Annotated in this window: 52 protein-coding genes, 4 tRNA genes and 2 pseudogenes (2 of these 58 running past the window's edge); 37 read left to right on the top strand and 21 right to left on the bottom strand. The window is 54.9% G+C overall.

All coding sequences use genetic code 11. From position 1 onward, the window contains the following. From bamB to AC3CHX_RS07265, 9 genes are all read left to right on the top strand, one after another. Nucleotides 1-1023, top strand: partial view of an outer membrane protein assembly factor BamB gene (bamB, locus tag AC3CHX_RS07225; RefSeq protein WP_488643381.1) — the 3' portion only. The gene continues 132 nt to the left of window position 1, outside the view; the window shows 1023 of its 1155 coding nt (coding positions 133-1155); its start codon lies off the left edge, out of view; it ends in the stop codon at nucleotides 1021-1023. A gap of 7 nt (nucleotides 1024-1030) precedes the next feature. Then, entirely contained in the window at nucleotides 1031-2374 is a 1344-nt protein-coding gene (gene der, locus AC3CHX_RS07230) for a ribosome biogenesis GTPase Der (protein ID WP_488643382.1), read from the top strand. Between the two features lie 127 nt (nucleotides 2375-2501). Then, a complete protein-coding gene (gene hfq / locus AC3CHX_RS07235) occupies nucleotides 2502-2738 on the top strand; it encodes an RNA chaperone Hfq (protein WP_447124199.1) in 237 nt (78 codons plus the stop codon). A 39-nt stretch (nucleotides 2739-2777) separates the two neighbouring features. After that, the gene (gene hflX, locus AC3CHX_RS07240; RefSeq protein ID WP_488643383.1) at nucleotides 2778-3905 is read left to right on the top strand and encodes a GTPase HflX; all 1128 of its coding nucleotides are present in this window, start codon (nucleotides 2778-2780) and stop codon (nucleotides 3903-3905) included. Nucleotides 3906-3945: 40 nt separating this feature from the next. Next, nucleotides 3946-5235, top strand: a complete 1290-nt coding sequence (hflK, locus tag AC3CHX_RS07245; RefSeq protein WP_488644756.1) for an FtsH protease activity modulator HflK — start codon at nucleotides 3946-3948, stop codon at nucleotides 5233-5235. Further along, nucleotides 5235-6116: a protease modulator HflC gene (gene hflC, locus AC3CHX_RS07250; RefSeq protein WP_488643384.1), complete on the top strand. Its 882-nt coding sequence runs from the start codon at nucleotides 5235-5237 to the stop codon at nucleotides 6114-6116. The genes hflK and hflC overlap by 1 nt, the downstream gene beginning before the upstream one ends. 229 nt (nucleotides 6117-6345) lie before the next feature. Continuing rightward, the gene (locus AC3CHX_RS07255) at nucleotides 6346-7497 is read left to right on the top strand and encodes an ATP phosphoribosyltransferase regulatory subunit (protein ID WP_488643385.1); all 1152 of its coding nucleotides are present in this window, start codon (nucleotides 6346-6348) and stop codon (nucleotides 7495-7497) included. A gap of 3 nt (nucleotides 7498-7500) precedes the next feature. Continuing rightward, nucleotides 7501-8814 carry an adenylosuccinate synthase gene (locus AC3CHX_RS07260; protein WP_488643386.1) on the top strand — a complete coding sequence of 438 codons (1314 nt, stop codon included), beginning with the start codon at nucleotides 7501-7503 and terminating at the stop codon, nucleotides 8812-8814. A gap of 20 nt (nucleotides 8815-8834) precedes the next feature. Then, a complete protein-coding gene (locus AC3CHX_RS07265) occupies nucleotides 8835-9371 on the top strand; it encodes a phosphoribosyltransferase (RefSeq protein WP_488643387.1) in 537 nt (178 codons plus the stop codon). Between the two features lie 218 nt (nucleotides 9372-9589). Here AC3CHX_RS07265 and AC3CHX_RS07270 read toward each other — a convergent pair whose 3' ends face one another. The 4 genes from AC3CHX_RS07270 to AC3CHX_RS07285 all read right to left on the bottom strand — a co-directional run bounded on the left by AC3CHX_RS07270 (nucleotide 9590) and on the right by AC3CHX_RS07285 (nucleotide 12148). Next, nucleotides 9590-9913, bottom strand: a complete 324-nt coding sequence (locus tag AC3CHX_RS07270; RefSeq protein WP_488643388.1) for an AzlD domain-containing protein — start codon at nucleotides 9911-9913, stop codon at nucleotides 9590-9592. After that, the gene (locus AC3CHX_RS07275) at nucleotides 9910-10635 is read right to left on the bottom strand and encodes an AzlC family ABC transporter permease (RefSeq protein WP_488643389.1); all 726 of its coding nucleotides are present in this window, start codon (nucleotides 10633-10635) and stop codon (nucleotides 9910-9912) included. The genes AC3CHX_RS07270 and AC3CHX_RS07275 overlap by 4 nt, the downstream gene beginning before the upstream one ends. Nucleotides 10636-10703: 68 nt before the next feature. Then, complete coding sequence (locus AC3CHX_RS07280) at nucleotides 10704-11522, bottom strand: AraC family transcriptional regulator (protein WP_488643390.1); 819 nt, start codon at nucleotides 11520-11522, stop codon at nucleotides 10704-10706. A gap of 224 nt (nucleotides 11523-11746) precedes the next feature. Beyond that, nucleotides 11747-12148 carry a hypothetical protein gene (locus AC3CHX_RS07285; protein WP_488643391.1) on the bottom strand — a complete coding sequence of 134 codons (402 nt, stop codon included), beginning with the start codon at nucleotides 12146-12148 and terminating at the stop codon, nucleotides 11747-11749. 318 nt (nucleotides 12149-12466) lie between these two features. Here AC3CHX_RS07285 and iolG point away from each other — a divergent pair, with 318 nt between their 5' ends. Both iolG and AC3CHX_RS07295 read left to right on the top strand, forming a co-directional pair. After that, a complete protein-coding gene (iolG, locus tag AC3CHX_RS07290; RefSeq protein ID WP_488643392.1) occupies nucleotides 12467-13459 on the top strand; it encodes an inositol 2-dehydrogenase in 993 nt (330 codons plus the stop codon). Continuing rightward, nucleotides 13456-14481 (top strand): Gfo/Idh/MocA family oxidoreductase, encoded by a 1026-nt coding sequence (locus AC3CHX_RS07295; protein WP_488643393.1) that lies wholly within the window; start codon nucleotides 13456-13458, stop codon nucleotides 14479-14481. Before iolG ends, AC3CHX_RS07295 begins: the two co-directional genes overlap by 4 nt. A gap of 85 nt (nucleotides 14482-14566) precedes the next feature. Here the strand turns inward: AC3CHX_RS07295 and AC3CHX_RS07300 are convergent, their stop codons facing one another. After that, nucleotides 14567-15433, bottom strand: coding sequence for a MurR/RpiR family transcriptional regulator (locus AC3CHX_RS07300; protein WP_488643394.1), 867 nt, complete (start codon nucleotides 15431-15433; stop codon nucleotides 14567-14569). 249 nt (nucleotides 15434-15682) lie between these two features. Between AC3CHX_RS07300 and AC3CHX_RS07305 the strand changes: the two genes are divergently transcribed. The 5 genes and pseudogenes from AC3CHX_RS07305 to AC3CHX_RS07325 all read left to right on the top strand — a co-directional run bounded on the left by AC3CHX_RS07305 (nucleotide 15683) and on the right by AC3CHX_RS07325 (nucleotide 19345). Beyond that, nucleotides 15683-16687, top strand: coding sequence for a sugar ABC transporter substrate-binding protein (locus tag AC3CHX_RS07305; protein ID WP_488644757.1), 1005 nt, complete (start codon nucleotides 15683-15685; stop codon nucleotides 16685-16687). 143 nt (nucleotides 16688-16830) lie between these two features. After that, nucleotides 16831-17991 carry an ABC transporter permease gene (locus AC3CHX_RS07310; RefSeq protein ID WP_488643395.1) on the top strand — a complete coding sequence of 387 codons (1161 nt, stop codon included), beginning with the start codon at nucleotides 16831-16833 and terminating at the stop codon, nucleotides 17989-17991. A gap of 2 nt (nucleotides 17992-17993) precedes the next feature. Further along, a complete protein-coding gene (locus tag AC3CHX_RS07315) occupies nucleotides 17994-18776 on the top strand; it encodes an ATP-binding cassette domain-containing protein (protein ID WP_488643396.1) in 783 nt (260 codons plus the stop codon). Nucleotides 18777-18788: 12 nt separating this feature from the next. After that, nucleotides 18789-19079, top strand: a pseudogene (locus tag AC3CHX_RS07320) (PfkB family carbohydrate kinase); the annotation flags it as partial. Nucleotides 19080-19123: 44 nt separating this feature from the next. After that, entirely contained in the window at nucleotides 19124-19345 is a 222-nt protein-coding gene (locus tag AC3CHX_RS07325) for a 2-deoxy-5-keto-D-gluconate 6-phosphate aldolase domain-containing protein (protein ID WP_488643397.1), read from the top strand. 37 nt (nucleotides 19346-19382) lie between these two features. On the opposite strand, the gene AC3CHX_RS07330 is transcribed toward AC3CHX_RS07325, so the two are convergent. Both AC3CHX_RS07330 and AC3CHX_RS07335 read right to left on the bottom strand, forming a co-directional pair. Continuing rightward, nucleotides 19383-19467: transfer RNA gene (locus AC3CHX_RS07330), tRNA-Leu, on the bottom strand. Nucleotides 19468-19752: 285 nt separating this feature from the next. After that, a tRNA-Leu gene (locus AC3CHX_RS07335) sits at nucleotides 19753-19837 on the bottom strand. A 192-nt stretch (nucleotides 19838-20029) separates the two neighbouring features. Between AC3CHX_RS07335 and rnr the strand changes: the two genes are divergently transcribed. The 4 genes from rnr to AC3CHX_RS07355 all read left to right on the top strand — a co-directional run bounded on the left by rnr (nucleotide 20030) and on the right by AC3CHX_RS07355 (nucleotide 24967). Further along, a complete protein-coding gene (gene rnr / locus AC3CHX_RS07340) occupies nucleotides 20030-22510 on the top strand; it encodes a ribonuclease R (RefSeq protein ID WP_488643398.1) in 2481 nt (826 codons plus the stop codon). Between the two features lie 3 nt (nucleotides 22511-22513). Next, nucleotides 22514-23257, top strand: coding sequence for a 23S rRNA (guanosine(2251)-2'-O)-methyltransferase RlmB (gene rlmB / locus AC3CHX_RS07345; RefSeq protein WP_488643399.1), 744 nt, complete (start codon nucleotides 22514-22516; stop codon nucleotides 23255-23257). Nucleotides 23258-23491: 234 nt separating this feature from the next. Beyond that, on the top strand, nucleotides 23492-24241 hold the full coding sequence (cysE, locus tag AC3CHX_RS07350) for a serine O-acetyltransferase (protein ID WP_488643400.1): 750 nt from the start codon (nucleotides 23492-23494) through the stop codon (nucleotides 24239-24241). 27 nt (nucleotides 24242-24268) lie between these two features. Further along, complete coding sequence (locus AC3CHX_RS07355; RefSeq protein ID WP_488643401.1) at nucleotides 24269-24967, top strand: YceH family protein; 699 nt, start codon at nucleotides 24269-24271, stop codon at nucleotides 24965-24967. A 23-nt stretch (nucleotides 24968-24990) separates the two neighbouring features. Here AC3CHX_RS07355 and AC3CHX_RS07360 read toward each other — a convergent pair whose 3' ends face one another. The 3 genes from AC3CHX_RS07360 to AC3CHX_RS07370 form a co-directional block, all read right to left on the bottom strand. Further along, the gene (locus AC3CHX_RS07360; RefSeq protein ID WP_488643402.1) at nucleotides 24991-25785 is read right to left on the bottom strand and encodes a UDP-2,3-diacylglucosamine diphosphatase; all 795 of its coding nucleotides are present in this window, start codon (nucleotides 25783-25785) and stop codon (nucleotides 24991-24993) included. Between the two features lie 36 nt (nucleotides 25786-25821). Then, nucleotides 25822-26310 (bottom strand): peptidylprolyl isomerase, encoded by a 489-nt coding sequence (locus tag AC3CHX_RS07365; RefSeq protein WP_488643403.1) that lies wholly within the window; start codon nucleotides 26308-26310, stop codon nucleotides 25822-25824. A gap of 85 nt (nucleotides 26311-26395) precedes the next feature. Beyond that, nucleotides 26396-26998, bottom strand: a complete 603-nt coding sequence (locus AC3CHX_RS07370; RefSeq protein WP_488643404.1) for a peptidylprolyl isomerase — start codon at nucleotides 26996-26998, stop codon at nucleotides 26396-26398. A gap of 221 nt (nucleotides 26999-27219) precedes the next feature. Between AC3CHX_RS07370 and cysS the strand changes: the two genes are divergently transcribed. The 7 genes from cysS to AC3CHX_RS07405 all read left to right on the top strand — a co-directional run bounded on the left by cysS (nucleotide 27220) and on the right by AC3CHX_RS07405 (nucleotide 34599). After that, nucleotides 27220-28629, top strand: a complete 1410-nt coding sequence (gene cysS, locus AC3CHX_RS07375) for a cysteine--tRNA ligase (protein WP_488643405.1) — start codon at nucleotides 27220-27222, stop codon at nucleotides 28627-28629. 5 nt (nucleotides 28630-28634) lie between these two features. Continuing rightward, nucleotides 28635-29285 (top strand): DNA-3-methyladenine glycosylase family protein, encoded by a 651-nt coding sequence (locus AC3CHX_RS07380; protein WP_488643406.1) that lies wholly within the window; start codon nucleotides 28635-28637, stop codon nucleotides 29283-29285. A gap of 101 nt (nucleotides 29286-29386) precedes the next feature. Continuing rightward, nucleotides 29387-30361: an acetyl-CoA carboxylase carboxyltransferase subunit alpha gene (locus AC3CHX_RS07385; RefSeq protein ID WP_488643407.1), complete on the top strand. Its 975-nt coding sequence runs from the start codon at nucleotides 29387-29389 to the stop codon at nucleotides 30359-30361. Continuing rightward, on the top strand, nucleotides 30361-31818 hold the full coding sequence (tilS, locus tag AC3CHX_RS07390; RefSeq protein WP_488643408.1) for a tRNA lysidine(34) synthetase TilS: 1458 nt from the start codon (nucleotides 30361-30363) through the stop codon (nucleotides 31816-31818). Before AC3CHX_RS07385 ends, tilS begins: the two co-directional genes overlap by 1 nt. Nucleotides 31819-32020: 202 nt before the next feature. Continuing rightward, on the top strand, nucleotides 32021-33271 hold the full coding sequence (locus AC3CHX_RS07395; protein WP_488643409.1) for an aspartate kinase: 1251 nt from the start codon (nucleotides 32021-32023) through the stop codon (nucleotides 33269-33271). Nucleotides 33272-33389: 118 nt separating this feature from the next. Further along, nucleotides 33390-33483, top strand: a tRNA-Ser gene (locus tag AC3CHX_RS07400). Nucleotides 33484-34116: 633 nt separating this feature from the next. Beyond that, nucleotides 34117-34599 carry a GNAT family N-acetyltransferase gene (locus AC3CHX_RS07405; RefSeq protein WP_488643410.1) on the top strand — a complete coding sequence of 161 codons (483 nt, stop codon included), beginning with the start codon at nucleotides 34117-34119 and terminating at the stop codon, nucleotides 34597-34599. 661 nt (nucleotides 34600-35260) lie between these two features. Here AC3CHX_RS07405 and AC3CHX_RS07410 read toward each other — a convergent pair. The 3 genes from AC3CHX_RS07410 to AC3CHX_RS07420 all read right to left on the bottom strand — a co-directional run bounded on the left by AC3CHX_RS07410 (nucleotide 35261) and on the right by AC3CHX_RS07420 (nucleotide 37132). Then, a complete protein-coding gene (locus AC3CHX_RS07410; protein WP_488643411.1) occupies nucleotides 35261-35422 on the bottom strand; it encodes a hypothetical protein in 162 nt (53 codons plus the stop codon). 26 nt (nucleotides 35423-35448) lie between these two features. Next, entirely contained in the window at nucleotides 35449-36498 is a 1050-nt protein-coding gene (locus tag AC3CHX_RS07415) for an LLM class flavin-dependent oxidoreductase (RefSeq protein ID WP_488643412.1), read from the bottom strand. 547 nt (nucleotides 36499-37045) lie between these two features. After that, nucleotides 37046-37132 (bottom strand) — tRNA-Leu (locus tag AC3CHX_RS07420). 493 nt (nucleotides 37133-37625) lie between these two features. Between AC3CHX_RS07420 and AC3CHX_RS07425 the strand changes: the two genes are divergently transcribed. From AC3CHX_RS07425 to AC3CHX_RS07445, 5 genes and pseudogenes are all read left to right on the top strand, one after another. Continuing rightward, nucleotides 37626-38876, top strand: coding sequence for an IS256 family transposase (locus tag AC3CHX_RS07425; RefSeq protein ID WP_488629134.1), 1251 nt, complete (start codon nucleotides 37626-37628; stop codon nucleotides 38874-38876). A gap of 216 nt (nucleotides 38877-39092) precedes the next feature. Next, a pseudogene (locus AC3CHX_RS07430) lies at nucleotides 39093-39293 on the top strand (IS110 family transposase); the annotation flags it as partial. 54 nt (nucleotides 39294-39347) lie between these two features. Next, nucleotides 39348-39881, top strand: coding sequence for a hypothetical protein (locus AC3CHX_RS07435; RefSeq protein WP_488643413.1), 534 nt, complete (start codon nucleotides 39348-39350; stop codon nucleotides 39879-39881). 226 nt (nucleotides 39882-40107) lie between these two features. Then, the gene (locus AC3CHX_RS07440) at nucleotides 40108-40350 is read left to right on the top strand and encodes a hypothetical protein (RefSeq protein WP_488643414.1); all 243 of its coding nucleotides are present in this window, start codon (nucleotides 40108-40110) and stop codon (nucleotides 40348-40350) included. A gap of 99 nt (nucleotides 40351-40449) precedes the next feature. Then, entirely contained in the window at nucleotides 40450-40716 is a 267-nt protein-coding gene (locus AC3CHX_RS07445) for a hypothetical protein (RefSeq protein WP_488643415.1), read from the top strand. Nucleotides 40717-41213: 497 nt separating this feature from the next. Here AC3CHX_RS07445 and AC3CHX_RS07450 read toward each other — a convergent pair whose 3' ends face one another. Continuing rightward, entirely contained in the window at nucleotides 41214-41648 is a 435-nt protein-coding gene (locus tag AC3CHX_RS07450) for an Arc family DNA-binding protein (protein ID WP_488643416.1), read from the bottom strand. A 127-nt stretch (nucleotides 41649-41775) separates the two neighbouring features. Here AC3CHX_RS07450 and AC3CHX_RS07455 point away from each other — a divergent pair, with 127 nt between their 5' ends. Together AC3CHX_RS07455 and AC3CHX_RS07460 are read left to right on the top strand one after the other, a co-directional pair. Beyond that, nucleotides 41776-42471, top strand: a complete 696-nt coding sequence (locus AC3CHX_RS07455; protein WP_488643417.1) for a VIT1/CCC1 transporter family protein — start codon at nucleotides 41776-41778, stop codon at nucleotides 42469-42471. A gap of 77 nt (nucleotides 42472-42548) precedes the next feature. After that, the gene (locus AC3CHX_RS07460) at nucleotides 42549-43091 is read left to right on the top strand and encodes a cytochrome b (RefSeq protein WP_488643418.1); all 543 of its coding nucleotides are present in this window, start codon (nucleotides 42549-42551) and stop codon (nucleotides 43089-43091) included. A 65-nt stretch (nucleotides 43092-43156) separates the two neighbouring features. Here AC3CHX_RS07460 and AC3CHX_RS07465 read toward each other — a convergent pair whose 3' ends face one another. The 7 genes from AC3CHX_RS07465 to AC3CHX_RS07495 form a co-directional block, all read right to left on the bottom strand. After that, nucleotides 43157-43954 carry an alpha/beta fold hydrolase gene (locus AC3CHX_RS07465; protein WP_488643419.1) on the bottom strand — a complete coding sequence of 266 codons (798 nt, stop codon included), beginning with the start codon at nucleotides 43952-43954 and terminating at the stop codon, nucleotides 43157-43159. After that, nucleotides 43951-44976 carry a M14 family zinc carboxypeptidase gene (locus tag AC3CHX_RS07470; protein ID WP_488643420.1) on the bottom strand — a complete coding sequence of 342 codons (1026 nt, stop codon included), beginning with the start codon at nucleotides 44974-44976 and terminating at the stop codon, nucleotides 43951-43953. The genes AC3CHX_RS07465 and AC3CHX_RS07470 overlap by 4 nt, the downstream gene beginning before the upstream one ends. Nucleotides 44977-45074: 98 nt before the next feature. Next, nucleotides 45075-46235, bottom strand: a complete 1161-nt coding sequence (locus tag AC3CHX_RS07475; protein WP_488643421.1) for an NRAMP family divalent metal transporter — start codon at nucleotides 46233-46235, stop codon at nucleotides 45075-45077. 420 nt (nucleotides 46236-46655) lie between these two features. Further along, complete coding sequence (gene secB / locus AC3CHX_RS07480) at nucleotides 46656-47123, bottom strand: protein-export chaperone SecB (RefSeq protein ID WP_488643422.1); 468 nt, start codon at nucleotides 47121-47123, stop codon at nucleotides 46656-46658. Nucleotides 47124-47207: 84 nt separating this feature from the next. After that, entirely contained in the window at nucleotides 47208-47714 is a 507-nt protein-coding gene (locus tag AC3CHX_RS07485) for an acetone carboxylase subunit gamma (RefSeq protein WP_488643423.1), read from the bottom strand. 51 nt (nucleotides 47715-47765) lie between these two features. After that, nucleotides 47766-50090, bottom strand: coding sequence for a hydantoinase B/oxoprolinase family protein (locus tag AC3CHX_RS07490; RefSeq protein WP_488643424.1), 2325 nt, complete (start codon nucleotides 50088-50090; stop codon nucleotides 47766-47768). Nucleotides 50091-50101: 11 nt separating this feature from the next. Further along, the gene (locus AC3CHX_RS07495) at nucleotides 50102-52249 is read right to left on the bottom strand and encodes a hydantoinase/oxoprolinase family protein (protein WP_488643425.1); all 2148 of its coding nucleotides are present in this window, start codon (nucleotides 52247-52249) and stop codon (nucleotides 50102-50104) included. Here AC3CHX_RS07495 and AC3CHX_RS07500 point away from each other — a divergent pair. From AC3CHX_RS07500 to AC3CHX_RS07510, 3 genes are all read left to right on the top strand, one after another. Further along, nucleotides 52248-52493: a hypothetical protein gene (locus tag AC3CHX_RS07500; RefSeq protein WP_488643426.1), complete on the top strand. Its 246-nt coding sequence runs from the start codon at nucleotides 52248-52250 to the stop codon at nucleotides 52491-52493. The two genes, AC3CHX_RS07495 and AC3CHX_RS07500, sit on opposite strands and share 2 nt — an antisense overlap. Before the next feature lie 263 nt (nucleotides 52494-52756). Further along, nucleotides 52757-54721, top strand: coding sequence for a sigma-54-dependent Fis family transcriptional regulator (locus AC3CHX_RS07505; RefSeq protein WP_488643427.1), 1965 nt, complete (start codon nucleotides 52757-52759; stop codon nucleotides 54719-54721). Nucleotides 54722-55005: 284 nt separating this feature from the next. Next, nucleotides 55006-55958, top strand: partial view of a fatty acid desaturase gene (locus AC3CHX_RS07510; protein WP_488643428.1) — the 5' portion only. It continues 133 nt past the right edge of the window; 953 of the gene's 1086 nt are visible here — the first part of the coding sequence; the start codon lies at nucleotides 55006-55008; its stop codon lies off the right edge, out of view.

Genomic DNA, 55958 nt, shown 5'->3' on the forward strand with positions numbered 1-55958 from the left:
CCGGGCGTCACGGTGCGTACTGCCTGGACTGCCTCGGTTGGCAGCGCTGAAACGTATGCGTTTGCCCCCGCAGTGTCTGGTACGAGTGTGTATGCGGCTTCGGCGGACGGTACGGTAAATCGGATTGATGCCTCAACAGGCGCATCGGTTTGGCGTATCAACGCTGGCATGAAGTTGACGGCTGGCGTTGGCACCGATGGTTTGGTCGTCGCCGTGGCTGGCGAAAAGGGCGCTGTGCTGGCCTATGATGCAGAAGGTAAATTGCGCTGGAAGGCACAGGCGTCAAGTGAAGTGCTGTCGTCCCCGGCGGTCGGCCAAGGTCTGGTGATAGTACGCAGTCTGGACAATCGGATCACGGCTTTCGACGCGGAGTCGGGCGAGCGGCGCTGGACTGCGCAACGTAGCGTTCCATCGCTTACTTTGCGCTCGGCCCCAGGAATACTGATTGTGCCGCAAGCAGCTTTTGTAGCGTTGCCAGGTGGCCGCTTATCGGCATTGAACCTGGCCAACGGCGGCCCTTGGTGGGAAATGGCGATCGGCGATCCACGCGGGACCACCGAGCTGGAGCGCGTGGCGGATGCTTCCGGTATGCCGCTATTGATTGGGCGTGACGTCTGCGCGGTGGCTTATCAGGGCCGTGTCGGCTGTTTCGATGCCGGTACCGGTACTGCGCATTGGGTCAAGGACTTCTCCAGCGATGTCGGCGTTGGCGCCGATGACCGCAACCTGTATGCGGCTGATGAGCACGGAGGCGTCAGTGCGTTTACGCGTGATAACGGTGCGGTCGTATGGCGTAATACGCAACTGGCCAATCGTGGCCTGTCGAGCCCGGTAGCATTAGGTTCGGCGATAGTGGTCGGTGATTTCGAGGGGTATATTCATTTCCTGTCACGTGAAGACGGGGCACTGATCGGCCGTGTTCGTGCCGATAAAAGCGCGGTTCTACCCAATTCTGTTGTGGTGGGCCCGAATGTGATTTTTCAAACCAAATCAGGGACATTGATCGCATTTGCGACAGAGTAACAACTTAATGAAGCCAGTAATTGCACTTGTAGGACGTCCGAATGTCGGTAAATCGACGTTATTTAATCGCCTGACGCGCTCACGCGACGCGTTGGTTGCCGATCTACCAGGTCTGACGCGCGACCGCCACTATGGTGAGGGTCGCATGGGTGAGCGACCGTTTTTGGTTATCGATACCGGCGGTTTTGAGCCGGTCGCCAAAGACGGCATCATGCATGAAATGGCCAAGCAGACCAAACAAGCGGTGGCTGAGGCCGATGTCGTGATTTTTATCGTTGATGGTCGTCAGGGATTGACGCCGCACGATAAAACCATCACCGATTTTTTGCGCAAGTCCGGCCGTTCAGTGATGCTGGTGGTGAATAAATCCGAGGGAATGAAATACACCTCGGTAACCGCGGAGTTTTACGAGCTGGGGCTGGGCGACCCGTATGTCATTTCTGCAGCGCATGGCGATGGTGTGGCTGATTTGGTCGAAGAGTCGCTGGATTTAGCCTTTGCCCAGCGCCCTCCGGAGGTCGAAGAGCCTGTCAGCAACGAAAGAAGCATCAAAATTGCGATCGTCGGCCGTCCGAACGTCGGTAAATCGACACTGGTGAATACCTTGTTGGGTGAAGAACGCGTGATTGCGTTTGACATGCCGGGAACCACCCGCGATTCAATCGAAATTCCGTTTGAGCGCGACGGCACTCAGTACACCTTGATCGATACAGCCGGGATTCGCCGGCGCGGTAAGGTTTTTGAGGCGATCGAGAAATTCTCGGTGGTGAAAACCCTGCAGTCGATTTCCGAAGCCAATGTGGTGCTGTTGCTGCTTGACGCGCAGCAGGACATCTCGGAGCAGGATGCCCATATCGCCGGCTTTATTCTGGAAAGCGGCCGTGCGCTGGTGGTCGGCGTCAACAAGTGGGATGGTTTGACCAGTGAGCGCCGCGATGAAATCAAGATCGATCTTGATCGCAAGCTCAGTTTTCTTTCGTTTGCCAAGTTTCACTACGTTTCCGCATTGAAGTCGACCGGTATTGTTCCTTTGATGAAGTCGGTTGATGCTGCGTATGCTGCGGCCATGTCGAACCTGACAACCCCGAAGCTGACGCGGGCTTTGATGGAGGCGGTTGAACATCAGCAGCCACGCCGCAAGGGTTCGATTCGTCCGAAGCTGCGTTACGCTCACCAGGGTGGCATGAATCCGCCTATCGTCGTGATTCATGGTAATTCGCTGGAGGCGATCGACGCCAATTACAGGCGTTATCTCGAAAAGTACTTCCGTGAAACTTTTTCACTGATTGGGACTCCATTACGTATCGAGTTCAAGTCAGGGAAGAACCCGTTCGCACGTCCGGTAAAATAGATTTCCATTGGCGGTAATGCAGGAAATCGTTTACATTCGTTATACGCCACCGAGTCATCCATAGAAGCTCCGCCAGATATGGCGGGGCCTGTTTGACTTCTAATCACAACAACATAGTGGAGTAGCCATGAGTAATAAAGGGCAATTGTTACAAGACCCGTTCCTGAACGCCTTACGTAAAGAACACGTTCCAGTATCGATTTATCTGGTAAACGGCATTAAGCTTCAAGGCCATATTGAATCTTTCGATCAATACGTCGTTCTGCTGCGCAATACCGTGACTCAAATGGTATACAAGCACGCCATCTCAACCGTCGTTCCCGCACGCGCTGTTAATCTGAACCTTGAAGCAGACGCAGAGTAAACAATCGCTGTCCATTCGGGCAGCCTTACGACTCCTCCCATGCGCGCCGCATTAGTCGGTGTCGACTTCGGCAAAGGTGACTTTGCCGCGAGTCTGGATGAACTGTCCTTGCTGGCCAAGTCGGCAGGGGCCGTGCCTATTGTCACCATCACAGGCAAGCGTGGAGCCCCGGATGCGGCGTTGTTTGTCGGTTCCGGCAAGGCGCAGGAAGTGGCGGATGCGGTGCTGGATGAACAGCTCGAGATTGTCATTTTCAACCATGCCTTGTCACCGGCACAGCAGCGCAATCTCGAGCGCGCGCTGAAGGTGCGCGTGCTTGATCGCACCAGCCTGATTCTGGATATCTTTGCGCAACGTGCCAAGAGCCACGAAGGTAAAGTCCAGGTCGAGTTGGCGCAACTGCAGCATCTGGCAACCCGCCTGATTCGGGGCTGGACCCATCTGGAACGTCAGAAGGGCGGTATCGGTCTGCGCGGTCCCGGGGAAACACAGCTGGAAACCGATCGCCGCTTGCTCGGAGACCGTGTCAAGGCTTTGCGTGCCAGACTGGAAAAGTTGCATCGCCAACATGCTACGCAAAGGCGCGCGCGCGGGCGCAATAACATGCCGTCGATTTCGCTGGTGGGGTATACCAATGCTGGAAAATCGACTTTGTTCAATGCGTTGTCCAAAGCTGGCGTGTATGCGGCGGATCAATTGTTTGCGACGCTGGATACCACGTCCCGAAAAATTTATCTGGGGGAAGTCGGCAATGTGGTGATTTCCGATACCGTTGGTTTCATTCGTGAATTGCCGCATCAATTGGTGGCGGCATTCCGGGCGACGCTGGAAGAAACGATACATGCTGATTTGCTACTACATGTCGTGGATGCTGCCAGTCCCGCCAGAATGGAGCAAATTGAACAAGTCAATTTGGTGTTGAAAGAGATCGGTGCCGACCACATTCCGCAGATTTTAGTGTGGAACAAGATTGACGTCGCTGAGCTGGCGCCGGGTATAGAGCGCAATGAGTATGATAAAATCCAGCGTGTTTTTATTAGCGCTCAAAGTGGCGCTGGTCTTGATTTAATGCGTCAGGCTATTGCAGAATTTGTGACGGACAGTAACGCGGCGAGGGTCGATCAAATACAAGTTAATACCCAGGATGCGCATATTAAACGCCTCTAACGAGCATTCCAACCTATTTTCTATACCGGATCACGATCGAATGCTTGGTTCTATACTAAAAAAAATTGGTGTCAAATTATCGTTGAATGACCCGCAATGGGGTCGCAATTCGCAAAATGACAACCAGCAAAACAACGACGGCAAAAAGCCGAACAACGGTCCACCCGATCTCGATCAATTGTGGCGTGATTTCAACCAGCGCCTGAATCGCTTTCTTGGTAACAAGAGCAGCGGCGGTAGCGGTGGCGACTCCAATGGCGGTGGTAATGGTTTTCCTACAGGAAAAAATGCCGGCATGGGTGCTGGCGTAATTGCCGTTGTCGTAGTTTTCCTCTGGTTGGCCAGCGGCTTCTTCACTGTACAGGAAGGTCAAACGGGGGTCGTAATGACTTTCGGCAAGTATAGTCATTCCACCATGGCCGGCTTTAACTGGCGTTGGCCGTATCCGATCCAGAGTCATGAAATTGTCAACGTCTCCGGCGTTCGCACAATTGAGGTCGGTTATCGTTCGAATGCCAAAAACAAGCAGCCGAAAGAAGCGCTGATGCTGACCGAGGATGAAAACATCATCGATATTCAGTTCGCGGTGCAATACAAACTGAAGAGCGCAGCCGACTGGATTTTCAAGAATCGCGATCAGGAAGAAACAGTGCGCCAAGTCGCGGAAACTTCCATCCGTGAAATTGTCGGTAAGAGCCAAATGGATTTCGTGCTGTACGAAGGGCGTGAAAAAGTCGCTCTCGACGTGGGGCAATTAATGCAGAAGATTCTGGATCACTATCAAACTGGTGTGCAGATCACCAATGTGACCATGCAGGGCGTACAGCCGCCGGAGCAGGTTCAGGCAGCGTTCGACGATGCAGTAAAAGCGGGGCAGGATCGCGAACGTCAAAAGAACGAGGGCCAGGCTTACGCTAACGATGTGATTCCTAAAGCGCGTGGTGCCGCTTCTCGTTTGCTGCAGGAAGCCGAGGCGTACAGCGCCCGCGTTACTGCGAATGCGGAAGGTGATGCGTCACGTTTCAAGCAAGTGCTGACTGAATATCAGAAAGCGCCAGCGGTAACTCGCGACCGAATGTATTTGGATACCATGCAACAGATTTTTGCGAATACGACCAAAGTGATGGTTGATGCCAAGAACGGGAATAATTTATTGTATTTGCCATTGGACAAGCTGATTGCTCAATCCGCTGCAAGTGGAGCGATTGGCAGTTCCGCGCCAGCTGCAGTCAGCCCTGCCACGGCACCGGTAGCGCCGATGAAAGACAGCGACGCGCAGGCGGTAATGGATTCCCGGGCCCGCGACACTCGTGATCGGGAGGGGCGCTAATGAATCGTCTGATATCCCTAGCAATCGGTGCATTTATCGTTTTGGCGTTGCTGCTTTCGACCATATTTGTGGTTGATCAGCGTCAATACGCCATCTTGTTTGCATTTGGTGAAGTCAAGCAGGTCATTAATGAACCTGGTTTGCATTTCAAATTGCCTCCACCCTTTCAAAACGTTGTGTTTTTGGATAAGCGGATTTTGACTATTGATCCACCGGAGACAGATCGCTTTATCACGGCAGAGAAGAAGAATATTCTGATCGATGCATTCGTCAAATGGCGTATCACCGATCCGAAGCTGTATTTCGTCAGTTTTGGCGTAGATGAGAAGCGCGCTCAAGATCGCATGTCGCAAATCGTCAAGGCAGCGTTGAACGAAGAGATTACCAAGCGTACAGTGCGTGAAGTGATCTCCGGTGAACGCGGCAAAGTGATGGACGCGCTCCGTAAAAAGGTCGAAGAAGAAGCCAAGCAGATCGGTGTCGATATCGTCGACGTGCGCTTGAAGCGTGTTGATTATGTCGATCAGATCAATGCTTCCGTGTATGACCGGATGAAGTCCGAACGTGCCCGTGTTGCCAATGAATTGCGTTCGACGGGTTTTGCCGAGTCGGAAAAAATTCGGGCAGATGCTGACAAGCAACGTACTGTGATTTTGGCTGAAGCCTATCGTGACGCGGAAAATATGCGGGGTGAGGGGGATGCCAAGGCTTCTCAGATCTATGCGCAGGCATTTGGCAAGAATCCGGAGTTTTACAAGTTCTATCGTAGCCTCGAAGCGTATCGCGCCAGCTTTAAGACTCGTAGCGATTTGATGGTGGTTGATCCTAATTCGGAGTTCTTCAAGTACTTCAAGAACCCGGGAGTCGGCTCCGTCAAGTAAAGCTTAAGCTTAAAACTTGGTCAGTTACCAAGGCAGTAATTAAATGGCGTCATCCATCGAGACGCCATTTCTTGTTTTTTTGCAGCAAAGATAATCTCTGATACATTCTGCATAGTCCGTATTCGTGTCATCTGTATTGTTCGTATCTCTTGTCCGTCGCGTTCGATAATGATGTTGTTCCTCGTACCAGTGAATGCTGGTGCGGAAATTTCTTTTGGTTTATTTTTCTATGCCTAATTGGCTTCTTCCCGAAAATATCGCTGATGTCTTGCCGTCCGAGGCGCGCAAGATTGAAGATCTGCGACGTTTGATTCTCGACAATTTCCGCGTCTACGGTTATGAACTTGTCATGCCGCCGATGCTGGAGTACCTCGAGTCGCTGCTGGCAGGTGCAGGACAAGACACCGAGTCGATGACTTTTAAACTAGTCGATCAGCTATCCGGCCGCACGCTTGGCGTCCGGGCCGACATGACGACCCAGGTTGCGCGGATTGATGCACACTTGCTGAATCGCCCGTCACTTACGCGACTTTGTTATGCAGGTAGCGTGCTGCGTACGCGCCCCTCCGGCTTGCATGCGACACGCGAGCCATTCCAGATCGGCGCCGAGATTTACGGACATGCGGGACTCGAAGCAGATGCTGAAATTCAGCATTTGGCGCTCGCCTCTCTGGCGCTGGCCGGAATTACCAAGGTTCGCCTTGATTTGAGCCACGTCGGTATATTACGTGCGATTATTGCCGACGATACTGCCGCGACAAGAGACGAAACTGCATTGGTCAAGTTGCTGGAAGCAAAGGATGTTCCGGACTTGCAGGAAATCAGCGTCGGATACGCAACGGCGACGCGTGCTGCTTTGCTGGCCTTGCCCCATTTGTATGGCGATGTCAGCGTGATTGAGCGCGCTCGTCAGGTATTACCAAAGTTGCCAGAAATCGGTAAGGCACTGGACGAACTGCAGGCGCTGGCACATGCTGCGGGAGAAGATTGTGTGACGGTCGATCTGGCCGATTTACGCGGCTACCATTACGAAAGCGGCGCGATTTTTGGCGCTTATGTTCCCGGCCTGCCGAACGCTCTGGTGCGCGGTGGTCGCTACGATCATGTGGGGGAAACGTTTGGGCGTTCGCGTCCGGCGACAGGTTTCTCCATGGATTTGCGCGAATTGGCGCGTCTGCTGCCTGGCGCTGAGCGCAAGGCAGCAATTCGTGCGCCGTGGAGCACAGAAGCGGGTTTGAAGGAAAAGATCGTTGCGTTGCGCAAGGCAGGGGAAATAGTTATTCAAAGTCTGCCTGGCCACGAAAACGATCAAGACGAGTTCGATTGCGACCGTGTGGTCGTGCTCGAAAATGGCAACTGGACTATCAAAAATTTGGACTAAGTGATGTTACAGAAAAGTACCCAAAAAAACGTCGTCGTTATCGGAACCCAATGGGGGGATGAAGGTAAAGGCAAAATTGTTGACTGGCTAACTGATCACGCACAAGCGGTTGTGCGCTTCCAGGGTGGTCACAATGCCGGCCATACGCTGGTTATCGGCGGTCAAAAAACGGCATTGCAACTGATCCCGTCCGGCATCATGCGGCCGGGCGTCGCATGCTATATCGGTAACGGCGTCGTATTGTCGGTTCCTGATTTGCTGCGTGAAATCGATAAGTTGCAAGCTGCAGGGGTTGAAGTAGCGTCGCGCCTGAGGGTATCAGAAGCTTGCCCTATTATTTTGCCTTACCACACCGCACTCGATGCCGCCCGCGAGGCCGCGCGTGGCGCCGCCAAGATCGGCACTACCGGTAAAGGTATTGGCCCGGCCTACGAAGACAAAGTGGCGCGTCGTGCGATTCGGGTCGCTGACTTGCTGAATGAAACACGGTTTGCCGAAAAGCTCAGAGAAAACCTCGATTATCACAATTTTGTGCTGACGAATTATCTGAAGGCAGACGCTGTCGATTTTCAAAAAACCTATGACGATGCGCTGGCCAACGTGCCGCGTCTGGCGCCCATGGTGGCCGACGTATCGAGCGAGTTGTACGCCGCCTATAACAATGGCGCCAAGCTGCTGTTTGAAGGTGCGCAAGGTAGTTTGCTCGACGTCGATCACGGTACTTATCCGTTCGTCACCTCGAGCAATTGTGTCGCTGGTAATGCCGCGGCCGGTTCCGGTGTTGGCCCTGACATGCTGCATTACATCCTTGGCATCACCAAGGCCTACACAACGCGTGTCGGCTCGGGTCCGTTCCCGTCGGAACTGCCAACCGATCAGGGCGTTGGTCACCATCTGGCGAGTGTTGGCCATGAGTTTGGTACCGTCACCGGCCGTGCCCGTCGTTGCGGCTGGTTTGACGCGGCGTTGTTGAAGCGCTCGGTCCAGATCAATGGTGTTTCAGGTATGTGTTTGACCAAGCTGGACGTACTCGATGGCGTGGAGTCTTTGAAGCTGTGCACCGGCTATACGATTGATGGCAAGGCAGTCGATATCTTCCCGGTTGGCGCCGAAGATGCAGCGCGCTGCGTGCCAGTCTACGAAGAAATGCCAGGCTGGACTGAAACCACGGTCGGCGCGAAATCGATGGATGCTTTGCCAGCGAATGCGCTTGCCTACGTCAAACGGATTGAAGAGTTGGTCGGCGTGCCGATCGACATGGTCTCCACCGGCCCTGATCGTGAAGAAACCATTGTTTTGCGCCATCCATTTAAATAATTGCGAAGAAGATAGGTACGATGAATATCTCAGATGATCAACACCTATGGGTTTCGTGGGATGAGTATCACCGCGCTATCGAAAAACTGGTTCTGAATGTGCATGCGTCAGGCTGGAAATTCGATCAGGTGCTGTGTTTGGCACGCGGTGGCTTGCGCCCGGGGGATGTCTGCTCGCGCATTTTTGATGTGCCGCTGGCAATCCTGTCGACCAGCTCATATCGTGAGTCTGCCGGTACGGTGCAAAGCGAGCTTGATATCGCGAAACACATCACGATGAGTCGTGGTTCGCTGGCCGGCAAAATTTTGCTGGTCGATGATCTGGTTGATTCCGGCGTAACGCTGGGCAAGGTTCAGCGTCATCTGCGGGAAAATTTTGCGCCCGTGACCGAAGTCAAGTCGGCGGTTATCTGGTGGAAGGAATGCTCGACCATCAAGCCGGATTTCTATGTCGATCATTTGCCAACCAATCCGTGGATACACCAGCCGTTCGAAGACTACGATAGCCTGCGTCCACATCAGCTGGAGGCATGGTCAAAGAGGGGCATGGTGCGTTAAATCTGTATAAAGCCATCATGCGAAGTTCAAAAAAGCCCTGGCTGCATAGCTGGGGTTTTTTGCTTTTTTGGCGCGTTCCGAGGACCTGGACTTCCAGCTAGCTTGACTCTTGGCGCGTTCCTGATGGACATGCCTCAATAGCGTTGGGCTGATTCGTTAGGATATGAGCAATGCCGCGCAAATTCTCGCATTCACATAATTGGTAGCCTTACATTGGCTTAAGTCAGCATCCCGAACTGCCAGCCGAAAAACACCGCCAATCCAATGAAAATGGTCAGCAGTTGGTGGCGTGTCGCTGCACAGACTATCACTGCGGCAATAGCCGCAACCAGTTGCGGATTACGCCAGGTCAGCTCGATTCCGTGGCCGTGCGGTGCCAGCACCATGGGAACGATAATCGCCGTCAGAACGGTGACAGGAACGAAGCCAAGGGCTTGTTTTAGCATGTCTGGCAACACGATCCGGTCGCCGAGCACAAAAATAACGGTCTTGATGAAGATGGTGATAACGGCCATGCCAATAATCATCCATGTGTAACTCATACGGCCCCCGGTAATACTCTGCTGCGCGATTGCCGGCGCGTTAGCACCAGCCCCACTGCTATCCCGATCATCACCGCCAGCAGCAGCCCGATTTTGTAAGGGAAATCCTTCAACAGGTAAGCGCATATTCCTGCCGCAATCGCAGCGGCTAAATACGGCAGGCGGGTAAGCTGCGGAACCACAATGGCGATGAAGGTCACCACCATGGCGAAATCCAGGCCTAGCGATTGCAGTTGTGGAAACACGGCGCCGAATAATAGCCCTATGAGCGTCCAGAACTGCCAGTTGCCATACATTGCCACGCCTGACCCCAGGAAGTACCAGTGTCCCAGGCGTGATTGCGGGTGGCAGCAATAGTAACCGTTCACCACGGCAAAGGTTTCGTCGGTCAGCAGAAAACCCAGCAGCCAGCGCCAGCGTGCAGGCAGGTGGGCGATATGCGGCAGCAGCGTCGCGGCGTACAGCATGTGCCGCAGGTTTACCACGAATGTAGCGAACAGGATCACCAGCATCCCGGCATGCGCGGCCACCAGCCCGAGCGCAATGAATTGGCTGGAACCGGCGAACACGCTCAGCGACATCAGCTGCCCCTGCCACGCCTTGAGCAGGTTCGCGGCGACCAGAGAGCCAAAGATGATGCCGAACGGCGCAGCGCCTACCAGCATCGGTATCGTATCGCGGGCACCGGCGCTAAAGCTGGACAACGGTGTTGGATGGGGCATAACAACCTCCTTTTTACAGGATGGTATCGGCATCGTGGGTAGTGTGCTTGTATGTTCTTGCGCTAGCCCTAGGCAACTTGCCAGCGGCCGGGCGCGGCGCCAAAAGCACGTTTGAAATGCCGGGTGAAATGGCTTTGATCGGCAAATCCGGTAGCGGCAGCAACTTCTGTCACCGACATGCCCTGACGTAGCAAGCCCTGTGCGCGACTGAGCCGCAACTGATTGCGCCAGGCATGGGGCGGCATGCCGACACTGCGCGAGAAAAAGCGTGTCACATGGAATGTCGACAAGCCGACCACCGCGGCCAGTTCGGTGAGCGTGATCGGCTCGGCCAACTCTTCAGCCAGTCTTGCCTGCAGCAGGCTCAGTCTTGCCGCATCGGCATGTAAAACTTCGGGTCGGGAGCCGGCGTAGCGTGACAACAGCAGGGAAAAGGCAGTGATCAACGCTGTTTCCGCCACCAAAGGGTCTGCCTTGGCTTCCAGTATGCGGTGCGCTTGCGCCAGTCTTGCGGCGAGCTCTGCATCCCTGATGACGCCGTCGGGGAGCCACGGCACGTCCACCGGTCGACCAACGATGTCACTGGCCAATTGCTGCATCCAGGCGACCGACGGATAGAACGCCCGGTACGCCCAGCCATTCTCGCTGGCGCGTTCACCGGTATGTATTTCGCCAGGGTTGATCGCAGCGATACAGCCGACGCTGGCGAGGCAGCGTTCCCCGCGGTAGTGGTAGCTTTGCGCACCCGCCTGAATCACCGGGATCGAAAAACCTTCATGCCAGTGCGGCGCGAACTCTTGCTCGTAGTATTCGGCGGTGAGCAGCTCGGCTTCCGGCAGCAACGGCGTGCGCCAGTAACGAGCATCATCACGAAACGTTTGCGGCATGGCGTCTTTAAGGAAAGGGGAGGCGAGTCAATTCGGCAACATCGTCTGGCTTGGTGTGGATTACGATTATATGGCACTTTTTGCCTACCCCGTTTGAGAAGCCAGTGTACGCAAAACTGCCCAGTTAATTGCCGCCGTTGTACGGAAAAAGGGGAGATGAGAGGGGCAGCGTCAACCAACACCATGCGATTTTTGAATCGATGACTTGAACGACGGCTATTTTGCTAATCTTCGAAAGTTAAGAAAAGCGCCTGTTTGAGTGGCGTAAATCGACGTTCCGCTGGCAGGTAAAAACCAATCAAATGCTTTCCTGAAGTCACGATATAGAATTCGCGCGGCTCGGTATCGTCGGTCTCAAGAATGCCGCTGTTCGGCTGGTAGACCTCTCCATTCGGCACGCTGCCGACATGCCGCCAACGGCTACCGTCCATGAGCATGATCGAATATCCACTATCGAGGGTGACGGTGACGCGCGTTGCCAGCGTTTTAATCTGAATGTGGTCTGCCGGCGTCAGCGGCGTGATGTTGACTTGCGGCGGGGCAACACGCGCTACCTGCGTTGTGCAACCCGTCAGCGGTGTCAGGATGACGATACTCAGAAAAAATGCTAACGACGGCAATTTCATTTTGTCCTTCTGTTGCTGCTGGTTGTGCTGCCGGCGCTTTGGGTCTAAAGACGCTGCGGCAGCAAACGGCGGCTGCTAAAAGTAGTGCTTAAACCTTTTAAGATGCGTGTCGTAAGTTCGCCCGCCACTGCTTGATTGTAATGGGGGAATGGTTGGACTGTGGCGATCGGATTGCAAATCATGAGATAGCAGTCATGGGATAGCAATTGTGTGCGAAATATAAATTCTATTAAAATAAAAAATAGAAAAACATTTCTATGAGATCGCATTTTTGCTTACAATACCCATCACGATAAAAAAACTCCACGGAGAATCAACATGATAGATGTCGCAGTCTTTGGCGCAGGCCGCATCGGCAAAATCCACGCGGGAAATCTGGTACTGCAACCGGGCGTACGACTCAAATACGTGGGTGATGTGAATGCGCAGGCCGCGCAGGAACTGGCGGCCCGGCATGGCGCGCAAGTGGCCACTATCGCTACGGCACTGGCCGACCCGGGCATAGGCGCCGTGTTAATCGCGTCCAGCACCGATACCCACGCCGACCTGATTTTGCTTGCAGTTGCGGCCGGTAAAGCCATATTTTGCGAGAAGCCGGTCGATCTCACGCTGGCGCGGGCCAAGGCATGCGCGCTGGCGGTAGCAGAGGCTAAAGTGACCTGCATGATCGGCTTTCAGCGGCGTTTTGATCCAACCTTTGAAGCGTTGCAGACACGTCTGGCGGCGGGCGAAATCGGCGATCCGGAGATGCTGGTGGTGACCAGCCGCGATCCCGGCGCGCCACCGGTTTCCTACCTGAAAAATTCAGGCGGCATTTTCAAGGACATGTTGATCCACGACTTCGATATTTTTCGCTGGATACTCGATGACGAAGCCGTCAGCATTTCAGCCACAGGCAGCTGCTTGAGCGACCCGGGGATTGCAGAAGCCGGCGACATCGATTCTGCGGTGGTGACGATCCGTACCCGCCGTGGCCGTTTATGCCAGATCAACACCAGCCGTCGCGCTGCTTATGGTTACGATCAACGCTTTGAAGTGCTGGGTAGCCAAGGGATGTTGCAGGCTGCGAATCACAAGCCGACCGAAGTGGTGTCGTCGACTCGGCACGGCGTCAGCCAGGACAAGCCGGAACATTTCTTCCTGGAACGCTACCGCGCCGCATATGCGCGCGAGATTGCGCATTTTTTTGATGCGCTGGGCAACGGTGTTGCGGTGCGTACAACGATCGATGACGGTGTCAAGGCACTGGAGTTGGCGGAGGCCGCGACCCTGTCATGGCGTGAAAATCGCACCGTAGAGTTATCCAAATGAGCGCCCCGCAAGTACTAAAAGTTGGCATCGTCGGTCTCGGCCGGCTGGGACGGCGGCATGCAGAGAACTTGTTGCGCCATGTTCCCGGCGCAGCGCTGGTCGCGGCGTGCAGTCCGCTTGAAAGCGAGCTGACGTGGGCCAAACAGACGTTGGGCATCAGTCATCTGTATGGCGATTACGAAGCCTTGCTGGCGCACGACGGACTCGATGTGGTGTTTCTGGTGACGCCGACCTCGTTGCATCCGCAACAGATCATCCAGGCGCTCCGGGCCGGCAAACACGTGTTTTGCGAAAAACCGTTATCGCTGGATCTGGAGGACTGTCGCCGCGTGAATGCGGAGGCGGCGCTGCATCCACAGCTGAAAGTCATGATCGGCTTTGTGCGCCGTTTCGATGCCAGCTATCAGGATGCTTACAAAAAAATCCAGTCCGGCAGTATCGGTCAGCCATTCATGGTGTATTCGCAGACTTGCGACCAGTACGATCCGGATGGCTTTTTCGTCAAATTTGCACCCACAAGCGGCGGCATTTTCCTGGACTGCAGCGTGCATGACATCGACCTGGCGCGCTGGCTGCTGGGTAACCCAAAACCGGTGCGGGTCTTTGCCAGCGGCACGATTGCCATCCATCAGGGATTGCAGGCGTGTGGCGATGTCGATAACGGTGTCGCCATCTGTGAGTTTGAGAATGGCCGCATCGCCACCTTTTATGCGTCGCGCACGATGCCGCACGGGCACGAGACCGTGACTGAAATTACCGGTACGGCAGGGCGTTTGACTGTGGGACGGAATCCACGCCGGAACCGGCTCGAAATTGCCGACGCGACAGGAATCCGGAATGAATGTACCCCGAGCTTTTTCGAGCGGTTTGAAGACGCTTTTCTGACCGAGGCGAGTTATTTTGTCGACGCCATACGGGAGCAGCAGCCCTTGAGCGTGACCCTCGACGATGCGACGGAGGCAACCCGAATCGGGATCGCCTTGCGTGAGTCGTTGCTGTCGAAGTTGCCGGTGGCGTTATAACGGCAGCCAACCTGCACGAGCCTGACCCAGGCCAGGCTCGCCGTCCGATGTTGTCCGCCTGATGCCTGCACAAGCAGCGGCATCGTCATTCATCGTAACCGTCAATCACGTTGGTCTCTTCCACGTGCAATTCCAGCCGATACGCCAACGCAATAAATAGTGCCTGGCATAAACACATGGCATTCGTCAGCGAACGGAAAGCGAACGCGCTGCCTTCTTTCACGGTCAGCAACACCGTCGCATGTTTGGCCAGCGGACTGAGTTGACTGTCGGTGATGACCAGTGTCTTCGCCTGACGGTGATGTGCCAGGCGCAGGCAGGCCTGGGTTTCCTTGCCATACGGCGTAAAGCTGATGGCGATCATGACGTCGTTCTTGCCGATGCTGCGGATCTGTTCGCGGAACATGCCGCCCAGCCCGGACAGCAGGTGCACCCGTTTGTTGGTGTGCTGCAGTGCATACACAATGTAAGAGGCGATAGGGAACGAACGGCGCACGCCGATGACGTAAATATTCTCTGCTTTGAGTAAAAGCTTGACCGCTTCTTCAAACCGGATCTCATCCAGGCCGCTCAAGAGTTCGTCCAGGCCGCTGCGGCTGGCGTCTATGAATTCGCGCGCCATCGCGCCACTGGTGAGCGGCGTCGCTTTGGTCTCGATCAGTTTGCGGATGCGTTGCTGATAGTTTTGCGATGGCCCGGTTTGCGCGGTGTAGGCGTCGCGGAACACCGCTTGCATTTCGCTGAAGCCACTGAATCCGAATTGCTTGGCGAAACGTACGATGGCCGATGGCTGGACCTCGCAATGCTCGGCGATGTCGCTGATGCGTTCCAGCATCAGGCTGGTCCGATGTTGTTCGATGTACTTGGCAATGATTTTCAGTTGCTTGGAAAGGGTCGCGTATTTGTCCGCAATTTGTAGCATCAGTTGATCAACTGTAGCGGTTTCCGCCATGGTGTTTCCTCTCTAAGGCTCGTTGGTGCTTGCAACGCAATTATAAAGACATTTTTACAATTGAAAATTAAGTTCTAAATATAAAGTGTATTGAAAAAAGCGTTGCATGGTTGTTTCGCATGTTCTATTGTTTAGTGCCGATAAGTCAAAAGATGGTTTCTGGATAGCGAACTTTACAGTGTGGACAAAATAACAGCGGAGATAAATAACATGCAACGATATAGATGCGCTCGGCTTGTCAAAGCCTTCATGGTAGCAACACTGGCGATGTCAGCGATATCAGTGAATATGGCAGATGCGGCCGGTGAAAAATTCGTCCTCATCAGTCATGCGCCGGATTCCGACTCCTGGTGGAACACTATCAAGAACGCCATCAAGCAGGCCGGTGAAGATTTCAATGTGAGCGTTGACTATCGGAATCCGCCGAATGGCGATCTGGCCGATATGTCGCGTCTGATCGAGCAAGCGGCCGCCCGTCATTATGACGGCGTGATTGTGAGTATTGCCGATTTCAGCGTGTTGAAAAAAGCCATGGAAAATGTGACCGCCAAGAAAATTCCATTGGTCACCATCAATTCCGGTACCCAGAAACAAAGCGAAGAACTAGGCGCGATCATGCACGTCGGCCAGCCGGAATATGCGGCAGGCAAGGGCGCCGGCGAAAAGGCCAAGGCGGCTGGCATCAAGTCGTTCCTGTGTGTCAATCATTACGCTACCAATCCTTCCTCGTTCGAACGTTGCCGTGGTTTTGCCGAGGCGATCGGCGTCGACTATAAAAAATCCACGCTCGATGCAGGTCAGGATCCGACCGGCATAGAGAGCAAGGTCAGCGCCTATTTACGGAATAATCCTGGGACCCAGGCGGTATTGGCGCTCGGCCCGGATTCGGCCTCGCCCAGCCTGCGCGCGTTGCAAAAAATGGGACGCAAAGGCAAGACCTGGTTCGCCACTTTCGATTTGTCCGAGGAGGTTGCCAAGGGCATCCAGGACGGTTCGGTACAATTTGCCATTGACCAGCAACCCTACCTGCAGGGTTACATTCCGGTTGCTGTGCTGGCAATCATGAAGCAATATAAAACCACCGACGTGGCGATCATACAAGCCAAGCTCAAAGCGAATCCAAAGTTTCAGGCGCGTCTCGCCGAGTATGGACTGGCACCGCTTTACGGTCCGCGTCACATCAGTTCGGGCCCTGGTTACATCACTAAAGACAATATTGATAAAGTCTTGAAGTACGCAGGCCAGTATCGTTAATTTTCTCGCCTTTACTTGATCCATTTAATGTTCTGTGGCCGCCCGCAGTTTGCCGGCGGGAGGTCAGTCAACAGGTTGATGCCGTACCGGAACGCTACCAGTCCGGCCGTCGGCCACTGGTCGTTATCAGCAGGAGATATTGCATGAGTTCACACGGCGTTCACGCTGACAAAGTCGCGCCTGCCGGCGATGACTCGGCCCAGCAGGGCATCGTTAAGCAGGATGAACGGGTGCGTTCCGAGGGTGCTTTGAAACGCTTTCTGGGCCTTCCGGAGTTCGCCTCACTGGCGGGCGTTGTTCTGGTTTTTCTTATCTTTGGCTTGACCGCGGGCGATTCCGGCATGTTCAATCTGGATGGCATTGTCAACTGGATGCAGGTCGCTGCGTATCTGGGCGTGATCGCCATCGGCGCCTGCATGTTGATGATCGCAGGCGAGTTCGATTTGTCGATAGGATCGATGATTGGTTTTGCCGGCATGATGGTGGCCATTCCGACTGTCTATTTTCACTGGCCGTTCTGGCTGGCGGTCATTTTTGCCTTCGCCGGATCAATGGCGCTGGGCTGGCTGAATGGCTACCTGGTGATCAAGACCCGCTTGCCGTCCTTCATCGTCACGCTGGCCTTCCTGTTTATCTTGCGCGGGTTGACGCTGGCGCTGTCGATCATGTTCGCGAACCGGACCATCGTCAGCGGGGTCGGCGAGTATGCCGCCCACGACTGGCTGGGCGGGTTGCTGTTCACCGGTACTGTCGGTAACGGCTGGTTCCGCTGGATGGCGGCACGCGGCTGGATTGCGACCAGTGACGCCGGCGTAGCGCTGGTCGCAGGCATTCCAAAGGTGATTATCTGGTGGGCGGCGTTGGCAATTGTTGCCAGCTTCGTGCTGGCCCGGACCCGCTTCGGCAACTGGATTTTCGCGGTTGGCGGCGATGCCAATGCGGCCAAGAATGTCGGCGTGCCGGTCCGGCGCGTAAAAATCACCTTGTTCGTCTTCACCGCATTCTGCGCCTGCCTGTTCGCGGTCCTGCAGGTGGCCGATGTCGGCTCCGCCGCAGCCGATCGTGGCTTGCAAAAAGAATTTGAAGCCATCATCGCTGCCGTCATCGGCGGAGCACTGCTCACCGGCGGTTACGGCTCGGTCATTGGCGCCTGCTTCGGCGCATTGATTTTCGGTGTGGTACAGATTGGCATCTCCTACACCAATCTGAATTCCGACTGGTTCCGGGTGTTTCTGGGCGTGATGCTGCTGGTCGCGGTGCTGTTCAATAATTATGTCCGTCGTCGCGTGACGGAGGCGAGGTAAGCATGAGCGACACTATCCTGGCTTTAGAAAACGTCAGTAAATTTTTTGGTGCCGTGATTGCGTTGCAAGGCGTCACCTTGCGTCTTAAACAAGGTGAAGTGCATTGCTTGCTTGGCGACAACGGTGCGGGCAAGTCGACGTTGATCAAAATACTCGCGGGCGTACATCAGCCGTCCGAAGGGCAGTATCTGGTCGATGGCAAGCCGGTTTCGTTCAGTTCGCCCAAGGAAGCGCTGGATGTCGGTGTGGCGACTGTTTATCAGGACCTGGCATTGGTCCCGCTATTGTCGGTTGCGCGGAATTTTTTCATGGGTCGCGAACCGACCAAAAAAGTGTTTGGCATCACGGTGATGGATATGAAATACGCGGCACGGACGGCCAGCGAGAAGCTCGCCGACATGGGCATCATGGTGCGCGATCCGCACCATCCAATCGGCACCATGTCCGGCGGTGAAAAGCAGTGTCTGGCGATTGCGCGGGCGATTCACTTCGGTGCGCGGGTACTGATACTCGATGAGCCGACGGCGGCGCTCGGTGTCAAGCAATCGTTCAATGTGCTGAAGCTGATTCATAAGGCGCGCGAACGAGGCATTTCAGTGATTTTTATCACGCACAACGTGCACCACGCCTATCCGATCGGGGATTCCTTCACCTTGCTCAATCGCGGCAAATCCATGGGCACTTTTACCAAAGAGAATGTTTCCAAGGATGAGGTGCTGGACATGATGGCGGGCGGTGCCGAGATGCAGACGCTGATGAATCAGCTCGATGGCATCCGGATCTGACAGGGAGCATGCATGACGACACCATCAAATCCATCTGCAGCCAGGTTTGCGCCGGACCGGGAGCGCGACATCATTTGCCTGGGACGTCTGGCAGTCGACTTGTACGCGCAACAAATTGGCGCCCGGCTGGAAGATGTCACCAGCTTCGCCAAATACCTTGGCGGTTCATCCGCGAACATCGCTTTCGGCTGCACCCGGCTAGGCTTGAAGTCAGCAATGCTGGCGCGGGTCGGGAATGAACACAACGGCCGGTTTCTGACCAGGGCGCTCGCCGCAGAAGGCTGCTATGTCAGCCAGATCAAGGAAAGATCGGCGTCCTGATCGACGACCGTTATGGCCAGGACGCGTTGAATGCGGCCAGTGGCCGCGGCGGGTGGATTGGACGAGCAGTTGAATTGCCGCTGTCGAACCCGCTTGAGTTCGACTATGGTCGTTCGATTGGGTCCCATCTGATCAGCTGGCCGCGGGAACAGGTGGCCAAGTGCCTGGTGCAGTTGCATCCGGATTATTCGCCGAATGGAAGTTTTTGCGTTAACCTTGCAGATACAAAAAAACCGCATAAACATTGATGTTTATGCGGTTTCTCTATTTTTTGCACCAATTTCTTGGTGCCCACGGAGGGACTCGAACCCCCACACCCGAAGGCACATGGACCTGAACCATGCGCGTCTACCAATTCCGCCACGTGGGCCTTTGCAGCTAACCCCGAAAGGTTGTCAGCAATTGCGAAGCACGAATAATACGTGCATTTATATGAATTGGTCAACGAGAGTATGACAATTTTGAGGATTAAATACGTTCTTTCCAAAGCGGCGCCGAATGCATGGCTAATTGCTGACTTCTTGAGCCGGCGTTTGCTTGCGATCGGCGGCTGGTTCGCCGTGACTTTTGGAGTTTTGGATTTTTGAACAGGCAATAAAAAAACCGCATAAACATTGATGTTTATGCGGTTTCTCTATTTTCTGCACCAATTGCTTGGTGCCCACGGAGGGACTCGAACCCCCACACCCGAAGGCACATGGACCTGAACCATGCGCGTCTACCAATTCCGCCACGTGGGCCTAGATTAAGCATTGGCCTAAATCTTGCGAAGACCAGCATTATAGATGAAAGCCTAAATAAGTCAACTCGCGGGAGCCGGATATAGTGATTTATCGTGATAAAAAGTTGCTGGCTAGGAGAATAGCCCCATCCTCCGTTACACTAAGCCCTGATTCTGCATCTTTACTAATAACAATTACCCAACACGCCTCTTGAGCCAATATTCCTACACAATTCCCAGCCGGGAGGAAATTCTCGGCCTTCTGCGGACCTCTTCCGAACCGCAAAACGCCGCCGCGCTTGCTGCCTCGCTTGGCGTTAAACCCGACGAAATGGAAGGCTTGACGCGTCGCCTGAATGCCATGGAACGAGACGGGCAAATCAAGCCGGATCGCTCAGGCATCTTTAAGTTAACCAATTCCCCGGATTTTATCGAAGGTCGCGTCAGCAGCCATCGCGACGGTTTTGGCTTTTTGATTCCGGATGACGGCGGCGGCGATGTTTTCCTGCCCGAAAAGGAAATGCAGAAAGTGCTCAATGGCGACCGCGTCCAGGCGCGCATTATCGGCACCGACCGCCGTGGCCGGCCCGAGGGCACGATCGTCGAGGTTGTCAGCCGCGCCAATACGCACGTCATCGGTCGTCTGCTCAATGAAAATGGGGTTTGGGTGATTGCGCCGGAAGACAAGCGGATCAGTCAGGACATCATTCTGACGGGTTCTCCCGGCAAAGCCAAAGCCGGCCAGGTCGTCAGCGTCGAATTGACCGAGCAGCCATCGCGGTTTACGCAGCCAGTCGGCAAGATTTCCGAAATTCTGGGGGATATCGACGATCCCGGCATGGAAATCGAAATTGCCGTACGCAAGTTCGGCGTCCCGCATGAATTCTCCGCTGCGGCACAAAAAGTCGCTTCCAAACTGCCTAGTGTGGTCCGTGATGCGGATCTGGGCGACCGGGTCGATTTGCGTGACGTCCCGTTGGTAACGATAGACGGCGAAGATGCCCGCGATTTCGATGATGCGGTGTATTGCGAGCCGGTCAAGATCGGCCGTGCCAACGGTTACCGTCTGATTGTCGCGATTGCCGATGTCAGTCATTACGTCAAGCCGAACGATGCGCTGGATGTGGATGCGCTGGAGCGTAGTACTTCAGTGTATTTCCCGCGCCGGGTGATTCCGATGCTGCCGGAAAAGCTGTCGAACGGTTTGTGTTCGCTGAATCCGGATGTCGATCGTCTGACACTGGTCTGCGACGCCGTGATTACCGCCAAGGGCGAAATCAAGGCCTATCAGTTTTATCCTGCGGTGATCCATTCCGCGGCCCGCCTGACCTATACCGAAGTCGCGGCGATTCTCGGCAATACCAAAGGCCCGGAAGCAGCCAAGCGTCCTGATCTGGTGCCGCATTTGCTGCATTTGTATGAAGTGTTTCATGCATTGCTGCAGGCGCGTCAGGCGCGCGGTGCGATCGACTTCGAAACCACTGAAACCTACATCGTCTGTAATGCGGCCGGCAAGATTGAAAAAATCCTGCCGCGCACCCGCAATGATGCGCACAGATTGATTGAAGAATGCATGCTGGCCGCCAACGTTTGCGCCGCCGATTTGCTCGAGCGCCACAAGCATCCCGGTCTGTACCGGGTTCACGCCAGCCCGACCAAGGAAAAGCTGGCAATCTTGCGGACCTTCCTGAAGCAGGTCGGTCTGACGCTGGCAGGCGGCGATACGCCATCCGCTTCCGACTACGCGGCACTGATGCCGAAGATCAAGGCGCGGCCTGATGCGCTATTGCTGCAAACCATGCTGCTGCGTTCGATGCAGCAAGCGGTCTACGGCCCGGAAAACATCGGTCATTTTGGCTTGTCATATGAGCATTACGCCCATTTCACCAGCCCGATTCGACGCTATCCGGATTTGCTGACGCATCGCGCCATCAAGGCGATCTTGCTTGGCAAACGCTACGATCCCAAAGGACTCGATACCGGTAGTCTGAACACCATGTTGTCGCCCGCCGGCCGTCGCAAGCAGGCTGAAGACAAAGCCGCCGGCAAAAAGAAAAATGAAGGCAGTCTGGCCATCTGGGAAGCGCTTGGCGTCCATTGTTCGGCGAATGAACGACGCGCCGACGAGGCTTCACGCGATGTCGAAGCCTGGCTCAAGTGCTACTTCATCCGCGACAAGCTCGGCGAAGAGTTCACCGGGACGATTTCCGGTGTTGCCACCTTCGGTATCTTTGTTCAGCTTGATGCGCTGTACATCGAAGGGATGGTCCATGTCACCGAACTTGGTGCCGACTACTTCCAGTATGACGAAGCGCGCCATGAGTTGCGCGGCGAGCGTACCGGGATTCGTTATCAACTGACCGACCGCGTTACGGTACAGGTCAGTCGGGTTGATCTGGATGCCCGCAAGATCGATTTGCGTCTGGTCACCGAACCAGGCATCAAGACAGTATTAAAAAATGAAGCGCGGCGTGCCGATAGCGAGCACGAAAAGTCGCGCAGCAGAACGGCCAAGCCGAAAGTGGATACAACACCCGCGAATCGGCTGCCGCCTGGCAAAGTAAGCAAAACGAGTAAGGTCGGTGCAAGCAGCGCCAAGGTAACCAAGGGAAAAAAAGCCAAAGTCACCATCAGTATGGAAAAAACGCGCGAGCCCAAGACCTTCGCCAAATCAAGCAAGAGAAAAAGATAGAACATGAAAAGTAAAATGATTTTCGGCTTTCACGCCGTCACCGCACGCCTGCGTCACGAAGCATCGTCGGTGGAAGAGATTTATGTCGACGCCAGTCGTGTTGACGGCCGTATGAAAGAGCTGCTGAGTGCAGCCAAAGGAGCGGGCGTGCGAGTGATTCCGGTCGACGACCAGCGCTTGTCGAACATTGTCGGTACGCGCCGGCATCAAGGAGTCGTCGCCAAAGCGGGAGAGTTGTCGCTGGCGCGCAATCTGGATGAATTGCTGGATGCGATCGACGGTCCGCCGTTGTTGCTGATCCTGGACGGGATCACCGATCCGCATAACCTGGGTGCCTGTTTGCGCGTCGCCGATGGCGTTGGCGCACATGCCGTGATCGCACCGAAAGACCGCGCAGTAGGCTTGAATGCTACGGCGGCCAAGGTTGCCAGCGGTGCTGCCGAAACGGTGCCGTACATTACGGTAACCAACCTGGCGCGTACATTGCGTGAGCTCAAAGAGCGCAACATTTTGCTGATAGGCACTACTGAAGACGGCGAAAAGAGTTTGTATGAAGCTGATTTCTCCGGTCCTGCAGCATTGATCATGGGCTCGGAAGGCGAAGGCATGCGCCGTTTGACGCGGGAAACCTGTGACGTGCTGGTCCATGTGCCGATGTTCGGCTCGGTCGAAAGCTTGAACGTCTCGGTTGCGTCCGGCGTCTGTCTGTACGAAGCGCGTCGTCAGCGTATCGCCAAAGGGGGATAGGTGGTGATGGGTTGCCGGGCTGGCCACCCACCGATCGTGACGTTCTAGCCGACCAACGCATTTGCTTATCGCCGTCTGTCGCGTGTGGCTCAGCCAGCGCCGATGGACGGCAATCTACGCAACTCCGTTTCACCACCGACCGCTCAAAAGACGGCCCAGCGGTTTTAGCTTAAGATAACGCCTCGTTATTGCTCCGCAATCCGCAATTTTACTCAGCCCAATCAATCAGCTTCTATGTTCAGCCGCCTTCGTGAAGACATCGCCAACATCATGGCCAGAGATCCCGCCGCCCGCACCGTCTGGGAGGTAGTGTGCTGTTATCCGGGGCTGCATGCGATCGTCATGCATCGCTGGGCCAAGCGTTGCTGGCAGCATGATTTCAAATTGGCGGGGCGCTTCATTTCCCATATTGCACGGATTCTCACCGGCATTGAAATTCATCCCGGCGCGACGATAGGCCGCCGCGTATTCATTGATCATGGCTTTGGCGTGGTCATCGGCGAAACCGCCGAGGTGGGTGATGACTGCACCATCTATCAAGGCGTGACATTGGGTGGCACCTCCCTCGGTAAAGGCGTCAAGCGACATCCAACCCTGGCGCGCGGTGCGATCATCGGTGCCGGCGCGAAGGTGCTGGGAAGTTTTACCGTTGGTGAAGGCGCCAAAGTCGGTTCGAATGCGGTGGTGGTCAAGGAAGTCCCCGCTGGCGCAACGGCGGTCGGCAATCCTGCCCGCATCATCCAGAAGGAAACCCATAGCGCGAAAGAGGAAGCCGCCGCACGCATGTTTGCCGCCTACGGTGTGACACCGAATGGCGACGATCCATTGTCGAAAGCGTTGCACGGTTTGATCGATAATGCGGCAGCACAAGAACATCAGATTGCCCGCATTGTTGCGCTGTTAAAGTCCGCCGGCATCGCTTGCGATAGTTTGCCGGAGTTGGAGAAGTTCGATCCGGATCAGCTCAACAAACTGGTTGAGTAAGGCGCTCAACAATATACAGGAGGTCACATGGCACAGGACATAAGCGCTCCAGCCGATGGCGACGACGCTATCTTGGATTCGTTTGAAATTCGCGTACTCGCAGTACTGGCAGAGAAAGAAGCATTAACGCCGGACAACTATCCGCTGTCATTGAACACCTTGGTCAACGGCTGTAACCAGTTATCCAGCCGCGATCCGGTGATGTCGATTTCCGAATCGACCGTGCTGGATGTATTGCAGCGACTAATGCAGCGCAAGCTGGTGCTCGAGGTCAATCAGGCTGGCGCGCGCGTCGCCAAATACGAGCATCGGATGCGGCTCAAATGGACGCTGGAGCAAGATAAGCTGGCGGTACTGACGACCTTGATGTTGCGTGGTATCCAGACGGCCGGCGAGGTGCGCACGCGCTGCGGTCGCCAGTATGAATTTGCTTCGGTGGCCGAGGTCGAGACTGCACTGCAATTTCTGATTGATAAATATCCGCCGCTGGTAGCGCGCCTGGCCAAAGGGCCGGGTACCAAAGAGTCGCGCTATGCGCAATTGCTGGCGGGTGACGAAGTGCTGGAGCAGCAGGCGGTCGCAGAAGCATTCTCACATAGCGCAACAGTCGACAGAGGTGAGCGCCTGGATCGGGTTGCCGTGCTGGAAGAAGAGGTCGTCGCTCTACGTCAGCAAGTCGAGGAGTTGACTAGCCAGTTTGCAGAATTCAAGCGACAGTTTGAATGACTTTGCAGGGCAATTCAAGTGAATCAAACCAGCTCGCCGCCATCATGCCCAAAGCGGTGGATCTCGCCGTCGGTATCAATCGATATCCAGCCACCGCGTTGTCTCACAACGTCGTATTCCCAATCCGGTAAAACATAACGTTTCTGCGTCGCCTCAGCCGCAGCATGGATATGCAGCGCCGGACGATGGGTATGTCCATGAATCAGGGTATCCGTTGCAGTTTCTGCAAACAGCTTTGCAATCGCCTGCGGATTCACGTCCATGATTTCCATCGATTTGTGCTGTTGTTCTGCGCGGCTTTCCTTGCGTGCGCCAGCGATGATGGCCTTGCGCTGCGCCAGCGGTAGCGCCAGAAATTGTTGTTGCCATTGCGCTTGCCGCACCTGCGCCCGAAACGCCATATAGTCGACGTCATCGGTGCATTGGGCATCGCCATGTGCCAGCGCCACACGGCGACCGGCAATGGTGGCGACAAACGGGTCGGGCAGTAAAGTCAGGCCAGCTGCTTGCGCAAAGGCCGCGCCCACCAGGAAATCCCGATTGCCGGCGATCCAGAATACCTCCACACCCGTTGCGCTGACGTGCCGGATGGCGTCGGCGATTTGACGGTTGTAAGGTGTTTCAAGATCGTCGTCGCCAGCCCAATATTCGAACAAATCACCCAGTAGGTACAGTTGTTGCGCGCCGCGCGCATGCGTTTGCAAAAAATCGTAGAACGCTTGCGTGGTGCGTGGATGCGCTTCCTGCAGATGCAGATCGGAGATGAAAAGCGCAACCGCGGATTTCTGTGCTGGCGTGGATGAAATGGATACGGTCATATTCGGCTGGTGAATTGGCTGGTGAACGTCGGACGATTAAACTACTTCGGCTTTTTCGATGACGACGTCGTCCACTGGTACATCTGCAAACATGCCGGTGCGGGTGGTTTTGACAGCCTTGATTTTATCGACGACATCCATGCCTTCGGTGACTGTGCCGAATACGCAATAACCCCAGCCGTCCTGGCCTGGATAGTCGAGGAAGCTGTTGTTCTTGATGTTGATGAAGAACTGTGCCGACGCCGAGTGTGGATCCGACGTGCGTGCCATTGCCAAGGTGTATGGCAGATTTTTCAGGCCGTTCTTGGCTTCGTTTTCGACTGGCGCGTTAGTTGGCTTTTGTTTCATGCCTGGCTCGAAACCGCCGCCCTGGACCATGAAGCCATCAATCACGCGATGGAAAATGGTGCCGTTGTAGTGGCCCGAGTTCACATATGCCAGAAAATTTTCTACAGTCTTCGGTGCTTTTTCGGCGTCGAGTTCGATTTTGATGTTGCCGTGGTTGGTGGTCAGAATGACAGCCATGATAGTCCTTGTGAGTTGGTGATTAAAATGTGGTGGTATCTGCTACGATTTTAAATTGATGTTGCCCTGCATCGCGCGCTGCTGTTTATTTCGTAATGGTCGCAGATTCGATGATGACTTGCTGAACCGGCACGTCTTGTCCGCCGGTTTGTACTTTTTTGATCTTGTCGACTACTTCAGTACCTTTGATGACTTTGCCGAATACCGCATAACCATAGCCATCCTGGCCCGGGTAGTTCAGGAACTGGTTGTCCTTGACGTTGATAAAGAATTGCGCGGCAGCAGACTGCGGGTCGGAAGTGCGCGCCATGGCCACGCTGTATTCTGTATTTTTCAGGCCGTTGTTGGCTTCGTTTACCACTTTGTTGGGTGCGGATTTCTCGCGCATGTTCTTGTCATAGCCACCGCCCTGAATCATGAAGCCATCAATCACGCGATGGAAAATGGTGCCGTTGTAGTGACCGGTATTGACGTAGCCAAGAAAATTCTTGACTGTCTTTGGTGCTTTATCGGCATTCAGCTCAAGAACGATGTCGCCCATATTGGTTTTCAGCAGCACATGCGGCATGTCGACGGCGTGGGCGATGGAAAAGGCGCTCGACAGAGAAAGAGCGGCAACTGAGGATGCCAACAGGCTAAAAAACTTGCGGCGTGAAGTTTGTACGGTGTGTTGCTTGTTGCGTTGCATGAAAAATTCCTTCGAGTGAGTAATGCGATTTCAGTTTTGTGCAATGCTTGGTTTGCCAGGTTGTTTGATATACTGCGGCGAAAAGAAGCATTTTATCAAACTAAGCATTGCAAAAGAGTTTTGGCGATCTTGTTGCACTGACGTGGCGCACTGACGTGGAGGCAGTGTGCCGACGCCTAGGCAAACGTGCAATAAATTCTATGCCTGAACCAGTAAATCCCATGAGTAACCTGAAAATATATAACACGCTGGCGCGCGCGAAGCAGCCGTTTTCCCCAATTGAGCCAGGCAAGGTGCGCATGTATGTGTGCGGCATGACCGTGTACGACTATTGTCATCTCGGTCATGGTCGTGTGATGGTGGTGTTTGACATGGTGCAGCGCTGGTTGCGGCAGTCGGGGCTGGACGTTACCTACGTGCGGAATATCACCGATATCGACGACAAGATCATCCGCCGTGCGGTGGAGAACGGTGAAACCATCTCGCAATTGACCGCGCGCTTTATTCAGGCCATGGATGAAGACGCGGCCGCACTCGGTGTACAGAAACCGGATCATGAGCCGCGCGCGACCGACTTCGTGCCACAGATGCTGTCGTTGATCGGCAAGCTGGAACGCAATGGTCTGGCGTATAGGGCCGACGACGGCGATGTGAACTACTCGGTACGGGATTTTCCCGGTTACGGCAAGCTATCGGGCAAATCGCTCGACGATCTGCGCGCCGGCGAACGGGTCGATGTCAACACCGGTAAGCGTGACCCGCTGGATTTTGTATTGTGGAAAGCCTCGAAAGAGACCGAGCCGGAAGAAGTCAAATGGACATCGCCGTGGGGCCAGGGCAGACCCGGCTGGCATATCGAATGCTCGGCGATGGCAGAGCACTTGCTAGGCGAACAATTTGATATTCATGGTGGCGGTCAGGATTTGCAATTCCCGCATCATGAAAACGAAATTGCGCAGTCAGAAGGCGCACATGGTCACCAGTTTGTTAATTACTGGATGCACAACGGCTTCATTCGCATTGATGACGAAAAAATGTCGAAATCGTTGGGCAACTTTTTCACGATACGCGACGTATTGGCAAAGTATGAGGCCGAAGTGGTGCGCTTCTTTATCCTGCGTGCGCACTACCGCAGTCCGTTGAATTATGCGGATAGTCATCTGGATGATGCCAAGCATGCCTTGACGCGTCTGTACACAGCATTAAAGGAAGTGCCGCCGGACGACTTGCCGCTCGACGTGAACGAGGCGCATGCGCTGCGTAGCGTCGAAGCGATGAACGATGACTTCAACACCCCGGCGGCGATCGCTATCCTGTTTGATCTGGCGAATGAGGTTAACAAGACCAGATCGCCGGTGCTGGCCAGACAATTGAAGGCGCTGGGCGGCAATCTTGGATTTTTAGGCCGCCTGCCCGACGATTTTCTGAAAGGTCGTGGCGCACTTGAGAGTGCCGTTGATGGCGCCAGCGGTTTGTCGGAAGAAAATATTCAACTGAAAATCGAAGCGCGTCTGGCAGCAAAAAAAGCCAGGGATTTTTCTGCTGCGGACGGCATCCGTGCAGAGTTGATGGCGGCTGGAATCGTGCTGGAAGATAAGCCTGGTGGTCAAACTGAATGGCGGAGGGCGTAGCTCGCATGCAAAAAATAATAACTGTCGATACTAAACTTCATGTGGCGTCGTATTGGGAAGATGCCAAGCTTGAGTTGATGAAACGCGACCGCATCATGCGCAAACTGATCCCGCAATTTGGCGATTTGCACCTGACCGGTCGCGGCGAGGCATTTACGACCCTGGCGCGTTCGGTGATCGGGCAACAAATTTCGATCAAATCGGCGGAAACCGTCTGGCAGAAATTTCTGTTAATCTGCCCAAAATGCTCCCCATCCCAGGTACTGAAAGCCGGAAACGAACAATTGGCAGCATGCGGTTTATCCAAGCGCAAGGCCGAATACATCATCGATTTGGCCGATCATTTCAAGGCCAAACGGGTCCATGCGGACAAGTGGGCCGAGATGGAGGATGAAGACGTCATTGCTGAACTGACCCAGATCCGCGGCATTGGGCGCTGGACAGCGGAGATGTTTTTGATATTTAATCTGCTACGCCCGAATATTTTGCCGTTGGATGACATCGGTTTGCTCAAGGGCATCAGCGTTAATTACTTCTCGGGAGAGCCGGTATCACGCAGCGATGCGCGTGAGGTATCCGCCAACTGGGAGCCGTGGCGTACCGTTGCCACCTGGTATTTATGGCGTAGTCTGGACCCGGTACCGGTAGAATATTGAGTTGCCGCCGAAATACCGCAAAACAGTAAGTACAAATTCGTGAGTACAGATTTGCCGCAGCAGCATGCAACCATGGCAGCGCGCAAAAACAAAGGAACACAATGAGTAAAACCACATTTCTCGGCTTTGAACAGCCGATTGCTGAACTGGATGCCAAGATCGAAGAGCTGCGCTTTGTGCAGGACGATTCGGCAGTCGATATTTCGGAAGAGATAGACCGGTTATCGAAAAAGAGCCAGCAACTGACCAAGGATATCTACGCCAAGCTGACACCTTGGCAGGTCTCGCAGATTGCACGTCATCCACAACGTCCTTATACGATGGATTACGTGAATGAAATGTTCACCGATTTTCATGAGTTGCACGGTGACCGCACCTACGCCGATGACCAGTCTATCGTCGGTGGTCTGGCCCGTTTCAACGGCCAGGCCTGCATGGTGATTGGTCATCAAAAAGGCCGCGATACCAAAGAGCGCGCCATGCGTAATTTCGGTATGCCGAAGCCGGAGGGGTATCGCAAAGCATTGCGCCTGATGAAAGTCGCAGAAAAATTCGGTTTGCCTATCTTTACTTTTGTCGATACGCCCGGTGCGTTCCCCGGTATCGATGCTGAAGAGCGCGGCCAGTCGGAAGCGATTGGGCACAATCTGTACGCGATGGCTGAGCTGAAAGTGCCATTGATCGCGACCATCATCGGCGAAGGCGGTTCGGGCGGCGCACTGGCGATCGCGGTCGGCGATGCGGTGCTGATGTTGCAATACTCGACTTACGCGGTGATTTCGCCAGAAGGTTGCGCCTCGATTTTGTGGAAGAGCGCGGAACGTGCCGCCGATGCAGCTGACGCGCTGGGCTTGACCGCACACCGGTTGAAAGCAATCGGCTTGATCGATAAGATCGTCAACGAACCACTGGGTGGCGCGCACCGCGATCCAAAACAGATGGCGGGTTTGTTGAAGCGCGCATTGGCCGATACCTTGCGTCAGTTGCAGGGGGTCAAGACCAAGGATTTGCTGGCGGCACGCCATGAGAAATTGATGAGCTACGGCAAATTCAAGGAAATTTCGGCGACAGAATAGTGGCAAATCCGCACACGGTCAGTATGGCCGAACATTTTGAAAGCGCGCTGAAAGACATTATTCAGCGCGCTTTTTCCATTGCCCCGAATACCGAGGCGGCTGTCCCGGCGGCGCTGGCGATCGCCTATAGCGGCGGACTCGATTCGTCGGTACTGCTGGACTTGACGGCGCAGTATGCCGCAGCACATCAGATCAAGCTATACGCTTTCCACGTGCATCACGGCATCAGTCCCCACGCCGATCAATGGCTGGCGCACTGTGCAGCCGAATGCGAGCGGCTGGGCGTCGGTTTTGACGCACGCAAAATCGCATTGGGCAATACCGATAAAACCGGGGTCGAAGAGGCTGCGCGTAACAGCCGCTATGCAGCGTTGGGCGAAATGTGCCGTCAGCATCAGGTGCCATTACTGTTAGCCGCCCATCATATCGATGATCAGGCCGAAACCGTACTGCTGCAATTGCTGCGCGGTTCCGGCGTGGCGGGGCTATCCGGCATGGACACGCTGAATGCTGCGCCGACCTTGCTGGGGGATGCCACCTTGCTGATGGCGCGGCCGCTGCTGACGGTGTCGCGCGCGCAGCTTGAGGCCTACGCTGCCAGCCATAGCATTGGCTACGTCGAAGACGAATCCAACCATGATTCACGCTACGCCAGGAACGCCTTGCGGCATCAACTGATGCCGGTGTTAAGTCAATATTTTGTCGGTTTTCAGGAGCGTCTGACGCGTACGGCAGGCCATATGCAGTCGAGCCAGAAACTGCTGGTCGAACTGGCAGCGCAGGATATGGCCACCTGTGCAGGTGAGAACTGTCTTGAACTGGATAAGGTGCGGCAATTGAGTGCAGCACGTATCGACAACTTGTTGCGCTACTGGTTTGGCCTGCACGATCTGCGCATGCCTTCCAGTGCCTGGTTGAGTGAAATGCGGGATCAGTTGCTGTCGGCAAAAGCCGACGCCCAACTTTGCGTAACCCATCCGGAATGCCATATTCGACGTCATCGCAACCGCGTGTTCCTGACGCCGCGAGATGATCTGGATCGTGAAGAGATCGACCCGATCAGCTTCCGCTGGAATGGCGAGACCGCGTTGGCTTTCCCGATCTATGGCGGCGTCCTGCATTTCGATGCGGCGGAGCAGGGCGTGGCAGCCGACTGGTTGCGCCAGCAGCCGCTGCAACTGCAATATCGCAGCGGTGGCGAGCGCCTCAAGCTGGCATTCAATCGACCAACCAAAGCGTTGAAGTATCTTTACCAGGCTGCGGATATTCCAGCCTGGGAGCGTGAATGCTTGCCGCTGGTGCACGCAGGCGGCAAGCTGTTGTTCGCTGCGGGCATCGGTTTCGATTGTCATCAGCTGGCAGCGCAGGGAAGCGGCAATATCAGCTTGCGTTGGAAGCCTGATAACTTGTCTTTGCGCAAAGAGTTGCGCCAAATAAAATTAACCAACCGCTCTTAGGTCGTTACAACAGATATGCCGAGTTCGGGTGGGCTTGCTGAGGGTGACAAACGCATTGCCTCATGAACAATCGAGCGGGTATGCACTGGCTGGAATAGGCCGAATTCGATCATGGCACTTGTCATGCTGCCTCTTAAGGGGTAAAGTTAGCGGTTGTTTTTTATCATCCTGCCACTATCTTCAAGCCCACTTTCTCTACCTTATGGCTTTAATCGTCCACAAATACGGCGGCACTTCGATGGGCTCACCCGAGCGTATCAAGAATGTCGCCAAGCGCGTCGCCAAATGGCATAACGCGGGCCACCAAATCGTCGTCGTTCCTTCGGCAATGTCTGGTGAAACCAACCGTCTCCTGGGTTTGGCCAAAGAAATTAATGCCACTCCCGATCCGCGTGAACTCGACATGCTGGCGTCTACCGGCGAGCAAGCATCGGTCGCGCTGCTGGCGATGGCGTTGCAAGCGATTGGTCAGCCAGCGGTATCCTACGCCGGCTGGCAAGTCGCGATCAAGACCGACTCGGCGCATACCAAAGCACGCATACGCTCGATAGACGACGCCAAGGTGCGACGCGATCTGGACGAAGGCAAGGTGGTGATTATTACCGGCTTCCAGGGTGTTGACGAGAACGGCGATATCACCACCCTCGGTCGTGGTGGTTCCGATACCTCGGCTGTCGCAGTAGCGGCGGCGCTGGGCGCAGCCGAATGCCTGATTTACACCGATGTTGATGGCGTCTACACCACCGATCCGCGTGTGGTTTCGGATGCGCGTCGCCTGAATACGGTGACCTTCGAAGAAATGCTGGAGATGGCCTCGCTAGGCTCAAAAATCCTGCAAATTCGCTCAGTCGAATTTGCCGGTAATTACAAAATGCCAACGCGCGTACTGTCCTCGTTGACTGACCCTTTAATGCCGCTGGAACAAGAAGTGATTTCCGGCACACTGATTTCGTTTGAGGAAGGTACCAAAATGGAACAAGCTACCATTACCGGCATCGCTTTTAGCCGCGATGAAGCAAAAATCACCGTGATCGGCGTGCCTGATCGTCCCGGTATCGCTTACCAGATTCTCGGCGCAGTTGCCGAGGCCAACATCGATGTCGATATGATCATCCAGAATCAGTCGGTTGACGGTAAAACCGATTTCACCTTCACAGTATCGCGTGGCGAGTATGAGAAGACCATGGGTTTGCTCGACAGCAAAGTCAAAGCCCACATCGGCGCCGGCAACATCATCGGCGACAACAAAGTGTCGAAAGTCTCGGTAGTCGGTGTCGGCATGCGCAGTCACGTCGGCATTGCTTCCCAAATGTTCCGCACCTTATCGGAAGAGGGTATCAACATCCAGATGATCTCGACCTCGGAAATCAAGATATCGGTATTGATCGACGAAAAGTACATGGAACTGGCAGTACGCGCCTTGCACAAAGCGTTTGGGTTGGAAAAAGCCTGAGGCTAAAATAATTTTGACTTTTTATAGCTAAAAAGACAGAGTTTTATTGACCAACTTCATATGAAAAGATATCATGCGAAGCCTTGCTGCAGCGATCGCATAATGCAGTAGCAAGTTTGGAGGCGTGGCCGAGTGGTCGAAGGCACTTCCCTGCTAAGGAAGCATATGGGCTTAAACCTGTATCGTGGGTTCGAATCCCACCGCCTCCTCCAAGAATGTTAAGCCCCTGATTATTCAGGGGCTTTTTCATTTTCGGAGGCGATTGTCGCGGCAATCTGTCACTGACTCGATTTCAAAATCAAACGTGCACCTTGTTGTCGGCTCGGTTGCTAGCCTATTCGTTGCCACGTAATCTCTGCGCCCCCGTTGCGATCACCTTTGATTTAGAAATGGAATTACACCGTCGTTGCACGGGATACGTTGCGTGATGCGACTAGATGATGGAGTACCTCACCCTTACCCGGCTTGCTTGCCAAAGTACGCGGCGGTTTTTTAGAATATCTCGCTCATCACTAGCGCGAGGCAATACGCCCTTTAACTTGCGAGTGGCATCTGCGTGACGCTGATTGACTTCGTAGCGATGGTGGTTTGATGTTATAAAGATAATATTTACTCCTATTTCTTGCAGGGCGTTTATGCTATCCTTAGCGCGCTAAATCGTGGGGTTGCATGATTTTCAGGACATGATTGGACGATCTCCGCTTTCCAGAAATTTCCCAAAAAGCCAACGAGCGATCGTTGGTTTTTTTGCGCCTTCAATGAATGTGAGTCGCGAATGCGAGTTGCACGCTTCGTGTGCTTGGTTTGTATAATAGTTGTTCCACTTTAGGTGTACGGTCCAGTGTATGAATACCATCAATAAAAATCCTGTCGAAGACAATTTGCATATCGTTTTTGCCATCGTCACCAAGCAGGATTTCGAAAGTCTTGTGGCGTTACGGATCGCGGCTATGCGAGAGAGTCTGGAGCGCGTCGGTCGTTTCGATCCAGTGCGAGCGCGGGAGCGACTCAGTAGTGGCTTCAAAGCTGAATACGCGCGTCATATCCTGGCCGACGGCGTGCATGCCGGATTCTTCGTGGTGAAGCCATCGGATCAGGCGCTGGTGCTGGAGCACTTGTACATCCATCCCGATTATCAAGGCCGCGGTATAGGTGCGATTGTGATGAAAAGTATTATTGAGCAGGCTGATGCGCTGGGGTTGCCGATCAAAGTCAGCGCGCTAAAGGAAAGCCGTTCAAATGATTTTTATCAATATCACGGCTTTGTCAAAACTGGTGAAAGTGAGTGGGATATTGCGTATGTGCGTCCGGTCGGTACGGAAACCTGAGAAAAACAGGTGGCCGTTCGTCGTGATTTAATGCGCTTCATCGAATACTCGGTAACTAAGCAAATGCAACGAGCGCGGATGCTGAAGCGGGGCGCGTGACGCTAATCGAACGGAGCGTGATCATCGAGTGGGGCGCTTCTGGAAAAATATTCCCACAGGCGGCAAGCACACCAGGGAATTTCTCGACAATGTGCCATGAAAATTCCGCTTGTGGCTCGCCAGAGCATAAATACGCCGGTTCTGTCATGACGAGGTCACACGCGACCGATACTATCCTCGTGTTTCCTCCGATTCCTCCCAAGGATTCGATTTAGCCCGCCGTGCATCAGTGCCGCGGGCTTCTTTTTTGCCTGATCCAGGGCACTAACAATAAACTTATGCAAATCAATGACTTGGACGCTCAGCCGGGTAGTTGTTAACAGAGTTATTCACAGATTCTGTTGATAACTTCTGTGGATAACTTACTGGGCACCTCAGTTGGGCAAGTTATGTGATGGTATCGCTACCGTCCTGCTGCCGACATTTTGACTGACGCACGGGACTACTGTGATATATCAATTGTGAATGGCTGATATCACAACAATAAAGCAGACCGTTATGTTGCGCTGCGATATAGTTACACCTGTCTCCTCCAACACCGCAAAGGTTTGGATTCAACCCGCTAACCAAGGTCAGCGGGTTTTTTTTCGCCTGTAAAAAAGTACTCTTTATATTGCACTGCAGAATGACGGCGCGGAAAAACCGGTGCAGAATTCGTTCCAGCAACAAAAAATCCATTCCCAAAGAGGGCAGGAGACACGGAAGTCCACATGGTCAGTGCCATGTGGACTTTTTTAATGCGTATATTTTTTATGCAGATTGTGCAGTTGTGAGTTGGAAGCTCTGTGCAATCAACTCGTAAGAGCGACGTCGCGCCGCATGATCAAAGGTGGTGGTGACGATCATCACCTCGTCTGCCTGATATGCTTTTGCCACCGCATGGATTTGATCGCGCACCGTCGCTGCTGACCCAACTAGTACGCGTCGACCAAGCTGACTGATGTCCTGGCTGATGCCATTGTCGGCAAAAAATTTCAGTGCCGTCTCGATCGTCGGTACGCCATCCAGACGGCCGCCGGTATGCATTTGCACGATGCGCATGCGATAGCTGGAAGCGATGCACTCGGCCTCCGCATCCGTATCAGCGCAAATCACCTGTACCGCAACCCCGGAGACCGGTGCCGACAAGGCTGCCGACGGTTCGAATTGCTCACGATAACGACCGGCGATGGCAGCACCGTTTGGATTGATGAAATCGGCAAACATATACGGCAAGCCGCGTTCCGCTGCCCAGATACCGCTCTGTCCAGAGGAGCCCAGCAACCATGGCGCTGGCGTCTCGGGGCGACCTGGCAATGCGCTCAGGCGCGCAAACCGATGATCGGCCGGCATCTGGTCCCACAGGTAGGCCAGCAACTCATTCAGCTGTTCCGGAAAGTCATCGGGCAGGCGATGCTCGCGGTCACGCCGTAACGCCGTGGTAGTCAGTGCATCGGTGCCTGCTGCACGGCCCAGCCCAAGATCAATTCGCCCTGGAAATAAACCACTGAGCATGCTGAACTGTTCGGCTACTTTCAACGGACTGTAATGTGGCAGCATAATGCCTCCGCTACCGACCCGAATCCGCGACGTCAGAGAGGCGATCGGGCCAATCAAAACTTCCGGCGCGGCACATGCCAGCCCCAGCGCGCCGTGATGCTCGGCCACCCAGTAGCGGTGGAAGCCAAGTCGATCGGTCAGTTGCGCCAGATCGACCGAGTTGCGCAGTGCCTGTGCACTGCTCGATCCTGCCGAGACTGGTGCCTGATCGAGCACGCTCAGTCGCAGAATGTTGGTGGAGTTGAGAAGAGTGTTGGGCATGATGGATATCGCAGTCGATACAAAAAATTAACACGCAAAAATGAAAGGGCCGACGCACTATCGGATGGCTTGGAGATCAGCTCCGTTCGATGTTGGCCAAATTGTACGGGAGTGCCGCACTCTCTGCTTTTGCGCGAACATGGCGCGGCATCGCTGCCTATCTCGTGACGCCAAGAAAATATCCTTTTGGATCAAGGGGATAGGTCTGAAGTCGTATAGTTATCAACAGGCTTAACCACAAAATCTGTGGGTAACTTTTCTGATTGCCAGTTATTTGACGGTATTGATGTACATGATCATAAGATACGAAATGCTGTGGCAACAGGATGGTTGTTACCGTAGGAACCTTGAGGACTTGAGCGAGCGCTGGCGCCAGAGACGTGACGAAATGATGCGGGGCGGGCTGCTGCGGGGAATGCCTCGACGCTAATGGGGGGGCTTCACGCGTCAGAGCAAGCGCGTAACGTAAAGCACTTGTGGTTGAGATTCGGAAGATTGAGAAAGCAGATAGAGCAGAGAAAGCCACGAAGACTAAGACTGCATAATTTGGTGCGGCTGGCCGGAATCGAACCGGCACAACATTACTGTCGAGAGATTTTAAGTCTCTTGTGTCTACCAGTTTCACCACAGCCGCACATCGAGCCGGCGATTTTAACATCACTAGCAGTCGCATGCCAACTACCTGCTAAGAACATACACTTAGGCACAGGGGCTTGGGCGATCATGTCGGGCTGCCGCAAGGTCTGCTTGCAGCTGCAACCTGGGCCGCTTCACAAATTGCGCAAGAGGCGTTTACAGTTCGGTTCTACAATGTGCAGACCTTCCGCAGCAAATCCCGCGTGTCTGGAAGGCATCCCACTGTCCTTTGCTGCAGTCAGGGCGCAATTGGTTTGGAGGTGCTGCATCAAGGCTTGGTCAAAATGTAGATGCAAGTGGTTGGCGGTAGTGGTTTGGTGCTAGGATTCCTCCATGTTTGAGGAGAACGAGATGACCTTTACGCGTGGCGATGACGAATATCTGCTTACGCTGCAGATTACCCCTGGCGACGATGAAGGTTTCACTTGGAGGGTGTATTTAGTTTTGTGTAAACGGTCATTTGGCAGGACACTGCCACCATAGAGGAAAAAATGACCTACGTAAAACGCAGCAAACGGGCCAAGCCCGATCCTGAACTGGTCAAGCTGGCGGACAGCCTGCTTGCCAACTACAAAAAACCTGAAGACCTGATTGGCGAAAATGGCTTGCTCAAGCAATTGACCAAGATGTTGGTCGAGCGTGCGCTGGAGGTCGAGATGACGGACCATCTCGGTCACGGCAAAAGCGACGCGGTGATCAACGACACGGCCAACACTCGCAACGGCCACAGCAGTAAGACGCTCAAAGGCGATTTCGGCGCACTCCCGCTCGATATTCCCCGCGATCGTCAAGGCGCGTTTGAACCGCAAATCGTCAGCAAGCATCAGACCCGCTGGACCGGCTTCGACGACAAGATCATCTCCCTGTATGCCCGTGGCCTGACGGTCAGGGAGATCCAGAGCCACCTTGAAGAGATTTATGGTGCCGAAGTATCGCCAAGCCTAATATCGTCCGTCACAGACGCTGTGAGCGAGGATGTGAAGGTCTGGCAGGCCCGGCCGCTCGATGCCTTGTATCCGATTCTGTATCTCGACTGCATCCACGTCAAAGTGCGCGACACAGGGGCTGTCCGAAACAAGGCCGTCTACCTGGCCATCGGCGTGAACATGGAGGGCCACAAGGAAGTGCTGGGCCTGTGGATCGCTCAGACCGAGGGTGCCAAATTCTGGTTGCAAGTGGTGACCGAGTTGAAGAACCGTGGCGTGCAAGACATCTTCATTGCCTGCGTCGATGGGTTGAAAGGCTTCCCTGACGCCATCGAGGCGGTCTATCCGAAAGCAGCTGTTCAGCTATGCATCGTTCACATGGTGCGTAACAGCCTGAACTTCGTTCCCTGGAAAGTGCAGAAGGAAGTGGCTACCGATCTGAAGCGAATCTACAGTGCGGCGACCGTCGATGAAGCCGAACTCATGCTCACCGAATTTGAGTCAAAGTGGGACAAGGACTACCAGTCGATCAGCCTGTCCTGGCGGCGAAATTGGGCTCGGATCACGCCGTTCTTCGACTACCCGCCGGAAATCCGCAAGGTCATTTACACCACCAACGCCATTGAATCCATTAATATGAGCCTGCGGAAAGTCATCAAAACCCGCAGTTCATTCCCAACTGATGAGGCTGTCAGCAAGCTGTTTTATCTGGCACTCAACAACATCAGCAAGAAGTGGACGATGCCCTTGCGGGACTGGAAAGGAGCACTCAACCGCTTCACAATTCAGTTTGAAGAACGGATGACGCCGAATTAAACGAAATTCCGTTTACACAAAATCCCGCACACCCTCTTCACTGGGAAATTGTTGTTACCGAGAATCGAGATGGCCGTATCACGCAATCCAAAGAGCTTTCTCCTGGCTCTTTCGATACGACTGAAGATGCAGAAGCCGACGGCAAAACGCAATTGCTCAAGATGTTTCAGAGACGCGTTCCAGGCTGAGAAACCGCGCTTCATGTTGGCTCCCCATCTACGCAAACTGCTGTACCTGCCAGCCGTCGTAGCCAAAAGCTGCAACCCTCACATCAAAGCCCTCTATGAACGATTGCTCGAACGTGGCAAACCGAAAATGGCCGCTATCGGCGCTGCCATGCGCAAGCTCGCCCATTTGTGTTTCGGCGTCGTCAAATCCGGCAAGCCGTATGACCACTTTTGGCAAATTCAGGCTTGACCGGCAAGACGGTATCTACTTTTTCGTTATCAACTACACTCAAGGCGCTTCGTCTTGAAGAAAAACATTTATCTACTAGTCTTCTGCCTGTCTTGCGTGCTTTCAGCCGCAGCTGCTGTAGAAAGTGCCTCGCCACAGACTATGACGCCGGAGTCATCAAAGCTTCGCACCGCCTCATATGACGGTAAGTGGTCAGGTATCGTCAATTGCCTTTACGATCCAGGACTTTGGCCGGACGACGATTGCGCCATTGGTCTTACGTTCGAAATTAGCGGGAATGCGCTGTCGGTACTGCAGGTTGTGCGAAGCAAGACGGGGGCGGAAACCAAGTCTGAAATCAATCCAGGGAGGTTTCGATTCACTCAGCTGGCCACGAACGCGGTGGCAATTTCACTACTCACTGGGAACGACGAAGATGGCACTTGGGTGGAGACCTGGTCTTTCGCTATGACGCTGAAAGACCCGGACCATATGATCGTGCATTGGACACGAATTGTTAACAACGTCGACATGCCGCTGAACAAGAAGGGCAGCAAGTTTTCCTCGGTCGGCATGGGAGAGCTTTTGCGAACACAAACTCCGCTTTAGACAAGGCGATATGGGCGGCGAAGTCCGCTTCCGGAATTGGCCTCTTGGTGGGAAATGGAATGGACCCCTCCCACCCACGAGGGTGACGATGCGCACAGGCAGGTTTTCCCAAGTGGCAGTGAGAATCAATAAAGAACTCGTCGCTTTCAAAGCAGTAAATTCACTCCACCGTCACAATTTCCCAAGTTCGGGCGTGGTAGGATTGTCTTTCCATTGGGAGGCAGCCATGACGCGCCAATTGATTGACCGAAACGATCTGCTCAAGATGATTAATGATCACTTGGAGTCCCTGCATGATTGCCGTAATTTGCATATTTCGGCGGTCGTTCAGGACCATGCCTACACACATGGAGGAAATTGGACGACTAGCGGGCTTCGGCGTTCTGGCAACGACAATGACGAACTGGTATGTAAGGAAGCTATTGCGAACTTCATGCGCGACTTGCAGGCGAGTTACGACATTCAATAAGAATGAAGCTATCTTAATTGGCAGTAAGATAGTCGTGCCGCCCTCACAATCGCACAAGTTTGGGCCGTGTAGGATTGCCTTTCTAACAGGGGGAGCGCCATGCCATCGAAAATCATAAATCTAATCGATCCGACCTATCATGCAGACAAAGACAGCGTAAGCTTTACCGCGGAATGCGAGGGGGAAACGAAGTATGTCTTTATTCCTATAGAGAGCCTGAAGGCCGTCTCCAATCTCCCCGCTTCCGCGGATATTCCGTCGCATTTCGACGAGGCTAGTCATTCCATCATTCAAGTGTTGCGCAGATATTTCGGTGTGCATCCGGTCTCGAATCCTGTTTTCCTCGGGGAAGAAGACTTTTCCTGACATCACGCCACCCTCGCAATCCCGCGTTCATGCGCAAAGTTATCGATGATCAGTCCGTCGGGAACGCAGAACGCTATCGCCAGCAACGGAAAGGCTCCGGGGTCAATACCTGCAGCGCCAGTGCTAAAGCCCTATTCTGGATAAGCCGGCAGAGCCGCAGTCACCTGAGGCCATTGAGGCGGGCTTGGCCGCTATGCGTGAGGCCCGCGGCAAACTGCTGGAGCGCGATCCGGGGGGGCATTGTGCAATACAGTAGTTTTACTGTATTGCACTGCACCAAATTTGGTGTAAAGTTCAGTTGTCTCCTCCAATTCCCACCGTGAATTGGATTCAGCCCGCCGCCGCAAGGTTCGCGGGCTTTTTTTTGCTCTGCGAGAGTGCCGCGCGGCTGACCAGGCATGCACGCGCTGCGACTGCTTGCCTTCGGATCGTTTGCCGCAGCCGTTCTCATACGAGGATCGTGGGTAACAAACAAAAACGGCTGACGTTTTCGATGACTAGGTGGGAATATCTGCGCTCTGGACCGACGCAGCCAACGTAGCTTCCAGGTGGTCTACGCGACGAAGTACGGTCTCAAGAACCGTGGTGTTGATTTGCAAGGCCTCTTCCAGGTTGGATGACGGCGTGAAGCTCTTGACCAGGCGTGCAACTATTTCAGCATTCATGCTCCGGTTATTGGCTTTGGCGGCTTCTGCGATTTGGTCCCGCATCCCATCGGGCAAGCGCACCATAAAGCGCTCTTGCGCATCGCTTGGGTAGATTTTGTCTGTCATCGTTAAATAATAGTAGCGATTCGCCATATTTATAACGGTTGCGACTCGACATATTTTGAATTTGTCGAACAGCATTGGCAATGCTCTATTCATCGAAGGAACATCCGGCAGAACGAGAATCAAGATGAAAATTACGCTATCACTTCTAAAAAGAATCATTCCTAATATGATTCCTAGTATCTCCTGTAGTAACTGTATTGAGACCTGTATAGACTAAGCGCTGCAATTTTCACTTAGCCAGGCGGCATTCTCTGGGTTTTCCAAGATTAAAAAACAATGATGCAAAATGATGATGCGACACAACGAACAACATCGTATTGATACCATTGGTTGGTTGCGTGCTGCGGTACTCGGGGCCAATGACGGCATCGTTTCGACTGCAAGCCTGGTTCTTGGGGTAGCCTCGGCGCATGCCACACATGGAAATATTCTGCTCGCGGGTGTTACCGGGCTGGCGGCCGGCGCCATGTCGATGGCCACAGGAGAATATGTGTCGGTGCATTCGCAAGCCGATACCGAAAAGGCGGCCTTAGCCGAAGAAAGTGCCGAACTCAAAGCGGATTATCACAGCGAGCATCGGGAATTGACTGCGATCTATGTGCATCGCGGCCTCGATCTGCCGCTTGCAAAACAGGTTGCCGAAAAGCTGATGGTGCACGATGCACTCGGCGCGCATGCACGCGATGAATTGGGCATTTCGAAAGCAACATCTTCCCGTCCGTTGCAAGCGGCGTTCGCCTCTGCGTGCAGCTTTGTCGCAGGCGCCGCATTGCCGCTTGCCGTTGCTGCAATTGCTCCTGATGCGCAACTTATTCCTGCAGTGACAATTGCGGCACTGGTATCTCTCGCCTTTTTAGGCGGCCTGGCCGCAAAAACGGGTGGCGCAGAAATCCTCCCGGGCGTGATGCGCGTGACGTTCTGGAGCGCGTTGGCAATGGGCGTGACATCAAGTGTCGGCGCCATGTTTGGCGCGGCAGCATAAGTAATTTGATTTTGGATTTGATATGACCCCCGCCGTGCCGATGTACCATCACGTTCCACACCTTTCGCGAAGAAAAAATGCAAACGATAAACGCTCCCATTTACACCGCACCCGCGAAGCTCTTTCATTGGCTGACGGTATTGCTACTCGTGATCCAGTACGCGCTCGGATGGCTGATGCCGGATGTGCATCGCGATACGCAGCCGGTCGGATTAATCAGCTGGCACCTGTCGATCGGCGTGCTGATCGTCTTGCTGGTCCTGATGCGGCTGCTGTGGCGTTGGACCCACCGGACGCCGCCCGAGCCGCAGATGCTGTCGCCGCTGTTGCAGTGGGTCGCACGCGCGACGCACTGGCTGCTTTACCTGCTGCTGGTCGCGTTCCCGCTGATGGGGTGGGCCAATGCATCAGCGCGCGGCTGGCCGGTGTCGCTGTTCGGCGTGCTGCCTCTGCCGCCACTGTCGGCGAAGGGCTCTCCGCTCGGTCATGCTTTTGGCGAATTGCACAAGCCGACCGTCTGGGTACTGATCGCTGTGGTCGCATTGCATGTTGCGGGCGCGCTGTACCACCACTTCATTCTCAAGGACGACACGTTGCGGCGTATGTTGCCGGAGCGTTAGCGCGTTTGGTCGAGTGAGGGCAAGTGTTCTCTTCGCAGTTGAAACCGCGCGATCCGAGCGTTCGCTCAGGGGTGCCCATCCCATAAGTCTGGGCCAAGAGCAGTCTCATAATCAGGGGCCGCCAGCCAGTTGCGTACCTGCCGGGCGACCCACGGCCCATCATCCAGGGGGAGATCGTGACCCGCACTGGGGTGCATGACCAAGGGGGCTTGCCATCGGCTGGCCAGACGCTGAGAGCAGCGCGGGTTCACCAGTTGGTCCATGGCACTGGCGAGAATCAGCATTGGCGGCGCTGGTTTGCGCATCGGAGCACAATAGCGCCCGGCCGCGATCAATTGGCGCAGCGCATTGTTACGTGAGACCGGATATTCCTGCTTATAGGTGACCCAGGCAGCCAGGGTATCTGTGTGGGGCTCGCCATTGCAGCTGGTCAGGCGCAAGATCAACTGCTCTTGTTTGACAAGATCAGACGGTCGCAAGGCCAAACCGAATAAATCAGGGTAATTGCGCGGCCGCAGACGCTGATAGAACGGACTGAACGGGCGCAGGCTGGTGTTGATCAACACGCAGCCATTAAGTTCTTCCGGATAGCGCGCACCCCAGGCGACCGCCACCATCGCACCCAGGGACAATGCGAGGACTTGATAGGGCGGCGCGATGCCGCGCGTCTGCAGGTCCCGCCGGCAATGTTCCACCATGTCTTCGACCCGCAGCGGGCTTGGCATCCGGTGCAAGCGGCCATTGCCTGGCAGGTCGAGCAGAACCACGTCGGCCCCGGCAATTTCGGTACTGAAAACCGCCGGAAAATTTCCCCAATGGCGCATCTCGCGCATCAGCCCGCGCAAGAAGATCCAGGTACTCATTCTGTTTGGTCTCGGTACCAACGGCGAACAGCCCGTTGCTGTTGTTGCGCCCGCGCTGCGCCAACGGGCAGCCAACGCTGATGTCCGCATGCAGCGCGCGTCAGAAAATCCAGCCAGACCAAATGGCTGCGTAATACCCGCTGCAGACGATGATTGGGTTGAGGGTTAAAGATGCCATGGCGAGAAAAGAGTTGCAGCGGATTTTTTTTGACCCACAGCCAGGAACCCATTTCCAGCGTTAACGGCAAGAAAATGCGCTGGTCGTTGAAAGCCGCCTGCAGGTATAGGTAATCCCACAGATCGCCATGGGTCAGATATTGCCGGCTTTGCGGCTCAAACAGGTAGTTGTGATTGGGGTAGGTCTGGTCGAACAGCTGTTCCAGGGCAAACACTTCCGGCAGATGCCGGATAGGCACCGCAGTGTGCGCATGGGGAAACCATATCCGGTCGCGCAGGCCGAATCCGGAGTGACAGTCCAGGGCGAGACTGAAGGGGCGGGGGAATAGCTCGTCTTGCACAACACGGCAAAGCGCCTGGCTTTCGATTTCCATCGGTGCGCCGGCGATACCGCGAAACCAGGGGAGGCGTGTGCTGATGCGCTGTCCGCCGAGCAGAAAAGGGACCTTGGCCACGGCTTCGACCGGGGCATTGCGCATCAAGTCCACGCCTTGCGGGTTGCTGCGAGTGCATTCCCACATGCCGCCAGGGTTCACCAGCGGCATGAAAATCAGGCGAACCGAGTCCAGCTGGCGCTGCAGTACGCTATCCCAACGCAGGCGTGTCAGCAAGCTGTGCAAAAAAACCAGCAAGATTTGCGTGCCTATGCGCTCCAGGCCATGGATGCCGCCAAAAAAACCGACTGCAGGCGCGTCAGTATCCTGACTTCCCAGCGACAGGGCATAAATGGGGAAGCGAGCTCCGTCCGCCGTGACTTCGGCGACGTTTCGCACCTCAAGATGCGGCGCACCTTCTGTGATGATGCGCTCCAACTCGACCAGTTCGGGTAGCCTGCATGCGGTCATGATGCCTGATTGTTTGGATGGCAATTTGATTGAGAATAGGCCGGACGGCCGTTTAGTTCAACCTTTCATATTTGCAGCCAACATGCGATCCAAAAAAATTATCCCAGCATCCCTGCGATACCGGCATACAGTCCAAAACCAGCCGTTAACATAAAAATCAAACCAACCATCTGCGCGTATTTACCCTTCAGACGTAGCGATTCCGGGAGTTCGGTACAGGCCAGTTTGTAGAGAAACACCAAGACAATCGGCAATAGCAGCGCATTCACAACACCAGTGGCAATCGACAAGTGGACCAAATTGACGCCTGAGCATACCAATGCGCCAGCGGCCACCAGCATGATTCCGAATGCTGCATAGAACCACGGCGCTTCGGTCGGATGCTGCTCCAGTGAATGCCGGACACCAATCACTTCACCAACCGACCAGGCAGCGGTCAGGCATACCACGATGGTGGCAACCAAGGCACCACCGCTGAGCCCGACGGCAAATACGATGCGTCCGAACGTATCGCCCAGGACGGCAGTAAATGCCTCGGCGATCTGTGGCACATTCTCCAGGCTGGTTCCATGTTGACCAAGGGAGGCTGCAGCTGCCACCAGCACCGCCGCCTGGAGCGTCTGGCAGAGAATTGCACCAAGCAAGGTCTCGTATCTGGCGACTTTCAAATGCGCCAGCGACAGCCCTTTATCAAGCAGCGCGGACTGCTGGTAAAACATCGTCCAAGGCATGATACTTGTGCCCAGATTGGCAGCGAGAAGATAGAGATAGCTCTTGTCGCTTAACGGCATTTGCTTGATCTGGGCCAGCATTTGTCCGGTGTCGGGATTGGCTTTCCAGGCAACAACCAGGAAAGTGAGTCCAAACAGGCCCAAAAACATCGCGATCCGTTCAACCGAATGATATGAGCCGGTCCACATCATGGTGAAGGTCAGAATGACAATCAGCGTGATCGTCTGCCAAATGGGTACGCCAAATAATTGCCCGACTCCAGCAAGGCCACTCATTTGCGTCAACAAGGCGCCGAAGCAGCTGATAATCAGAATGGTCATCGACAAAAAAGCCATGCCACGCCCGAACCGCTGCCGAATCAATTCACCGTAACCTTTGCCGGTACCCAGGCCGAGCCTGACTGTCAGCTCCTGAACCATGAACAAGAGTGGAATGACCAGGAACTGCAACAGCAGCAGCCGATAGCCCCACTGCGCACCGCTCTGAGCGGCGGTAATCACACTGCCGGCCTCTGTATCGGCGAACATGACGACAAGTCCGGGGCCGATGGTTAAGGCAATACGCCGTAATCTGCTGGTAGTGCCGCTATAAGCTGTCATCTGAATTGAAAGGTGTGGCCGGAGACGGAAAATAGCTGTGGCAATCAGCAAGGCCGGTATTGTCTTAGGCAGGAGCAAACCAGACGCTTCGCGTTTATTGGCAATTTCCAGCAGTTATGCGGCGCCAATTCGACTGGTCGGATTTTACTATAAGCGCGTGAATAATGGCGTGGCGGCCTGGCGATCATTGTTCGGCACGGCAGGCAGGGATGACCAGCAAGGAATAGGAAGAAGCCGTGTCGATGTACGCGGCTCGGGCTTCCGGGAAAGCGCGAGGGCAAAGATCCGCGTGTGGGGCTATTCACGTATTTGGCGCAACCGATCGCTTCAGCCTGGACGACAGGACGCTCACACAATGCCTTGGCCGTTTTGCGCTTGCTGCTTCGCCACCGACGCAATGCGCTGTTGGTAGAACACTTCAAAATTGATTTCCGCCAGGTGCACTGGCGGAAATCCGGCACGGGTAATGGCATCAGCGATGTTGGCACGCAGATAGGGATAGATGATGGTTGGGCAACCGATACCCAGCAGCAGGTCAAGTTGTTCGGCGGGAAGGTTGCGGGCTTCAAAAACCCCCGCTTGCCTGCCTTCAACCAGGAAGGCGACTTTGTCGCTGATCTTCGCAGTGACGATGATGTTCACACTGGATTCAAAAATGCCTTCAGCGAGAGGTTCAGTGCCGACATCAACCGACACCTCGATCCTGGGCGCATCTTGCTCAAGAAAAATTGCCGGAGAATTCGGCTGCTCCAGCGACAAGTCCTTCAGATAAACGCGTTGAATTTCGAATATCGGTTGCAGGTTTTCGGCTGACATGAAACGCTTTCGTTAGATTTAAAAACAGACGGCAACGCCGCCCGGACAAGGGGCCGGATGAAGCAGCCCCTGACAGTCCGTCCGCTAGTTGGCTTTTTCCGGCAATGGCAGATGCACCCAATCGTTGTAGAAAGCTTCTATATCCGGCTCAAATTCGTGAATCACCGGATACCAGGGAGTAGGCGCTTCGACGTCGTGCATGGTCCCGCACTCGGGGCAATAGTACTCGCGGTACACCTGCCAGTCAGTGTCCGGGGCCATCAGCTTCGGATAGACTTCATGCATGGCTTCCGGCGTATCGCGAACGTAAACCAGCGCCTCAAGTTTCCAGTTCTTGCGGTAGTCGCCAAACTCGTGACCGCAACTGCATTTGGTGACCCACTCCTTGGTTTTTTTGTTTTGCGCAATGTAAAGATGCAAGCTGATCGGAAGAATCACCTTGTCATCCCATGGCAACTTGGACTGCAGCGCATTCAAATACATACGGAAGCGATCATGGTCCTTCGGCATGGATAGCATGCGCATGGTGGTTTCCCAGTCCAGCTTGCCTTCCACCAGATAGTTCACTTGCTCTTGTGTGTAAACAGACATTTCATATCTCCAATATATAGGCTGGCCGGGGCACTAGGCCCCGACTTCAAATTACTCTTCGACCAAGTTCACGGTGCGGACATCAGGCAACTTCGACAGATCCATCCGATATTTGGAACCGAATGAAGGAACGCCCAACTCAGACTCCGGCAGTTCCCAATCAACCGGGAGATCCCAGAACGCCTTGAACGCATCCTTGAACTTGACGCTGAGGTCAAAGCTGGTCGCAAACATGTGACGCACCTGAATCGATGCGTGCTTGGTCATGATCCGTGCGCGCTCTTCCTTCATCCATTCGCGGGTTGGAACGGCTCTTGCGATACGCTCCTTACGGACTTCCTTGCGACGGGCGGCGGTCTTGGCTGCATTGACTTTCCACACCTGATTGCTGTCTTGCGCGATCACTACGCCGTAGACCTTCTCGGCGAACTCCGGCAACACGAAGCGACTGTTGAGATCGTTTTCCACCGACGCAACATCGCGATCCAGTGGATCGCCAAAGCCCGGACCGCCACGCATGTAGTTCAAATACAGGTCATGGTTTTCGAAAATAGCCTCGGTGGTTGTGCACTGCTGGTCACGCTTGACACGTGCAGTCGCGCTGATGTGACGCTCGTATTCCGTATTTTCCGGGTTGCGATCGGCGCCCAGCGGCAGCGACAAACCATCCCTGATACGTGCTTCGAGATCGGTTTTGTGCGCTTCGAAACGATAGCCGGTAGCGGATGGGTAACCTCCCATCAGACCCCAGTCACTGTTCATGTAGCCATTGCCCATGAAGTACATGCTCCAGTCTTGCGCTTTCCATACCATGCGCAAGGTCTCGAAACCACAGCCGCCGCGGAATTTGCCGTAACCGCCGGAGTTGGTCTTGACATTACGGCCCATGTACAGCAGCGGTTCCGCCATTTCCCAGATCTCGATATCGCCCATGTCGCCCTCAGGATTCCACACAGCGGCAGCGTGGTTCAGACCATCCTTGATCGCGCATGCGCCGGTGCCGCATGCCGCAGGCTCAAAACTATTCACCGCATGCGCTTCGCCATCCTGATTGATACCGCCGCCCTGCAGCCAGTTGGAAGTGTTGGCATTGCCGGCATTGACTTCCTCCAGATAGCCGCGTGCAAAGTAGGATTGGCTCATGCCGCGCCAGATGCCGCTCCAGCCGGACACCAGGAAGTGCCATGCGTATGCATGCGCAGTACGACGGTCGTCCGGATTCATCCAGGTGCCTTTGGGCAGTTTGAATTCGGTCGCGTAGTACGCGCCATCGTTGATGCGCGCAGTCGGCACCAGCGTCTGTGTCAACATGACCCAGATGCCACTGGTGAACGCCACCTGATTGGCATTAAAGCTATGCCAGCCCCAGCGGCTGGCGCCCTCGAAATTGAGTCTCCAGGTGGCGTCCGGGCGTATCGTCATTTCGCACGGGGCATGCATGATGCTGTTCATCTTGCCGAACTCTGAAGCCAGGCTCATGTCCTCATGATCATAAGGAATGTCGACAAAGGCGACCCTGCGGTAGACGCCCGGAACGGTCATGGCCTTGAGCCGTGCCTGCAGGCCGCGCCGCCCCTCTTCAATGATCTCGTGGGCAAACTTGGTGTAATTCTCAATCCCTTCCGCCGCCAGAACTTCCTCTACCAGCGTGCGAATCATGTGGCAGCCGGCAATCCGGGTACGTTCGTCCAGAATCCAGTATTTGGTGGTGCGTACATTGCGCTGGCTCTCGTGCAGCCAGTCACGCAGCAGGGTGTCGTTAATGCCGGTCTTGCGGCAAGTCACCTGCAAGCCGTCGCCGAAGCGGGAGACTTGACCGGTCGACATCGAACCCGGCGTCATTGCTCCGAGGTCGATGACGTGGGTGACCCCGCCGACCCAACCAACCAGATTGCCTTCCCAGAAGATGGGTACGATGGTGGCGATATCGCAAGGATGGACATTACCGATCGAGCAATCGTTGTTGGTGAACATGTCGCCAGGGTTGATGCCGGGATTGACTTCCCATGCATTTTCGATCATGTACTTGATCGCTGCGCCCATGGTCCCCACGTGAATGATGATCCCGGTGGAAGTCAGGATGCAGTCGCCTGCCGCGTTATACAGCGTGAAACACAGTTCGCCTTCTTGCTCGACGATAGGCGATGCAGCGATTTTCTTCGCCGTCTCGCGCGCATGCACCAGGCCGCCGCGAATTCTGGAAAACAGCTTTTCGTAGGTAATCGGATCGGCATCCTTGAACTCAAGCTTTTCGAGGCCGTTGTAGAAACCCGTCTTGTTGGTACGTTCCAGCACCTCATCGCGATGCTGCTTGAGGGTCTTGCCGTTACCCAGCAAATCGGGCAAACCCATTTCTTTTCTAGACATTTTATTCATGATCGGTCTCCTTATTTAACTTCTTTAAGATGAAATAAGCGGTGCTTGTCGCAATAGGTTTCGAACCCTAAAGGCACGATGAAGGTCGTGGAAGGGGACTCGACAATTGCCGGTCCCACCACACGGTTGCCCGCCTTGAGTGCTTCCATCGACCAGATTTGGGCGTCCTGCCATTTTTTATGGCGATAGAAAGGGCGGCTGCCGATATGCGCTTCCTTAGGCGGAGTCGGACCGGCATCCGGCTCTTCAGGCAGTTCCGGCTTGGAAGAAACAACACTGCCGCGCATGATGGCGCCAGTCACACCAAACCCCAATTCCGGTGAACTTGCAGAACTCGCATAGACCCGTGCATAAGTCTCGTCAAAGGCATGCACCATCTTGTCCCAGTCCGCCAGCGTGGAAGCGCTGGTGATCGGTGAATTGATTTCGAGGTCGTTCAGCTGTCCCATGAATTGCATGCGATAGCCAGGACGCAGCAATACATCTTCCGGCTTGAAGCCGTTGATAATGAATTCCTCGATGACCTTTTCACTCAGTTCAGCCCACGCTTCGGTCAGGGTTTTGCATGCTTGTATTTTTTCTGCGTCCGAGGCTTTCGGACCAACGCCGATATCGACACTCTTGTCATAACGGTATTCGTACTCGGCACAGGCACAGCCGAAGGCGGAGAAGCCGGCTGCCCATGCCGGCACAATCACGTCCTTGAAGCCCAGGCCTTCGGTATACCCGTAGGTGTGGACAGGACCGGCGCCGCCGTACGAGAAGCAAACGAAGTCCGCCGGGTTGTAGCCCTTGGCGCTGATGACGGAACGCATGTATTCACGCAGGTTCAAATCCAGCAGCTCGATGACGCCTGCTGCAGCATCTTCGACCGACAGGCCGAGCGGATCGGCAATTTGTTCCTTCAGATATTGTCGGGCGCGGTTGACGTCGAGCTTGATGGCGCCGCCCAGGAAATTGTCAGGGTTGAGGTAACCCAGCACGACGTGACAATCGGACACCGACACCGTGTCCAGACCGCTGTCGGCCCAACACATGCCAACCCGATAACCGGCGCTGTCCGGACCGAGTTTGATCGCCTTACTGTACGGATCGATGCGGATAAAGCTGCCTGCGCCGGCGCCGACCGAATCCATTGCGACCAGTGGCAAGGAAAGCACCAGGCGCGCCATGTCCGGATCGGATTGGATGGCGAAGTTGCCCTTGGTGATGATTGCCATGTCGAAACTGGTGCCGCCAATGTCGCTGCACGCAATATTGTCGTAGCCCAGTTTTTCGCCCAGGAATTTTGAGCCGATCACGCCACCGATGGGGCCGGAGACGATGGTACGGGCAAGCTCCTTGGCTTTCCAGCCGATGGTGCCGCCGTGCGTTGCCATGACGCGCAGATCGAACTTGGCGCCATGTTTCTTGAAACGGTCACTGACTTTTTTCAGCGTTTCGCGCGACGGTTCAGCCGCGTAAGCTTCCAGAATGGTCGTGTTGGTGCGGTGACTTTCCTTGCGCGAAGGATAATAATCGACGGTCGCGAAGACCGGGATGTCCGCGCCGAGTTTCTTCAATTCTTCACGGCAAATATCGCGTGCACGCAGTTCGCTCTGTTCGTTCTTGTGCGATTGCAACAGACTGATAACGATCGCTTTGGAACCGCGCGCCACCAGCTCGCGGGTTGCCACGCGCACTTCATCTTCGCGCAGCGGAATCACGACCTGGCCCTGGACATCGGTGCGCTCCGTGACGCCACGGGTGCGCGACAGCGGCACCAAAGGTTCGTCGTAACGGTGGCAGTTCAAGTGGATACGTTCTTCCAGCGCGTACCCGAGGTAGCTCTGCACCGCACGCCCCATTGAATGGATATCCTCAAAGCCGCGGTTACACATCAGCCCCACATCCAGGCCTTTGCGCTGAACCACCCGGTTTAACATGGCAGTACCTGAATACACACAGGTCAACAGCTCCGGAAAAACATCATCGACATTGCGCTGCCATTCGGCGAGAGCGTCGATAGACGATTCGTAGATAGCCTGGGATTCATCCCCGGGGTTACTTTGTGCCTTGCCGACGACGAATGATCCATCCTCCCTTACGAAGAAGGTGTCAGTCATCGTGCCGCCGGCATCGATGCCCATCACCTGTACTGGCGAGTGTTGAGCTTGCATGTGTGTCTCCTCAATGAATTATTGGCTTTCAAATCCAGCCATCGACCATCAGTTCAACTTTGGTGGCTGGGTATTTGGCGATGAAATTAAACTTGACCGCACACCAGATATCGCAAAGAGCATGCCAGTACGGCGAAAGGCAAAGAAAAAGCCATTTCTCCCTATGACAGGGAGTAAAATTCCGGTCGCTTGGGGAAAGGTCGCCGCCGGTTTCGAACGTTTGTTTTTCGGACGGTCGCGTTGAATACGACCGGAAATCGAACGCCGTTCGGCCTTCACCCCGGGCTCTTCTTGAACGGGATTGCAGCGCAACGTTAAATCCGTGTTTTGCAGAGGTGTATAGTTACCGCAAAAGTTAATGCACCTTCCAGGAACAGCCTGCCGCCGCAGTGGGCCGAGCGAAACAGTCACGCCCTGCGGGGATACGGCGAATAGCCAGTAGGAGACAACATGCTTGCCAACGAGCCAAACCAGCGGCTATCCAATCCTCAAAACAACCGGAAGATCATGGCCGCCTGGGAAGAGTTCCTGAGCGGGCATGCGCCACCGCCCAATGCATTGCGTTGCCTGATCGATGATTCCTGGCGGCGCTGTCTGGAGGTGCAGGTGGATCCCGGCCGGCAGCAGGCACCATCCCCGGTCAATGAAGCCGCACTCAATTCTTTGCAGCACCAGCATCGGGAGTTGTTAACCGCCGGCAAACAGGTCATGGCGATGGCCAGGGATTTCCTGGCCGAAACCGAGACGATCATGATCCTGACCGATCCGAACGGGATGATATTGGGCGTGGAAGGCGATGCCCGCGCGTTGGGGGCGGCCGAGGACATTCACCTGATTGCCGGAAGCAGTTGGAACGAGCTGATTTGCGGGACCAATGCGATCGGCACAGCCTTATCCATCGGCCAGCCGGTGCAGATCCATGCAGCAGAGCATTTTTGTGCCGGGATCAAGGAGTGGACGTGTTCCGCGACCGTTATCCGGGACCCCTATGACGGCAAGATCCTGGGCGCGGTGGATGTTTCCGGTCTCGGCAAGACCTTCAGCCCTCATAGCCTGGCGCTGGCCGTCACCACTGCCAGCCGCATCGAGAGCCAACTGGCCAAACTGGAGATGGACTTTCGCTATCAATTGCTGGAACGGGGCATGGCGAAAATGTCCAGCGCGACCGACGGCGTGATTATCTGCGACCGTCGCGGATATCCGATCAAGGCCAACGAGCGGGCAGTCACCGCCCTGATCTCGCGCGGCATAGACTTCGATCTCAAAAACACCACCCGGATCCCGACCTTGGGTATGGGGACATTCGCAGCCCCAACGCGGGTCAATGCTCCCGAATGGCTCTGCGCAGACTGGGTCGAGCCAATTATCGATGCAGGGGAGCGGATCGGAACGCTGTTGACGATTCCAGGGTTGCCGCAGGCTGGCATCTCTTTGCACCTTGGCCGAAAGGAAAGGACTGCGCAAGCCGTGATGACTACGGACACCCGGGGTTTCGCAGGTATCGTGGGCGGTAGCGAGGTCCTGGCGCAGGCGGTGAACAAGGCAAAGCTGCTTGCCAAAACCAATGTGCCGGTACTATTGCTCGGCGAAACAGGGGTAGGCAAGGAAAACTTTGCGCAAGGGATCCACCGCTCCGGGCCGATCGGGGAGCGGCCATTTGTCGCGCTCAACTGCGGCGGGCTTTCCAAGGATCTGTTGGCAAGCGAGCTCTTTGGCCATTGCGAGGGTGCCTTCACTGGATCGCGGCGCGGCGGCATGGTCGGCAAGGTCGAGGCGGCGAACGGCGGCACGCTGTTTCTCGACGAGATCGGCGAAATGCCGCTGGAGTTGCAACCGCACTTCTTGCGGGTCCTGGAAGAAGGGGAAATTTATCGCATCGGCGAAACGACGCCCCGGAAAATCTGCTTCAAGCTGATCGCCGCTACCAACCGGGATCTGCGGGAGGAGGTTGCCGAGGGCCGGTTCCGCATGGACCTCTTTTACCGGGTATCGGTGACCAGCATCCGGATTCCGCCGCTGCGCGAACGTAGCGAGGATATCCGGCCGCTGGTGGAGCATTTTCTGCGCAAGTTTGCCGAACAGTACGGCGCGGCCCCCAAGCAGATCAGGCCGGAAGTCATCGCTGCGCTGGAAAGCCATGCCTGGCCGGGGAACGTGCGCGAACTGCGCAACGTGGTCGAAAGCATGTTTTTGATGGCCGGTGGGGAATCGTTGGGGTTGGAGGAGCTGCCGCCTGAAATCGGATTGCCGCTGGTTTCCGGCAGCGGGAAATTGAATATGCGAACTCCCGCAACCATGGGAAACCTGGAAGACGCGGAACTGGCGTTCATCCGCGAGACGCTCGAAGCGGACCGCGGCAATCTTACCTTGGTGGCCAAGCATCTTGGCATTGCAAAGAGCACTCTGTACATCAAGCTCAAAAAATATGGGCTGGATCAAGTGTTAAACGGCGTCAGAGGTGCAGGTCGATAGGGATACGCTGTCCTGACTTTTCTGAATGCAACGTGGCCCTTTCAAATGCCGCCATCTGCCTTGAAAGCCCAGCTGCAAAAAGGTTTGCAGCGCATTTTTCGTTCCGGGTCGGGCGCCGGCGAGGGCAGTTAGCCGACCCGTTGCGGGTTTGAATTCCAGCGTTTTCTTGATCGACATCAATATTCCCCTGTCAGAACCGTTTTAATATCTGCCGGCCTAGCCGTTGCCTTTGCCGGCATCGCGCACCACCCGCCATGGGCTGTTTCTTTATTAAAGGTTCTTTCATGCAACTACTTCTGCCGGATCCGGTGCCGCCGCAGGCGCCGATGCCGCACCGTAAAGTCATTCGTTCCTGGTTGCTGCCGATAGTTCGGCGCAGCACCGCTCGCGCGCTCTTGCTGGTGACGCTCGATCTGGCTTTGTTTGGCTTGGCGCTGGCGGCTACGGTCTGGTTTCAGAATGTGCTGGTCAAATTGCTGTTCGGCCTGTTGGCCGGCTTCGTCATCGGCCGCTTGTTTATTCTCGGCCACGATGCCTGCCATCAAAACTTTACGCCGCATCGACAGTTGAATCGCTGGCTCGGCCGTCTGGTGTTCTTGCCTTCCCTGACACCGTATAGTTTGTGGGATGTCGGCCATAACGTGGTGCATCACGGGTATACCAATTTGAAGGGCTTCGACTTTGTCTGGCATCCGCGCTCGCTGGAAGAGTTTCAAGCTTTGCCGCGCTGGCGCCAGTGGCTGGAGCGCGTCTATCGCAGCGGCTGGGCGCCGTGGCTGTATTACCTGATCGAAATGTGGGGGCTGCGCATGGTCTTCCCCAGCGGTAGCCGGATGCCGACCCGCCGCCGGGTGTTTTTCTGGGATTGTTTACTGGTTTCAGTAGCGGCAGTTATCTGGGTCGCGGCGCTGGCGGTAGCGGCCGGCGCTACCGCTCAATCGCTGTGGCTGACGCTGCTGGCCGGCTTTGTGTTGCCGTTTCTATTCTGGAACGCGATGATTGGTTTTGTCGTCTATGTGCATCACACCCATGTCGGCATCGCCTGGTATCAGGACAAGCAGGTCTGGGCCGCAGCCCAGCCGTTTGTGTCGACCACGGTGCATCTGACGTTTCGCTATCGGATCGGGACGCTGTTGCATCACATCATGGAACATACTGCGCATCACGTCGATATGAGTATTCCGCTATATCGGCTGAAGCAGGCGCAGCAGGTGCTGGAAACCATGCTGCCGGGACG

The organism is Glaciimonas sp. OK215 (genome assembly GCF_057787885.1).

What these genes read in the sequence shown, in the direction of transcription:
- der (WP_488643382.1), top strand. Translation starts at nt 1,031, where the DNA reads ATGAAGCCAGTAATTGCACTTGTAGGACGTCCGAATGTCGGTAAATCG.
- hfq (WP_447124199.1), top strand. Translation starts at nt 2,502, where the DNA reads ATGAGTAATAAAGGGCAATTGTTACAAGACCCGTTCCTGAACGCCTTA.
- hflX (WP_488643383.1), top strand. Translation starts at nt 2,778, where the DNA reads ATGCGCGCCGCATTAGTCGGTGTCGACTTCGGCAAAGGTGACTTTGCC.
- hflK (WP_488644756.1), top strand. Translation starts at nt 3,946, where the DNA reads ATGCTTGGTTCTATACTAAAAAAAATTGGTGTCAAATTATCGTTGAAT.
- hflC (WP_488643384.1), top strand. Translation starts at nt 5,235, where the DNA reads ATGAATCGTCTGATATCCCTAGCAATCGGTGCATTTATCGTTTTGGCG.
- AC3CHX_RS07255 (WP_488643385.1), top strand. Translation starts at nt 6,346, where the DNA reads ATGCCTAATTGGCTTCTTCCCGAAAATATCGCTGATGTCTTGCCGTCC.
- AC3CHX_RS07260 (WP_488643386.1), top strand. Translation starts at nt 7,501, where the DNA reads ATGTTACAGAAAAGTACCCAAAAAAACGTCGTCGTTATCGGAACCCAA.
- AC3CHX_RS07265 (WP_488643387.1), top strand. Translation starts at nt 8,835, where the DNA reads ATGAATATCTCAGATGATCAACACCTATGGGTTTCGTGGGATGAGTAT.
- AC3CHX_RS07270 (WP_488643388.1), bottom strand. Translation starts at nt 9,913, where the DNA reads ATGAGTTACACATGGATGATTATTGGCATGGCCGTTATCACCATCTTC.
- AC3CHX_RS07275 (WP_488643389.1), bottom strand. Translation starts at nt 10,635, where the DNA reads ATGCCCCATCCAACACCGTTGTCCAGCTTTAGCGCCGGTGCCCGCGAT.
- AC3CHX_RS07280 (WP_488643390.1), bottom strand. Translation starts at nt 11,522, where the DNA reads ATGCCGCAAACGTTTCGTGATGATGCTCGTTACTGGCGCACGCCGTTG.
- AC3CHX_RS07285 (WP_488643391.1), bottom strand. Translation starts at nt 12,148, where the DNA reads ATGAAATTGCCGTCGTTAGCATTTTTTCTGAGTATCGTCATCCTGACA.
- iolG (WP_488643392.1), top strand. Translation starts at nt 12,467, where the DNA reads ATGATAGATGTCGCAGTCTTTGGCGCAGGCCGCATCGGCAAAATCCAC.
- AC3CHX_RS07295 (WP_488643393.1), top strand. Translation starts at nt 13,456, where the DNA reads ATGAGCGCCCCGCAAGTACTAAAAGTTGGCATCGTCGGTCTCGGCCGG.
- AC3CHX_RS07300 (WP_488643394.1), bottom strand. Translation starts at nt 15,433, where the DNA reads ATGGCGGAAACCGCTACAGTTGATCAACTGATGCTACAAATTGCGGAC.
- AC3CHX_RS07305 (WP_488644757.1), top strand. Translation starts at nt 15,683, where the DNA reads ATGGTAGCAACACTGGCGATGTCAGCGATATCAGTGAATATGGCAGAT.
- AC3CHX_RS07310 (WP_488643395.1), top strand. Translation starts at nt 16,831, where the DNA reads ATGAGTTCACACGGCGTTCACGCTGACAAAGTCGCGCCTGCCGGCGAT.
- AC3CHX_RS07315 (WP_488643396.1), top strand. Translation starts at nt 17,994, where the DNA reads ATGAGCGACACTATCCTGGCTTTAGAAAACGTCAGTAAATTTTTTGGT.
- rlmB (WP_488643399.1), top strand. Translation starts at nt 22,514, where the DNA reads ATGAAAAGTAAAATGATTTTCGGCTTTCACGCCGTCACCGCACGCCTG.
- cysE (WP_488643400.1), top strand. Translation starts at nt 23,492, where the DNA reads ATGTTCAGCCGCCTTCGTGAAGACATCGCCAACATCATGGCCAGAGAT.
- AC3CHX_RS07355 (WP_488643401.1), top strand. Translation starts at nt 24,269, where the DNA reads ATGGCACAGGACATAAGCGCTCCAGCCGATGGCGACGACGCTATCTTG.
- AC3CHX_RS07360 (WP_488643402.1), bottom strand. Translation starts at nt 25,785, where the DNA reads ATGACCGTATCCATTTCATCCACGCCAGCACAGAAATCCGCGGTTGCG.
- AC3CHX_RS07365 (WP_488643403.1), bottom strand. Translation starts at nt 26,310, where the DNA reads ATGGCTGTCATTCTGACCACCAACCACGGCAACATCAAAATCGAACTC.
- AC3CHX_RS07370 (WP_488643404.1), bottom strand. Translation starts at nt 26,998, where the DNA reads ATGCAACGCAACAAGCAACACACCGTACAAACTTCACGCCGCAAGTTT.
- cysS (WP_488643405.1), top strand. Translation starts at nt 27,220, where the DNA reads ATGAGTAACCTGAAAATATATAACACGCTGGCGCGCGCGAAGCAGCCG.
- AC3CHX_RS07380 (WP_488643406.1), top strand. Translation starts at nt 28,635, where the DNA reads ATGCAAAAAATAATAACTGTCGATACTAAACTTCATGTGGCGTCGTAT.
- AC3CHX_RS07385 (WP_488643407.1), top strand. Translation starts at nt 29,387, where the DNA reads ATGAGTAAAACCACATTTCTCGGCTTTGAACAGCCGATTGCTGAACTG.
- AC3CHX_RS07395 (WP_488643409.1), top strand. Translation starts at nt 32,021, where the DNA reads ATGGCTTTAATCGTCCACAAATACGGCGGCACTTCGATGGGCTCACCC.
- AC3CHX_RS07405 (WP_488643410.1), top strand. Translation starts at nt 34,117, where the DNA reads ATGAATACCATCAATAAAAATCCTGTCGAAGACAATTTGCATATCGTT.
- AC3CHX_RS07410 (WP_488643411.1), bottom strand. Translation starts at nt 35,422, where the DNA reads ATGGCACTGACCATGTGGACTTCCGTGTCTCCTGCCCTCTTTGGGAAT.
- AC3CHX_RS07415 (WP_488643412.1), bottom strand. Translation starts at nt 36,498, where the DNA reads ATGCCCAACACTCTTCTCAACTCCACCAACATTCTGCGACTGAGCGTG.
- AC3CHX_RS07425 (WP_488629134.1), top strand. Translation starts at nt 37,626, where the DNA reads ATGACCTACGTAAAACGCAGCAAACGGGCCAAGCCCGATCCTGAACTG.
- AC3CHX_RS07440 (WP_488643414.1), top strand. Translation starts at nt 40,108, where the DNA reads ATGACGCGCCAATTGATTGACCGAAACGATCTGCTCAAGATGATTAAT.
- AC3CHX_RS07445 (WP_488643415.1), top strand. Translation starts at nt 40,450, where the DNA reads ATGCCATCGAAAATCATAAATCTAATCGATCCGACCTATCATGCAGAC.
- AC3CHX_RS07450 (WP_488643416.1), bottom strand. Translation starts at nt 41,648, where the DNA reads ATGATTCTTTTTAGAAGTGATAGCGTAATTTTCATCTTGATTCTCGTT.
- AC3CHX_RS07455 (WP_488643417.1), top strand. Translation starts at nt 41,776, where the DNA reads ATGATGATGCGACACAACGAACAACATCGTATTGATACCATTGGTTGG.
- AC3CHX_RS07460 (WP_488643418.1), top strand. Translation starts at nt 42,549, where the DNA reads ATGCAAACGATAAACGCTCCCATTTACACCGCACCCGCGAAGCTCTTT.
- AC3CHX_RS07465 (WP_488643419.1), bottom strand. Translation starts at nt 43,954, where the DNA reads ATGAGTACCTGGATCTTCTTGCGCGGGCTGATGCGCGAGATGCGCCAT.
- AC3CHX_RS07470 (WP_488643420.1), bottom strand. Translation starts at nt 44,976, where the DNA reads ATGACCGCATGCAGGCTACCCGAACTGGTCGAGTTGGAGCGCATCATC.
- AC3CHX_RS07475 (WP_488643421.1), bottom strand. Translation starts at nt 46,235, where the DNA reads ATGTTCGCCGATACAGAGGCCGGCAGTGTGATTACCGCCGCTCAGAGC.
- secB (WP_488643422.1), bottom strand. Translation starts at nt 47,123, where the DNA reads ATGTCAGCCGAAAACCTGCAACCGATATTCGAAATTCAACGCGTTTAT.
- AC3CHX_RS07485 (WP_488643423.1), bottom strand. Translation starts at nt 47,714, where the DNA reads ATGTCTGTTTACACACAAGAGCAAGTGAACTATCTGGTGGAAGGCAAG.
- AC3CHX_RS07490 (WP_488643424.1), bottom strand. Translation starts at nt 50,090, where the DNA reads ATGAATAAAATGTCTAGAAAAGAAATGGGTTTGCCCGATTTGCTGGGT.
- AC3CHX_RS07500 (WP_488643426.1), top strand. Translation starts at nt 52,248, where the DNA reads ATGTGTGTCTCCTCAATGAATTATTGGCTTTCAAATCCAGCCATCGAC.
- AC3CHX_RS07495 (WP_488643425.1), bottom strand. Translation starts at nt 52,249, where the DNA reads ATGCAAGCTCAACACTCGCCAGTACAGGTGATGGGCATCGATGCCGGC.
- AC3CHX_RS07505 (WP_488643427.1), top strand. Translation starts at nt 52,757, where the DNA reads ATGGCCGCCTGGGAAGAGTTCCTGAGCGGGCATGCGCCACCGCCCAAT.